The following is a 56992-nucleotide window of genomic DNA, read 5'->3' as shown; positions in this document are numbered from 1 at the left end:
ATGCGATCGCGTTCTACCAGCGCTATTACGCGCCGAACAACGCGATCCTTGTGGTGGCGGGCGATGTCGATGCGGAAGGCGTACGTGCGCTGGCGGAGGAATATTACGGCCCGATCCCGTCCAATCCCGAGCTTGGCGAGCGCACCCGCACGCAGGAGCCGGCACAGCGCACGGCCCGCACCGTCACCTATCACGACCAGCGCGTCACCGTGCCCGGCTATTCGAAAACATGGCTCGTCCCGTCCTATACGACGGCTGACGAGGGTGAGGCCGAGGCGCTCGACCTTCTGGCCGAAATTTTGGGCGGCGGCATGCGCAGCCGTCTCTACCAGTCGCTCGTCGTGGAGCAGGGCGTGGCCTCGTCGGCAGGCGCCTATTATCGCGGCACGTCGCTGAACGAGACTGCCTTCGGCGTTTATGGCGCACCGCGCGGCGAGGCGACCCTTGAGGATGTCGAGCGCGCCGCCGACGCCGAAATCGAGAAGATCGCAAATGACGGCATTACCGATCAGGAACTGGAGGCAGCCAAGAACCGCTATCTGCGCTCCGTCATTTTCGCGCGCGATGATCAGTCGGGAATGGCCAACATGTATGGCTCGGCGCTGACGACCGGATCGACGGTTCGCGATATCGAGGAATGGCCGGATCGTATCCGTGCCGTCGATACCGATGCGGTTAAGGCCGCCGCCGGGCGTTATCTTGACCGGTCGCGCTCGGTGACCGGCTATCTTCTGCCACCAGAGGAGGAGCCGTCGTGAGCATTCATTTCAAGCCAATCGAGGAACGATTCATGTCGGCATTCGGCGCAGGCCTCTGGAAGACCATCGGCGCGGCCGCGCTCGTGCTGGCTCTCGCTTCACCCTCACGCGCTGCGGTCGAGATACAGGAGGTCACGACCGAAAGCGGCATCACCGCATGGCTGGTCGAGGATTATACGATCCCGATGATCGCCATCAATTTTTCCTTCGGCGGCGGCACCAATCAGGATCCGGACGGCAAGAGCGGTCTGGTCAACCTCATGAGCGGCCTTTTCGACGAAGGCGCAGGCGATCTGGAGGCGAACGATTTTCAGGAAGCGCTCGACAATGCCGGTGCGGAAATGTCGTTCAACGCATCGAGCGATGCGCTCTACGGGCAGATGCGTCTTTTGTCCGACAACAAGGACGAAGCACTCGACCTTCTGGCGCTCGCCATCAACGAGACGCGCTTCGATGCCGGCCCGGTCGAGCGCATTCGCCAGCAGATTTTGACCGGCATTCGCGCCAGTTCGCGCGATCCCCAGCAGCAAGGAAATCGCGAATTTGCCCGCGTGCTTTACGGCGACCACCCCTATGCGCGTGAAAACGACGGCACGGAGGCTGACGTCACGGCGCTGACCGTCGAAGATCTGCAGGCGGCTCACGGTCGTCTTCTGGCGAAATCGAACCTCAACGTGGCGGTCGTCGGGGCGATCGATGCGGAAACGCTGAGGGCCGATCTGGAACGTATTTTCGGTGCCCTGCCTCAGGAGGCAGCGCTAACCGAAGTTCCCCGCGTTGAGCCGAAGCTTGGCGAAGAGGTTTTTTACGATTTCCAGTTGCCGCAAAGCACGGTCCAACTCGTCTATCCGGGCATGGAACGGGATGATCCCGAGTTCTTTGCCGCCTATCTGATGAACCACATTTTGGGTGGCGGGACGTTTTCCTCGCGGCTTTTCAACGAGGTGCGCGAGGTGCGTGGCCTGACTTACGGCATCGGGTCCTGGCTCGCGAACCGCGATTATTCGTCGTCTCTGGCGATCTCGACCTCGACGCGTTCCGATCAGGTCGGCCAGGCGCTCGACGTGATCGGGACCGAGGTTGAAAAGCTGGTCGAGGACGGCCCCACGGCGGACGAACTGGAAAAGGCAAAGACCTATGTGATCGGCGCCTACGCGATCAACAATCTCGATTCGTCGGCATCGATCGCGCGGACGTTGCTCGAACTCCAGCGCGACGATCTCGGCATCGACTATATCGACACGCGCGTCGGCCAGATCGAAGCGGTGACGCTCGACCAGGTTAAGGCTGCGGCGCAGCGCCTGTTGACCGCCGAGCCGTCCGTCCTCGTGATCGGTCCGCGCGCGGAAGAGACGGAAACGTCCAACTGAGGATGACCGGAATGGAAGCGGTCGTGCCCACATTGATGGAAAGCGAGACGGCGCGTTCCACTCCCGATCCCGCTGGCCCCACCTTCGCGCTGGCGCTCGGCGGGGGCGGCGCGCGCGGGCTGTCGCATATCCACGTCATCGAAACGCTGGACGAACTCGGCATTCGCCCGAAGATGATCGCCGGCTCGTCGATCGGCGCGATCATGGGTGCGGGGATGGCGGCCGGTATGACTGGTCGCGACATTCGCGAATTCGCCCATCTCGTACTTGGCCGACGCGGCGAGGTCGTCAGCCGTCTTTGGAGGGCGCGGCCCCAGTCTCTGTCGGAAATGGTGCAGGGCGGCTTCAAGCTGGGACAATTCAATCTGGAGCGCATCCTGCGCTCCTTCCTGCCGGCTGAAATTCCACAGACTTTCGAGCAATTGCAGATACCGCTCAAGGTGACGGGGACCGACTTCTTCGCTCACGATCTGGCGGTTCTGGATTCGGGCGACCTGCCGTCCGCGCTTGCGGCCTCTTCGGCTTTGCCTGCGATATTCCGTCCCGTTCGCCGCGAAGGCCGGCTTTTGATCGATGGCGGTTTTTACGATCCGGTTCCTTTCGATCTCGTCGGCGATCATGCAGACATCGTCATCGCCGTTGACGTTGTCGGCTATCCCTCGAAGCAATCGGCGAAAAATCCCGATTCTGTCGATCTCCTTTTCGGCGCGAGCCAGATCATGATGCAGTCGATCATCGCGCTCAATTTGACGCGCTGCCAGCCGCAAATCTTGATCCGCCCCCCGGTTTCCGAATTCCGCGTGCTCGATTTCCTGAAGATGGAGCAAGTGATGAATGCGACGGACTCCGTTCGCGACGAATTGAAGCGCGCGATCGAACGTGCCGTCGAGGCGCACGAAAAGAAGATCACTGAAGCGTAGACGTCTTTCCGGTCGAAAAGGCGGAATTGGCAGCCGGCGGCGGTGCGGGCAGCGGCTCCTGTGCAGCCATGCGCGGGCCAATGCCGCGGACGGTTCGAAACGCGATAATCGCCGCTGCAACGCCGAAAAAGACCGCGCCTAGCCCCCATCCTGCGATCACGCCCTTTGCGCCGTAATAATGCGCGCCGAGCCACACGAACGGGATAATTCCGAGCGTGGAGCGTCCCCAGTTCAGAACCGTCGAATAGGTCGGGTAGCCCAGATTGTTGAACGCCGCGTTGGCGACGAACAGCGCGCCGTTGAACAGGAACGAACCGGCAGCGAACAGGCAGAAGAAGACGATGAGTTCCCGCGCTTCGCCGGTCGCACCGAAAAGCGAGGCGATCTGGCCTGAAAAGATCGCCAGAAGCGCCCAGACGACCAGTACGTAAAGCGTCGTGAAAATCAGCGCGTCGCGCAGCGCATCGTTCAGCCTGTCATAGCGCCGCGCGCCATAATTCTGGCCGAGGATCGGACCGATGGCGCCCGAAAGCGCGAAGATGACGCCGAACGCGACGGGCAGAATACGCCCGATGATCGCCCAGCCCGCAACGGCCTCGTCGCCGAAGGTGGCGATCTGGATCGTGACATAGGCGTTGCCCACGGGGGTGGCGATCTGCGTCAACAGCGCCGGTATGCCGATGCCGAAGAACGGGCGAAGCGCTGCCTTGAAGCCTTTCAGGTCGGGCATTTTCATCAGTCGATGCACCTTGTGCGCGCCGTAGAGACCAATCGAAAGAAGCACGGCGCGCGATATGATCGTCGAGATCGCCGCTCCGTCGAGGCCCAGCCCGAAACCGAAGATGAAGATGGGATCGAGGATGGCGGCCGCGATGCCGCCGGCCAGCGTGACATACATGGCCCGGCGCGCGTCGCCGACGCCGCGCATGATGCCTGTCGTTGCCATGCCGACCGCGACCATCGGCATTGACGGCATGACGATCTGCATGAAGCGCGTTGAAAGTTCGCGCGTTTCGCCGCGTGCGCCGAGCAGCCCGACGAGCGGGTCGATGAACGGCCAGACCGCCGCAGTCATCGCGATCGTGGTCACCGCCATATAGGCGATCGATGCGCCGCCCATGCGCGCGGCTTCCTCGCGGTCACCGCGTCCGAGCGCGCGCGAGACGAGGGCCGAGGTCGCGATCGTGAATCCGATGGAGACCGAAATCATGAAGAACATCAGCGTCGAGGCGAAGCCGATGGCTGCGGCAAGCTCCTGCACACCGAGCATGGATATGTAGAAGAGGTTGAGCGCGTCGATGAAAAAGACGGCGATCAGCCCGATCGAGCCGGTCGCCGTCATCGTCACGACGTGCCGCATTGTCGAGCCGGTGACGAACTTTCCCTGCTCGCGAGGGTCGTGTTTGCGAAGCGTCGTTTCGTCTGCCGGCGTATCGGTCAATGCGCGAAAACCTGATCCATCGAGGCAAAGCCCTTGAATTCGAGCGCGTTGCCCGAGGGATCGCAGATGAAGAGTGTCGCCTGCTCGCCCGGTTCGCCCTTGAAGCGGATCTGCGGCTTTTCGATCCATTCGACGCTGTCGGTCGCTTCGAGGCGTTCGGCGAGCTTCTTCCAGTCATCCATATGCAAAACGACGCCAAAATGCGGGATCGGAACGATGATGCCGCCGACCTTGCCGTCGCGAGCGGCCTCTTCCTGACCCGGCCGCAGATGCGCGGACATCTGATGGCCGAACAGGTCGAAATCGACCCAGGTATCGGACGAGCGGCCGATCGTGCAGCCAAGCACATCGGCGTAGAAGGCGCGGGTCTGTTCGAGATCGCGGACGGGGAAGGCGAGGTGGAAAGGCGTCAAATCACTGGTCCTTGCAGGTCGTATCGTCGGTTTTCGCTTCGGTTTGCCATGTGGGATGCACAGGTTGCGGCATTGCACATGGCGCGCGCGAACAATAGATGGGTGAAGCGCGCCTGTCGCCAGTGACCTTCGACCAACCGGGATATTTCCATGCAGCAGATCGAGACCGCGAAGCTTGCCGACCTCGTTTCGGGTCTGGTGGAAGCGGCGAAGCGCGCGGGTGCAAATAGTGCGGACGCGGTCGCCGTGCGCTCTCGCTCGGCTGACGTGTCGGTGCGGCTTGGCAAGGTCGAGGGCACGGAAGCTGCCGAAAGCGACGACATCGCACTGCGTGTTTTCGTCGGAAAACGCGTGGCGAGCGTCTCGGCTGCCGCCGGGGCGGATATGGACGAGCTTGCCGCACGCGCCGTGGCTATGGCGAAGGTTTCGCCGGAAGACCCCGTGCAGGGCCTGGCCGACAAGGATCGCCTTGCGACGGCAATCCGCGACCTCGACCTTTACGACGCAACCGAAATCGATGCCGCGCGCATGACCGAGGATGCGCTGGCGATGGAGGATGCGGCGCGCGCCGTTGGCGGCATCACCAATTCGGGCGGCGCGTCGGCAAGCGCCGGCATGGGCGGTCTGGTTCTTGCGACGTCGGACGGCTTTGTCGGCTCGTATATGGCGACGCGCTTTTCGCGCTCGGTCAGCGTCATCGCGGGTGAGGGCACCGGCATGGAGCGCGATTACGATTTTTCCTCGCGGCTGCATTTTGCCGATCTCGAAGCGCCGGAAGTCATTGGCCGCCGCGCCGGCGAGCGTGCGGTCAAACGGATCGGCGCGCGCAAGGCGAAGACCGGGCCGGTCGACGTGATTTTCGATTCGCGCGTGGCGCGTAGCATCGCCGGCCATCTCGCTGGCGCGATCAACGGCGCGTCTGTCGCGCGCAAGACGAGCTTTTTGCGGGACCGCATGGGCCAGCAGATCGCATCCGCCGCCATCACCGTTACCGACGACCCCTTGCGCGTGCGCGGGCCTGCCTCACGGCCATTCGACGGTGAAGGCATCGAGGGCGAGCCTTTGACGATGGTCGAGGCCGGTGTTTTGAAACACTGGTTCCTGTCGACCTCCGCCGCCCGAGAACTTGGGCTCGTGACGAACGGACGCGGGTCGCGCGGCGGCTCGTCGGTCAACCCGACCTCGACCAATCTCGCCATCGAGCCGGGCACGGCAAGTCCGCAGGATCTGATCGGGAGCCTCAAATCCGGCTTCTACGTCACCGAGGTTTTCGGCCAGGGCGTCAACATGGTGACCGGCGAATACAGCCGTGGCGCGTCTGGTTTCTGGATCGAGAACGGCGAACTCGTTCATCCCGTCTCCGAAGTGACGATCGCGTCGAACCTCAAGACCATGTTCATGAACATGGTCCCGGCCAACGACACGGACCGCAATTTCGGCACGGCCGCGCCGACGCTCCTCATCGAAGGAATGACCCTTGCCGGCGAATGAACTCGACGCCGAACTGGTGCTGATCCGCGAGGCCGCGCGTGAGGCGGGACGGATCGCCATGCGCTATTTCGGCAAGGCGCCGGATGTGTGGATGAAGACCGGCCAGTCGCCGGTCTCCGAAGCCGATATCGCGGTGGACAGGTTTCTGCGCGACGCGTTGCTTAAAGCCCGCACTGATTATGGCTGGCTGTCGGAGGAAACCGTCGCCGACGCATCGCGGCTTTCCGCCCGGCGCACGTTCGTCGTCGATCCGATCGACGGTACGCGCGCCTTCATCGGCGGGCAGGATATGTGGTGCGTCTCGATCGCAGTCGTCGAGGCGGGAAGGCCTATCGCCGGCGTTCTCGACGCGCCCGCGAAGGACGAGATATTCGAGGCCGTGAGCGGCGGTGCGGCGTTGAAGAACGGCCAGCCGATCCGTGTCCGGGAAGCGGGCGATCCGCCTATCGTGGCCGGTCCCAAGACGATGACGCGCACGGTTCTGCCGGGCATCGGCAAGACGGTGAAGGTGCCGTACATACCCTCGCTCGCCTATCGCATCGCCATGGTTGCAGATGGCGAGATAGACGCCACCTTCGTCAAGCCGAATTCCCATGATTGGGATCTGGCTGCCGCCGATCTCATCTTGATGCAGGCCGGCGGCGAAGTGCTCACGCCCGATAGCGTCAATCCAACCTATGCGGGCGACGATCCGCGCCACGGCACGCTCGTTGCCGGAAGCGGTGCGCTCTTGCGGGCGATGGTTGACGAGGCGCGCCATCCCGACTGGTAGGCCGGTTCCCAATTTCGGCGAACTGATTTAAAGCAGGCTCACACTCAAGGTGACTTGGGCACATATCTCATTCAAGACAACCGGAAACGATCATCCGATGGCTGAAGACAGCAAGCAACTCCTCCACCTCGTATTCGGCGGCGAACTGACCTCGCTCAAGGGCGTCCAGTTCAAGGATCTCGCAGACCTCGACGTGGTCGGCATTTTCCCGGACTACAAGTCTGCGGAATCCGCATGGCGCGCCAAGGCACAGGAAACGGTGGACAACGCGCAAATGCGCTATTTCATCGTGCATCTGCATCGCCTGCTCGATCCGAGCTGAGCGGCGGCCTGGCCGACGATGCGAAGGCAAGTGTGAATTGCGCGTTCAAATGGGGAATAGAAACATCGCCCAAATGCACGGGGCCGACCCGTCAGCGGCTTCACGCCGCAGACCGCTGAAGACGCTCTGGAAGAAAGTGCGCGGACCGCTGGCCGAAACGCGGGCGGTCAAGTTCGCGCTCGCCGGAACGATCGCGGGGCTGTTGCGTGCCGTCAAGGCGACGAACCGCATGGTGCCGGGTTCGGACGATCCTGCCACGGTGATCGTCCCGCAGCAGCCCGTCATCGTCGCGTTGTGGCATGGCCAGCATCTTCTCGCTCCTGCCTATCTGCCTGACGATCTCGATGTGGTGGCGCTGTTTTCGAAAAGTCGCGATGCCGAACTCAATGCACTTGTCGCCGAAAAACTCGGCTTCGGCATCGTGCGAGGCTCGGGCGGTCGCGAAGGCCACGACGCCGGAAAGGGTGGCGCGCGCGCGCTGATCCAGATGAAGCGCATGCTCGATCAGGGGCGCAACGTCGCGATGATCGCCGACGTGCCGCATGGGACGCCGCGTCAGGCCGGGCTCGGCATCGTCACGCTCGCGCGCATTTCCGGTCGGCCCATCCTTCCCGGCGCTATCGCCACGAGCCGGCGCAAGGTGCTGGAAAAGAGCTGGGACAAGACGGTGATCAACCTTCCCTTCGGCAGGGCCGCGATTTCCTTCGGCGAGCCGATCACGGTGCCGGATGGCAGCGACGAGCAGATGGAAACATTGCGTCGTGAAGTGACTACCGCGCTTAACGCGACGACCGCGCGCGCCTATCAGCTTATAGGGGGTGCCCGATGAGCCAGCGCTGGGCACGTGCGATCCTGACGACCTACCGGCTGGCTGGCGCTGCTGCCTATCCGCTGATCGGCGGATATGTCGCCTACCGCGCAAGTCGCGGCAAGGAAGACCGCAAGCGACGGCGCGAGCGCTACGGCGTCACCAAGGTCGAGCGCCCGGAAGGGCCTCTGGTCTGGGTTCATGCCGCAAGCGTCGGCGAGACGCTGGCCGTCGTGCCGCTCATCAAGAAGATCGTTGCGGATGGCGTTCATGTCGTGCTGACGACCGGGACGGTTACGTCGGCGGGCGTCGCCGAAGAGCGGCTCGGTGACAAGATCATCCACCAATATGTGCCGCTCGACCTGAAACCGGCAGTCGTCCGCTTTTTGAATCATTGGCAGCCCGATCTGGCGCTTATGGCCGAATCCGAAATCTGGCCGATGACGATCCTCGAACTTGGCGCGCGGCGCGTGCCGCAAGTTCTCGTCAACGGGCGGCTTTCCGACCGGTCCTTCGCCGCATGGCAAAAGAGACCGCATCTGGCCGAGGCGTTGTTCGAAAATCTCGCACATGTCGTCGCGCAGTCGGAAACCGATGGCGAGCGGTTCCTTGCTCTGGGCGCGCGCCCGGTGACGGTATCGGGCAATCTCAAGGTGGATACGCCGCCGCCGCCGGTCGATCTTCCGGCGTTCAACGCGTTGAAGGCGTCGTTCGCCGCGCGTGCGACCTGGGCCGCCGTTTCGACCCATGACGGCGAGGAAGAAATCGCCGCAAACGTTCACCTGGCGCTCAAGAAACGGCACCCCTCCATCGCGACGATCCTCGTTCCGCGCCACCCGGACCGAGCCGAGGCGATTGGTGAAATGCTCGCCGCGAAAGGTTTGAAGGTCGCGCGCCGCTCGAAGGGCGAGACACCGCAGTCCGACACCGATATCTATCTCGGCGACACGATCGGCGAGATGGGTCTTTATCTTCGTCTGACGGAGATCGCGTTCGTCGGCCGTTCGCTCGCCGGGCAGGGCGGGCAGAACCCGATCGAGCCCGCCATGCTCGATACGGCGGTCCTGTCGGGCATGAACGTCCAGAATTTCCGCGACGCCTATCAGACGCTCATTCAGGCGGGGGGCGCGAAGCTCGTGCGCGATCAGGACATGCTGGCCGGTGCGGTGAACTATCTCCTGTCCAACCACGATGCGCGCAACGCCATGATCACTGCCGGCGCGAACGCTGTCGCAGACATGCGCGGGGCACTGACCAAGACGCTTGTCGCGCTCGATCCGTTCATTACGCCCCTGGTCGTGAGCGCACGGCTCGGTGGGGGCAATCGGACGAACGGCAAGGTGTGATGGTTTCCGAAGCGCCTCCCTTCTGGTGGCAGAAGCCGGACTGGCGCGCATGGTCGCTTTGGCCGGCATCCGCGATCTATGGAGCCGCCGCGCGCTATCGCCTGCAAAACGCGCCGCGCACGCGCATCGATGTTCCCGTTCTATGCGTCGGCAACCTCACGGTTGGCGGAACCGGCAAGACGCCCGTGGCTATCGCCTTCGCCAAGCAAGCGGCGGCGATGAATCTGAAGCCGGGTTTTCTGTCGCGCGGCCATGGCGGCTCCGTCTCGGGCGCACATCTGGTCAATCTGCATCATGACGGCGCGCGCTATGTCGGCGACGAGCCGATGCTTCTGGCTGCCCATGCGCCGACAGCCGTTTCGGCAAGGCGTGCGGAGGGCGTGAAACTGCTTTTGGGCGAGGGCTGCGATTTCGTCATCATGGATGACGGCTTTCAAAGCGCGCAAATTCATATCGACTACGCGCTGATCGTCATCGACGCCGAACGCGGCATCGGCAACGGGCATACCATTCCCGGCGGGCCGATGCGCGCCTCGCTGGTGGACCAGATGCGTCATGCGACAGGGCTGCTTGAAATGGGGCAGGGCGATGGCTCCGCGACGGTCGTCCGGCACGCCGCGCGAGCCGGCAGGCCGGTCTATCGCGCCTATGTGCGGCCGCTTCCGCAGAATGCGATCCGTGGAAGGCGCTGTCTGGTGTTCGCAGGCATCGGCAATCCGGGAAAATTCCATCGCACGGTGCGCGAGCTTGGCGGTGAGGTCGCACTGGTGCGCAATTTCCCCGATCATCATTTTTATACCGACGACGAGGCGCGCGATCTGGTCGCGCTTGCCGAGAAGAACGACTTCGTTCCGGTCACGACGACGAAGGACGCGATCCGCCTGAAACACGGCTCGCACGATCTTGAAGCGCTTTACGACAAGACCGAAACGGTGGACATCGAAGTCGCGTTCGAAACGGCGGTCACGCCCTCGGCCATCATCGAGGAAACGCTGAAAGCGTGGCGACGGCGGCGGCTGGAGAAGTAATCGCCGGATTTAACGCCGTTCATCCCTTCGAGCGCGCGCGCAACTCGGGATTTTCCTGAAGCTCGCGGCTGAGCGAGACATCGGCATTGGCATAAGGCTCCTGCCGCGCGACGCTCCAGTATTTGAGTTCGTCAAGCGGGATCGTCTCGCCTGTCACGGCGCAGCGCACGAACGATCCGGGCGTCATCACCTGGAAATCGCCGTCGAGATAACGGATGCGGGCTTCCTTGCCGCCGGGGCCTTCGAAACGGTTCATGCGATCGTGCCTTCGTTCGCGACGGTTCCGCCATAAAACGACGGCAAGGTCAAGTTCAGCGCCGCCCGAAAAGGCGTTCGATATCGTCGAGCTTCAGTTCCACATAGGTCGGGCGGCCGTGATTGCAGGTGGCCGAGCCGGGCGTGGCCTCCATCTGCCGCAAGAGCGCGTTCATTTCGTCAGGCTTGAGGCGGCGACCCGACCGCACCGAACCGTGGCAGGCCATGGTGGCGGCGATATGGTGCAGCCGCGCGGTCAGCGTCTCGACCGTGTCGTGATCGGCGATTTCGTCGGCAAGGTCGCGCACGAGCTGCTGCACGTCCATCTCGCCGAGCATGGCCGGCGTCTCGCGCACGCACACCGCGCCGGGTCCGAACCGTTCGACGGTCAGGCCGAAGCGCGCAAGCGTCTGCGCATGGGCGACGAGGCGTTCCGCGTCGTCTTCGGACAGGTCGACGATTTCGGGCAAAAGCAGCATCTGCGCCGCGAGCGGCTTGGAATGCAAAGCTGTCTTCAGCGCCTCGTAGACGAGCCGCTCATGCGCGGCGTGCTGGTCGACGATGATGAGCGAACGGTCGGTCTGCGCGATGATGTAGTTCTCGTGAACCTGTGCACGCGCCGCGCCGAGCGGCTGGACGAGCGCCTGCGGCTCCGGCTCGGCCAGCCCGGCACGCGGATCGACCGACGCGCCGATATCCGCGAAGCCGGATTGCGCGCGCTCGGCAAATCCCATGTCGAGCGGCGTGTGCGCAGCAGTCGCCAGGTCGAAGCCGGTGGCCGGACGGTGGGGCGGTGCAGGCGTGCGGAACATCGCGCTGACCGTTGCTGCCGCATCCGTCGAGGCGCGAATGCCGGCGGTGCCGAGCGCCTGCTTGATCGCGCCGACGAGCAGTCCGCGCACCAGCCCCGGATCGCGGAACCGCACATCGGCCTTTGCCGGATGAACGTTGACGTCGACGAGCGCCGGTTCGATGTCGAGGAAAAGCGCGGTGATCGCATGCCGGTCGCGCGGCAGGACATCCGCATATGCGCCGCGGATCGCACCGCCCAAAAGCTTGTCGCGTACCGGCCGCCCGTTGACATAGACATATTGCTGGAGCGCGTTGCCTCGCGTGAAGGACGGGATCGAGGCATGACCGGAAAGGCGGATATCGGTGCGTTCGGCCAGGATCGTCAGAGCGTTGTCGGAAAAATCGCGGCCCATCACCTGCGCGACGCGTTCAAGTTGGCCTGCCGCATCCGGCGCGCAGGCGGCAAGATCGAGGGTCGTACGGTCCGGCCCCGACAGCGTGAAGCGCACATGCGGGAACGCGATGGCGATGCGCTTGACCATATCGGAGATAGCGGTCGTCTCCGCACGCTCGCTCTTCATGAATTTCAGCCGCGCGGGGGTGGCGAAGAAGAGATCGCGCACCTCGACCACCGTGCCGGGATTGGCGGCAGCCGGCCGCACGGACGAAACGCGGCCACCCTCGACGGAAATCTCCGCGCCGTCGCCTTTCGCCGTGCGCGAGCGGATCGTCAGCTTCGCGATCGATCCGATGGACGGCAACGCCTCGCCGCGAAAACCGAGCGAGCGGATATCGTGGATGTCGTCGGAAAGCTTCGACGTGCAGTGCCGCCCGATGGCGAGCGCGAGGTCGTCCGCATCCATCCCCGATCCGTCGTCGGTTATGCGGATGAGTTGAAGCCCGCCGCCGGCCGTCGCGATCTCGACGCGCCGCGCGCCTGCGTCGAGTGCGTTCTCCACCAGTTCCTTCACGACGCTGGCCGGTCGCTCGATGACCTCGCCGGCGGCGATCTGATTGACGATGGTTTCGGAAAGCTGGCGGATCGGCATAGCGGGATTTTAGCTGGATTTGTGTTGGACGACGAGACGGCGCGTGGCTTTGGTGGGCAGCGCGCACAACTAAGTGAAAGCGATGAAACCTTGCCAAGACCCGTCGACGAAAGTCAGACGACGATCTGCACGAAATCGATGATGATGGCGCTGATCACACCGGTGGCGGTGAGGCAAAGGCCGACGATGAAGAATTTGCTGCCTTTGTCGTATACCGCTCGGCGCAGCGAATCATGCCGCAGAAAGATCACCAGCGCATAGGCCTGGCAGGCGATGCCTGCGATCAGAAGCACGATTGGCGGAAAATCCAATAAATCCCACGGCAGCGGATTATGTGCCCATTGGGTGACGAAGGTCAGCGAAAAAGACAGCAAAATGCCGACGACCGTGAGCGTGCCGTTGCGAAACAGCATTTCGACGAGCGGTTCGTTTTCTGCCGTGTCGACGACGTTCTCGCGCGGTTCCAGAACTGACATTTTGTGCGGTGCTCCTCGTTTTCGGGCAGGATCAGAAATGCGGGGCGTCAATTCTGGCTGAGCTTTTCGAGTTCATCCACCCGGGAGCGTGTCGTTTCCACCATGCAGGACGTACCTTCGATCGCTGCGATCGTCCCCTCGCCGGAGCGGTAGAACTGGCAATTGGCATCGCGAAACGCCACCCATGAGCGCTGTGCGTCGCGAAGAAGCGTGCGTCGCTCGCCTTCAAGCGGATCGATGGCCGAGCGATATGCGGTGTTCAGCCTTGCGTCCTGTTCCGTGTAAATTTCGCCGAGGCATTCCACGATGTCGATCGTGCTGACCGCGTCCGGGCAGGTGGCTTCTTCCTGTTCTTCGGCGCCTGTCGCGATGGTCAGGACCAAAAGGGCGGGAATCGTCATCACAATGGCGCGCATGGGAATGCTCCTGTTATCGGGAATGCCGAACATGCGTGTATGAGCCCATCGCCGCAAGGGTAAGACATGACCGCCGATCCGCTGCTCCAGCCTTTCACGTTGAAACATTTGACGTTCAAGAACCGCGTCATGTCGACCGCGCATGAGCCGGCCTATGCAGAGGATGGGCTGCCGCGCGAGCGCTACCGGCTCTACCACGCGGAAAAGGCGAAGGGTGGCATGGCGCTGACGATGACGGCGGGATCGGCGCTCGTTTCGCGTGACAGCCCAGCCGCGTTCGGCAACCTTGAAGCCTGGCGCGACGAAATCGTGCCTTACATGCGCGACCTTGCGACAAGCTGCCACGAGCACGACTGCAAGGTTATGATCCAGTTGACGCATCTGGGCCGCCGCACCGGCTGGAACCGGGCCGACTGGCTGCCCGTCTTGTCCGCTTCGCCGGTGCGCGAGGCGGCGCATCGCTCCTTTCCGAAGGAGGCGGAGGAGTGGGACATCGAGCGCATTGTCGCCGATTACGCTTCCGCAGCGGGACGCATGAAGGAAGCCGGTCTCGACGGTGTGGAGTTCGAGGCCTACGGGCATCTGATGGACGCGTTCTGGTCGCCCGCAACGAATCTGCGTGAGGATATCTATGGCGGATCGCTGGAAAACCGGATGCGGTTTTCCAATCGCGTACTCGACGCCGTTCGCGCCGAAGTCGGTGACGATTTCGTCGTCGGAATCCGCATGGTCGCGGACGAGGATATGAAAAGCGGCCTGTCGCGCGATGAGGGCGTTGAGATCGCGCGTATTCTGGCAGCGTCCGGCAAGGTCGATTTCCTCAACATCATTCGCGGTCACATCGATACCGATGCCGCACTGACCGAAGTGATCCCGGTTACGGGCATGCGCTCGGCCCCGCATCTCGATTTTGCGGGCGAGGTGCGTGCGGCGACGAAGTTCCCGGTGTTTCATGCCGCGCGCATTTCCGATGTCGCGACCGCGCGCCACGCGATCGCCGAAGGCAAGCTCGACATGGTGGGCATGACGCGTGCGCACATCGCGGACCCTCACATCATCTCGAAGGTAAAAGCGGGTGCCGAACACCGCATTCGCCCCTGCGTTGGCGCGACCTACTGCCTCGACCGCATCTATGAGGGCGGCGGCGCTTTGTGCATCCACAACGCCGTGACGGGGCGCGAGGCGCAGCTTTCTCACGAAATCCCCAAGGCTGAAGGCGAGGCCCGGCATGTGGTCGTCGTCGGTGCCGGTCCGGCAGGGCTGGAAGCCGCGCGCGTGGCGGCGGAGCGCGGCCACAAGGTCAGTGTCCTGGAAGCGTCGAGCCGCGCAGGCGGACAGGTCGGCCTTGCAGTCCAGAATCCGCGCCGGCGCGAACTGGTCGGCATCGTCGACTGGCGGCTTTCCGAGTTCGAGCATCTGGGCGTGTCGATCCGTTACGATTGCTGGGCCGAGGCTGAGGACGTCCTGGCGCTCGACCCCGACGTGGTGATCGTTGCGACGGGCGGCATGCCGCAGAACCCGCCTCTGGAGACCGGTGACGACCTCGTCATTTCGAGCTGGGATATCCTGTCCGGCACAGTGAAACCGACGGAAAACGTGCTCGTCTATGACGACAATGGCGGGCATCAAGGCATGTCGGCGGCGGAAGTTGCGGCCAATGCCGGCGCGGCGGTCGAACTCGTCTCACCCGAGCGCCTGTTCGCGCCGGAAATGGGCGGCATGAACCATGCGCCTTACATGCGCGCGTTCCACGAGAAGAACGTGCGCGTCACGATCAACACGCGCGTGATTTCCGTCAAACGTGACGGCAACGCGCTGGTCGTCACGCTGGCTTCAGACTATGCGCCCGGCTGGCGCGACGAGCGGCGTGTCGATCAGGTGATCGTCGAGCACGGAACACTGGCCAATGACGAGCTTTACCATGCGCTGAAGCCGCATTCGCGCAATGGCGGCGCGGTCGATTACGAGGCGCTGATTTCCGGGCGAGGCGACCTCTTTCCCTGCGGCAAGCCGGATGGCAGTTTCGACCTTGTCCGCATCGGTGATGCCGTCGCCGCGCGAAACATCCACGCCGCGATCTACGATGCCATGCGCTACGCTGTGCGGCTTTGATGTGAAAATGTTTTAGGCTTCGAACATTTTCCGGAAAAACGGTTTCCCCGGCGACACAACGGGACTAAGTTGCCGCCGAAATCGGAAATGGGAACCTGAACAATGAACATGGAAGTGCGAGCCAAGGACACGTCCGACGCCTTTGCGTGGAACGATCCTTTCCTTATCGAAGATCAGCTCACCGAGGACGAGCGGATGTTCCGCGACACGGCGGCCGCGTTCGCCGCCGACAAGCTCGCGCCGCGCGTTCAGGAAGCCTATCTCAATGAGAATACCGATCCGGCGATCTTCCGCGAAATGGGTGAGGCGGGTCTGCTCGGTGTGACGATCCCCGAGGAATATGGCGGCGTCGGCGCTGGCTACGTGGCTTACGGCCTCGTTGCGCGCGAAGTCGAGCGCGTGGATTCGGGCTACCGCTCGATGATGAGCGTCCAGTCCTCGCTCGTCATGCACCCGATCTATGCCTACGGCTCCGAGGAACAGCGCAAGAAGTACCTGCCCAAACTCGCCTCGGGAGAATGGATCGGCTGCTTCGGCCTGACCGAGCCGGATGCAGGTTCCGATCCGGGCGGCATGAAGACGCGCGCTGAAAAAACGGCGAACGGCTATCGCATCTCCGGCTCCAAGATGTGGATTTCCAACGCGCCGATCGCCGACGTGTTCGTCGTGTGGGCGAAGTCCGCCTCGCATGACAACAAGATCCGCGGCTTCGTGCTCGAAAAGGGCATGAAGGGTCTTTCGGCCCCGAAGATCGGCGGCAAGCTTTCGCTGCGCGCGTCGATCACCGGCGAGATCGTCATGGATGGTGTCGAGGTGGGCGAAGATGCGATTTTGCCGAATATCTCCGGCCTCTCCGGTCCGTTCGGCTGTCTGAACCGCGCCCGCTATGGCATTTCCTGGGGCGCGATGGGCGCTGCCGAGGATTGCTGGCACCGCGCGCGTCAGTACGGCCTCGACCGCAAGCAGTTCAACAAGCCGCTCGCCGCAACGCAGCTTTTCCAGAAAAAACTCGCCGACATGCAGACGGAAATCGCGCTCGGCCTTCAGGCCTCCTTGCGCGTCGGCCGCCTGATGGACGAGCACCGCTTTGCCCCGGAGATGATTTCGCTCGTCAAGCGCAACAATTGTGGCAAGGCGCTCGACATCGCCCGACAGGCCCGCGACATGCATGGCGGCAACGGCATTCAGGTCGAATACCACGTTATGCGCCACGCGCAGAACCTTGAGACGGTCAACACCTATGAGGGCACGCACGACGTTCATGCGCTGATCCTCGGTCGTGCGCAGACTGGCATTCAGGCGTTTTTCTGATCGGTGACGTAAATATCGGCAAAACGGGCGCTTCGGCGCCCGTTTTCGTTTGGTCATCGCGCGATGCTGGAAATCGTCTCAATCCCGGCGTAGGAACGGCCATGAGCAAAACCTTTCTTTCCCATCTTTCCGCCGAAATCGATGCGCTGAAATCCGACGGTCTTTACAAGTCCGAACGCGTGATCTCGTCCATGCAGTCCGCCGAGATCGAGGCGGACGGGCGCAAGGTGCTGAATTTCTGCGCCAACAACTATCTCGGCCTCGCCGACAACGCAGAACTGCGTGAGACGGCCAAGGCCGCGCTCGACCGCTACGGCTACGGCATGGCTTCCGTGCGCTTCATCTGCGGCACGCAGGAGGAGCACAAGCAACTCGAAGCGCGTATCTCGTCCTTCCTCGGCTTCGAGGACACGATCCTCTATTCCTCCTGTTTCGACGCCAATGCGGGCCTCTTCGAAACGCTTTTGACCGAAGACGACGCGATCATTTCCGATGCGCTCAATCATGCTTCGATCATCGATGGTGTGCGGCTGTCGAAAGCGAAGCGCTATCGCTACGCGAACAACGACATGGTCGAGCTCGAAGCGCGGCTGAAGGAAGCGGCCGGCGCACGCTTTCGGCTGATCGCGACCGACGGCGTGTTCTCGATGGACGGCATCATCGCCAACTTGAAGGGCGTGTGCGACCTCGCCGAAAAATACGACGCCATGGTCATGGTCGACGACAGCCACGCGGTCGGCTTCGTCGGTGCGAACGGGCGGGGATCGATCGAGCATTGCGGTGTCGAGGGCCGGGTCGACATCGTCACCGGCACGCTCGGTAAGGCGCTGGGCGGCGCTTCGGGCGGCTATACGTCGGCCAGGCGCGAGGTTGTCGAGTGGCTGCGCCAGCGCTCGCGGCCGTACCTCTTTTCCAACACGCTTGCGCCGGTGATCGCTGCGACCTCGCTCAAGGTCTTCGACATGATCGAGAACGGAGATGCGTTGCGCCGGCACCTGAACGACAACGCCGCGCGTTTCCGGGCGGGCATGGAGAAGGCGGGGTTCACGCTCGCCGGTGCCGAACATCCGATCATCCCGGTTATGCTCGGCGACGCTCAAGTGGCAAAGGACATGGCCGACCGGCTGATGGATCACGGCATCTACGTCATTGGCTTTTCGTTCCCCGTCGTCCCGAAAGGGCAGGCGCGGATCAGGACGCAGATGTCGGCCGCGCATTCCACCGATGACATCGACCGCGCGGTTGCGGCCTTTGCGACGGTCGGCAAAGAGATGGGAGTGGTCTGATGTCCAACATGATGCGCGCGCTCGTCAAAGCAAAAGCCGAACCCGGCATCTGGATGGAGGAGGTGCCGCTTCCCGACATCGGCCCGAACGACGTCCTTATAAAGGTGAAGAAATCCGCGATCTGCGGCACCGACGTTCACATCTACAATTGGGACCAGTGGGCGCAAAAGACTGTGCCGGTGCCGATGGTCACAGGCCATGAATTCGTCGGTGAAGTCGCCGATTTTGGCGCGGCAGTCACCGAATACAAGGTCGGCCAGCGCGTCTCCGGAGAGGGGCATATCGTGTGCGGCCACTGCCGAAACTGTCGCGCCGGTCGCGGGCATCTGTGCCGCAACACGCTCGGCGTCGGCGTCAACCGGCCCGGCTCCTTCGCCGAATATGTCGTTCTGCCCAAGCACAATGTCGTGCCGATCCCCGACGACGTGTCGGATGAAATCGCCGCGATCTTCGATCCGCTCGGCAACGCGGTTCACACGGCCCTTTCGTTCGATCTCGTCGGCGAGGATGTGCTCGTCACCGGGGCGGGGCCGATCGGCATCATGGGTGCGCTGGTTGCGCAATGCGTCGGCGCGCGCAAGGTCGTCATCACCGACATCAACCCGGTCCGCCTCGACCTCGCCCGCAAGATGAACATCCATCACGCCGTCGATGCGTCGAAGGAAAATCTTCGCGACGTGATGCGCGACGAGGGCATGACCGAAGGCTTCGACGTGGGGCTGGAAATGTCCGGCTCCGCCGTCGCCTTCCGCGACATGATCGACACGATGAACAATGGCGGCAAGATCGCAATTCTCGGCATCGCGCCGACCGGCTTCGAGATCGACTGGAACAAGGTCATCTTCAAGATGCTGACGCTGAAGGGCATCTATGGGCGCGAGATGTTCGAGACTTGGTACAAGATGATCGCGCTGGTGCAGGGGCCGCTCGACGTTTCGGGACTCATCACGCATCGCATCGGCATCGATGACTACCAGTCCGGCTTCGACGCGATGCGCTCGGGCAATTCCGGCAAGGTGGTGATGGACTGGTAGGACGGGCGTGATACGCAAGCTGGCAGCAAGGTTCCTGACCCGCCACGAAACGCGGGTCGATCCGGTCGCCAATTTCAAGTCCGGCATCGGCGCGGCGCTCGCCATGGGCGTCGTCGGCCTTCTGGCCTCGCTGACCGGTCTGCCGCTTCTGCTTGCGCCGCTTGGCGCGACGGCGGCGCTTTTGTTCGGCCAGCCGTCGAGCCCGCTCGCACAGCCCGTCAACGTGATGTTCGGCTATCTGGTCGGAGCGTTTATCTGCGAGGCGGTGTTCCTTGCCTTGCCGGGTGTCTGGGTCGCGGCGGCGGTTGCTGTCGGCATCACCATCGTCGTCATGCGCGCCTTGCGCGTCACCCACCCACCGGCCTGTGCCCTTCCGATCCTGACATTCGGCGAACCGATCCACGGGCTCGTCCTGTTCACGGTGCTTCTGGTGGGCTGCGTGGCGATCATCTCGCTCGCGGTTGTTGTCCACGGCATTCCGCCCAAACGACAATACCCCCTGCATCCCGACTGATCACTCGGTACCGCTCGCCTTTTCCAGAACGTCGAGCGCGGCAAGAACCGTTTCCTTGTCGGAGGCTGGCAGCTTTTCGAACAGTCGATCTTCGAACGCTTTCGCAAGCGGCACGAGTTCCCGATAGGCGGCAGCGCCCGCCTTTGTCAGTGCCAGATGCTCGATTCTGCGATCTTCCGCATTCGTCTCACGTTTCAACCAACCACGCTGCTCCAGAGCGAAGACGGCGCGACTGACCTTCGTCTTGTGCATGGCGGAATGACGGCCGATTTCGGTTGCCGTCATCGTTCCATACTGTCCAAGCGCGGCGAGCAACCGCCATTCGGGACGCGTTATGCCATGCCTGTCGCGATAGATGCGCGAGAAATCACGGCTTACGGCGTCCGCGAGCCGGTTGAGGCGGTAGGGCAGGAAGGTTTCGAGGTTTAATCTCGCGTCGGGCATGCTCATCCGCTTGATGGTTACATTTTCAATGGTTACGAATGCAACGAATTGCAAGGATGGTCAAATCCACCATAAATGACGGGAGGTCGTCATGAACGATATGAGCAAACCGCTGGGCCACACGTCGCCGCAGCAAAAGCCGAAATCGCGCTTCGATTACATGCCTGGTTTTGGCAACGACTTCGAAACCGAAAGCTTGGCCGGCGCGCTGCCGCACGGCATGAATTCGCCGCAGCGTCCGGCCTACGGGCTTTATGCCGAGCAGCTTTCCGGCTCGCCCTTCACCGCGCCGCGCGGCACGAATGAGCGCTCGTGGCTCTACCGCATTCGCCCGAGCGTGAAGCATCATCGCCGCTTCAAGCCGTTTGAACTGCCACTTTGGCTTACCGCGCCATCAAAGGGCGATCATGAATTGCCGCTCGGCCAGTTCCGCTGGAGCCCGGTGCCGGTTCCGCAGGAAAAGACGGATTTCATCTCCGGCATTCGCACCATGACGCTGGCGGGCGACGTGATGGGACAGGCGGGAATGGCGGCCCATGTCTATGTCGCCAATGCCGATATGGTGGACGATCATTTCTTCAATGCTGATGGCGAGATGCTCGTCGTGCCGCAGGAGGGTGGGCTGCGCTTTTTGACCGAGATGGGCGTCATCGAGGTCGAGCCAGGCGAAATCTGCGTCCTGCCGCGCGGTCTCACATTCAAGGTCGAGTTGATGGCAGCCACCGCGCGCGGTTATCTGTGCGAGAACTACGGCGCGAAGTTTACGCTGCCCGATCGCGGGCCGATCGGAGCGAACTGCCTTGCCAATCCGCGTGACTTCCGGACACCCGTCGCGTGGTACGAAGACAAGGAAACGCCGTGCAGGATCATCGTGAAATGGTGCGGGCAGTTCCACGTCACGGAAATCGGCCATTCCCCGCTCGACGTCGTCGCGTGGCACGGCAATTACGCGCCATACAAATACGATCTGGCGACGTTCTCGCCTGTCGGTGCGATCCTGTTCGACCATCCGGACCCGTCAATTTTCACGGTTCTGACCGCGCCGAGCGGCGAAGAAGGAACGGCGAATATCGACTTCGTGATCTTCCCGCCGCGCTGGCTAGTAGCCGAAAACACGTTTCGCCCGCCTTGGTATCATCGCAACATCATGTCGGAATTCATGGGGCTGATCCGGGGCCAGTATGACGCCAAGGAAGAGGGATTCGTGCCCGGCGGCGTGAGCCTTCACAACATGATGCTGGCCCATGGCCCCGACACAGGCGGCTTCGAAAAGGCTTCACGCGCGGAACTGAAGCCGGTGAAGCTCGAAAACACCATGGCCTTCATGTTCGAAACGCGTTTTCCGCAGCTCGTCACGCGATTTGGGCTGGAACTCGACACCCTTCAGGACGACTATATCGATTGCTGGAGCGATCTGAAAAAGCGCTTCAACGGCACGCCGGAGGGAGACTGGAGTTGATCGCTCCGGTCGACGATCAACGAGGGATGGAGACTGCATGAAACTTGCCACGCTGAAAAACGGGACGCGCGACGGAAAACTCGTCGTCGTCTCGAACGATCTGACGCGCTATGCCGACGCCTCGTTTCTGGTTCCGACATTGCAGGCCGCACTTGACGACTGGCGGCGGATCGCGCCGCATCTTGAAGCCCTCGCCGAAAGCCTCGAGCACGGCTCCGTGCCATCCGAGCGTTTCCACGAGCACGATGCGCTTTCACCGCTTCCGCGCGCTTATCAGTGGGCGGACGGGTCGGCCTATGTAAACCACGTCGAACTGGTCCGTAAGGCGCGCAACGCCGAAATGCCCGCCTCGTTCTGGACCGATCCGCTGATCTATCAGGGTGGTTCGGACGCGTTCCTCGCTCCCCGCGATCCGATCGTGATGGCAGACGAAGCGTTTGGCATCGATATGGAAGGTGAGATCGCCGTCATTGTGGATGATGTTCCCATGGGCGCGAGCGTGGACGAGGCACGGCAGGCGATCCGTCTCGTTATGCTCGTCAATGACGTGTCGCTGCGCGGGCTGATCCCGGCCGAACTCGGCAAGGGCTTCGGCTTTTTCCAGTCGAAGCCCTCCTCGGCTTTTTCGCCCGTCGCCGTCACGCCCGACGAACTCGGCGACGCATGGGACGGCGGCAAACTCTCATTGCCTCTGGCGGTCGATTACAACGGCAAGCCTTTCGGCCGGGCCGATGCTGGCGTCGACATGACGTTCGATTTCCCGACGCTTATTGCGCATGCGGCAAAGACACGCGCGCTTGCCGCCGGCACGATCGTCGGATCGGGCACCGTCTCGAACAAGCTGGACGGCGGCCCGGGCAAACCCGTTGACGGCGGCGGGGTCGGCTATTCCTGCATCGCGGAAATCCGCATGATCGAGACGATCAAAACCGGCAAGGCGACAACACCCTTCATGCGGTTCGGCGATACGGTCCGCATCGAGATGAAAGATGCTGCAGGGCACTCGATCTTCGGTGCGATTGAGCAGGTGGTCGAAAAATACGAGCGATAACAAAAAGGTCTCGCCCGAAGGCGAGACCTTCCTGCCCACTTTGTGGCTTGATATCTATTCCGCAGCCTCGACCTTGATGACGCCGCGGCGAATCTGGTCCTCCTCGATGCTTTCGAAAAGCGCGCGGAAATTACCCTCGCCGAAACCTTCGTCACCCTTTCGCTGGATGAACTCGAAGAAGATCGGACCGATCACAGTCTTCGAGAAGATCTGAAGCAGGATCTTGGTCGTGCCGCCGTCAACGACGCCTTCGCCGTCGATCAGGATGCCGTGCTTCATCATGCGCTCGATCGGCTCGTCATGGCCGATGACGCGGTCGTGGCTCTTCTCGTAATAGGTGTCCGGGGGCTTCGGCATGAAGCGCAGGCCGTTGGCGTCAAGCTTGTCGGTCGCGTCGTAGATGCCGTCCGTGCCGACCGCGATGTGCTGGATGCCTTCGCCGTTGTACTTCTTAAGATATTCCTCGATCTGGCTCGTATCGTCCTTGGACTCGTTGAGCGGAATGCGGATCTTGCCGCAAGGCGACGTAATCGCCCGGCTCATCAGTCCGGTGATGCGCCCGTCGATGTTGAAGAAATGGATCTGCTTGAAGTTGAAAAGTTCGCGATAGAACGCCCACCACTTGTCCATGTTGCCGCGATAGACGTTGTGGGTGAGGTGATCGAGATAATAGAAGCCGACACCTTCGGGTCGCGGGTTCGCCTCGCCGGTCCAGTCGAATTCGGCTTCGTAGGCCGAGCCGCGCTCGCCATAGGTTTCGACGAAATAAAGCAGTGACCCGCCGATGCCGACGATGGCCGGCACATCGAGTGTCTTGTCGTCTCCGTTATAGGGTTCGGCACCCTTCGATACCGCATGCTCGAAGGCATGCTTCGCATCGACGACACGCCACGCCATGGCTGGTGCGCAGGGACCATGCTCCTCCACGAAGCGCATGCCGTGGGAGCCGGGTTCGGCATTGACGATGTAATTGATGTCGCCCTGCCGCCAGACGTCGATCTTTTTCGTCTTGTGCGTAGCGACCTTCGCATAGCCCATCTTCGCGAAAAGCTCGGCGAGCTTTTCGGGTTCGGGATGTGAGAACTCCACAAACTCGAAACCGTCCGTGCCGGCGGGATTGTCGCGGGTGATCTGTGCGGGCGGTGCGTCGTGCGGGAACGGACCCATGTCTTCCTCCTGAAACCGATACGCGAATATACCGCGTCCCGAATGCAAGGGGATTGCATTATTGGCCTCGCAATGCCCTTCTTATGCGAAGTTCACGCATCGAAGGGCATTCATGTGAGCGAAGATATCGGTATCGACCAGTTCGACCGCAAGATTCTCGCAGCGTTACAGCAGGACGCGCGTCTGACGAATTCCGATCTCGCAGAACGGGTGCATCTGTCCGCCTCGCAATGTTCGCGCAGGCGGCAGCGGCTTGAGGATGCCGGCTATATCAAGGGCTACCGCGCGACGCTCGACCGCGACCGGCTCGGTTTTCCGCTGGTCAACGTGATCTCTGTCACGCTCGCCACGCATAATCGGGACAATGCGCGCCGCTTCGCCGAGCTTCTGGCGCGGTTGCCACAGGTTCAGGAAGCCTATGCACTGACCGGCGAGATGGACTATTTCGTCAAGGTCGTCACGCCCGATTTGAAATCGCTCGCCGCCTTCGTCAACGAGGTCCTGCTGCCGCACGAATCCGTTCAGCACGTGAAAACGGCGATCGTGCTTCAGACGCTCAAGGAAACCGACGCTCTGCCGTTATGAGCAGCCGCATTTGTGCGACGTCAGACGATTCCGTCTGACTGCAAAATGCTTATGATCCGCCGTCCATCTGCTGGATGAGCGCGTAGAGGTTGGTGCAGCGTGTACCCGACCGGCAATAGGCGAGAACCGGCTTGGGCATTTCCGCGAGCGCCTTGGCCTGATCGCGCACGTTTTGGTCGGTGATCTGGCCGGATATGACGGGCAGATAACGGAACTCCAAGCCTTCAGCGCGCGCAGCCGCCTCGATCTCGTCATGCGGAACCGCGCCGTCTTCGGCATCGGGCCGGTTCGAGACGATGGATTTGTAGCCCGCGCCCTTGATCAGCGGCAGATGCTCGATGCCAATCTGTGGCGAAACGGAGTAATCTTCGGTGAGCTGGCGGATTTCCATGGGTCGATCCCGTTGAATGATATCTTGGCGCGCGTTGTGACATGCGGGACGCAAGGCCGCAATCATGCAGCCTCGAAAAGCCCGCGTCCGTTCGCCAGCGCACGCAGATGAAAGTCGCCGTCGCCGAACTGTGTGTCGATCATCGTCATCCGCTTGAAATAGTGCCCGACGGCATATTCCATCGCCATCCCGACACCGCCGTGAAGCTGGATCGCGTTTTCGCCGACGACGCGCCCACCGCGTCCGATCTCGGCCTTGGCCGCGTGCATGGCCTGCGCGCGCGCATCCGTATCGTCACTGTCCGCCATCATCGTCGCGTAAAGCGTGATCGAGCGGGCCTGTTCGATGGCGACATACATGTCGACTGCCTTGTGCTGGAGCACCTGGAACGCGCCGATGGGCGTTCCGAACTGCTTGCGCACTTTCAGATATTCAACGGTCAACTCGTGCATCGTCGACATGACCCCGACGGATTCTGCACCGAGCGCGGCGATTGCGCTGTCGATCACAGTGCGCAGCGCGGGCAGTCCGTTTTCGGGGTCTCCAAGCGCTTCCGCCCTCGCATTGTCGAGCCGGATTTCGGCAGCGCGCGAGCCGTCCTGCGTGGCATATCCGCGGCGCGTCACACCCTCCCCACTGGCATCGACGATGAAAAGGCCGATGCCGTTCTCGTCACGGATGTCACCCGCCGCCCTTGCGACGACAACGATCTTGTCGGCGGCCTCGCCGTGAAGCACGACACTTTTCTGGCCGGTCAATAGCCAGCCATCGCCGTCTTTCGTCGCTTTCGTCTCGACGTGGTTGAGGTCGTAGCGCGAGTTGCGCTCGGTGTGGGCGAGCGCGAGCTTGAGCGAACCGTCCGCGATTTGCGGGATCAGTTCGGCCTTCTGGTCGCTGGAAGCTGCCGCCTTCAGCGCGCCGCCGCCGAGAACCATTGTCGCGAAATACGGCTCCAGCGCGAGCACGCGCCCGAGCGATTCCATCACGATCATGGTTTCGACCGGCGTTCCGGCAAGTCCTCCGTCCTCTTCCGCGAAAGGCAGCGCCATCAGCCCCATCTCGGCATAGGCGTTCCACATATCGGCGCTGTATCCGGCCGGCTCGGTCATATATTTGCGCCGCTGCTCGAAGCCGTAAGCATCCTTCAAAAGGCGGTCGAGCGCATCCTTGAGCATGGTCTGCTCGTCGGTAAGGTCAAAGTCCATCGGAGTGCCTCCTGGAAATTCGTATCTTGAAAGACGGGCGTGCGGGCGCGCCGCCGCGCCTGAACGGCCGGATCATGGAGAAGTCGGGAAGGCGACGGTCCGCTTCACGCTTCTGGAAATTTTTATGGTGCGATCGACGGACCGTCACCCGGTGGCTGTCGCGCTCTCGGCCGGTCACCGATGCTTCCAAGGGAAACACCTGCGGCTTTTCCGCATGGCGTATGGCTTGCAGACTGTTGCAAGCGGCCCGCCACGCCGGCCTGTTCCGCGCCCTCACATGCCCGTGATTTACCACGCCACAGGGGGAGGTCACCGCCGCCCTGCCAAATCCCGGTCCGGACCGGTTCCCGTCAGGGCGGTGAAGGGATGATAGGGCCGGCGGCTGGAAGGGGGATAAGTTTCCCACGGACGAAGGGGAAGCCATGTCACAGCCCCAGAACCGCCTTGGCGATGATGTTCTTCTGAATCTCGTTCGAGCCGCCATAGATCGAGACCTTGCGGAAATTGAAATAGCCGGGTGCGGCGGTGGCGGCGTAGTCCGGCTCGATTGGAAGTTCGTTGGAACCGTCCGTATCGCCGGCGTGATAGGGCAGGGCGTGAGGCCCCATGACCTGCATCAAAAGATGCGTCGTCGCCTGCTGGATTTCCGACCCCTTGATCTTGAGGATCGAGGAGGCCGGATCGGGCTTGCCGGTGTTGCCGCGTTTGGCGTCGGCCGCGACGACGCGAAGCTGCGTCAGTTCCAGCGCCTTCAGGTCGATCTCGACCGAGGCGAGTTTTTCACGGAAGCGCTCGTCCTCGATCAGCGGGCGGCCGCCGGACATTTCCTTTGTCGCAAGTTCGCGGATGCGTGCGACACGCTGCTTCGACATGCCGATGCGCGCGATGTTGGTTCGCTCGTTGCCGAGCAGGAATTTGGCGTAGTCCCAGCCCTTGTTCTCCTCGCCGACGAGGTTTTCGACCGGCACTTTTACGTCCGTCAGGAACACCTCGTTGATCTCGCGTCCGCCGTCGATCGTCACGATCGGACGGACCTCGACGCCCGGCGTCTTCATGTCGATCAGCAGGAACGAGATGCCGGACTGTTTTTTGACATCCGGGTCGGTTCTGACGAGGCAGAAAATCCAGTCGGCATATTGCGCGAGCGTCGTCCACGTCTTCTGGCCGTTGACGATGTAATGATCGCCCTCGCGCACGGCCTTCGTCTTCAGCGAGGCGAGATCGGAGCCGGCACCCGGCTCCGAAAATCCCTGGCACCACCAGTCGTCGAGGTTGGCGATGGCGGGCAGGTAGCGCTTCTTTTGCGCATCGTTGCCGAATGTGTAGATGACCGGGCCGACCATGTTGACGCCGAAGGCGAGCGGCTGCGGCGCCGGCCATTTCTGCGTTTCTTCGAGGAAGATATATTGCCGCATCGGGTCCCAGCCGGTGCCGCCATAATCTTTCGGCCAGTGCGGAACAGCCCAGCCTTTTTGATTCAGGATGCGCGACCATGTGACGAGGTCTTGCTTGTCCATGCTCTCGCCATCGATCATCTTCCGGCGAATTTCGTCCGGCAGATTGTCTTTCAGGAATGTGCGCACCTCATTGCGGAAGGCGAGTTCCTCGGGCGTGTAGCGAAGGTCCATTTCGGTCTCCTCAAACGATCTCGAACAGCCCCGCCGCGCCCATGCCGCCGCCGACGCACATGGTCACGACGGCATATTTGACGCCGCGTCTTCTGCCCTCGATGAGCGCATGCCCGGCAAGGCGCGCGCCCGACATGCCGTAGGGGTGGCCGAGCGCGATCGCGCCGCCGCTGACGTTCAGCTTTTCCGGGTCGATGCCGAGCCGGTCGCGGCAATAGATCACCTGCACGGCGAAGGCTTCGTTCAGTTCCCAAAGGCCGATATCGTCGACTTTCAGCCCGTGGCGTTCGAGAAGGCGCGGCACGGCATAGACCGGTCCGATGCCCATCTCGTCGGGCGCGCAGCCGGCGACGTTGAAGCCGCGCAAAATGCCGAGAGGGGCGAGGCCGCGCCGCTCGGCTTCCGCCGAACTCATCATGACGTGAGCCGAAGCCCCGTCGGATAGCTGGCTGGCGTTTCCGGCGGTGATCGTGCCGCCTTCGCGAACGGATTTCAGGTTGGCAAGGCCTTCGGCGGTCGTGTCGGCGCGCGGTCCTTCGTCATGGACGATCTCAACGTCGCGGTGACTGATCTCCTTCGTTTCCTTGTCGACGACGGCCATCCGTGTCGATATCGGCGCGATTTCCTCGCTGAAACGCCCGGCTTCGCGCGCGGCAGCGACCCGGCGCTGACTTTCCAGCGCATATTCGTCCTGGCGGTCGCGGGCGATGCCGTAGCGTTTGGAGACGACCTCGGCGGTGTCGATCATCGGCATGTAGACGTCGGCGGCAGCGCCCGTCAGCGATTTGTCGACGAGGCGAAATGTGTTGCGGTGGTCGTTCTGGACGAGGCTGATCGATTCCAGCCCGCCAGCAATACCGACTTTCACGCCGTCATTGCGGATCGCGTTGGCCAGAAGCGCCATGGATTGAAGGCCCGACGAACACTGCCGGTCGATCGTGGTGCCGGCGGCGGTTTCGGGCAGGCCCGCAACGAGCGCCGCCCGGCGCGCGACGTTGAGCCCGGTCGTTCCCTCCTGCATGGCGCAGCCGAGGATCACGTCTTCCACATCGCCGCCCTCGATGCCTGCGCGCTGGAGCGCGTGTCGAATGGCGTGCGCGCCGAGATCGGCCCCGGACGTGTCGTTCAGCCCGCCGCGATAGGCCTTGCCGATGGGGGTACGCGCGGTCGCAACGATGACGGCGTCAGTCATGATGATCCTCCTCAAGCGGCGGCATGTGCCGCCAGTTCTTTCTTCAATTCCAGCTTCGAGAGCTTTCCGACCGGCGTGCGCGGCAGCGCGTCGCGCAGTTCGAGCGCGCCGGGCATTTCATGCGGGCCGATCTTGCCTTTCAGGAAAGCGCGCAACGCGTCGAGCGTGAGGGCCGGCGCTCCGTCGCGCAGCTTGGCGAAAACCTTCGGCGTCTCGCCGCGATAGCCGTCGGGCATGCCCAGCACCAGCACTTCCTCGATGTCGGGATGCGTATAGACGGCCTGTTCGATCAGTTGCGGATAGACGTTGAAACCGCCGCAAATGAGCATGTCTTTCTTTCGGTCCACGACGGAAAAGAAGCCTTCCTCGTCCATGAAGCCGATGTCGCCGGTGAGGAAACCGCCATTCGAAAACGACGCCGCGCTCGCCTCGCTCTGTTTCCAGTAGCCGCTCGTCACGTTGGGGCCGAAGATGCGCAATTCGCCGGTTTCGCCTTGGGCGACCGTGCGTGCGGGATCGTCGAGCGCGACGATGTCCAGATAGATGCCGGGCAGAGGGACGCCGATCGTGTCGTATCTGTCCGGCCGCGTCACGGGAATGTTGCTGCCGGCAGGCGACGTCTCCGTCATACCCCAGCCGCCGAGAAGATTGTGCCCCGTCGCGCGTTTGAGTTTGCGGGCGACCTCGGCAGGCAGGGGTGCGCCACCCGACGCGCAATAGCGCAACGCGGAAAAATCACGGCTTTCGACGCCCGGTGTCGCGGCGATGGCGATCCACATGGTTGGCACGCCGGGAAAACTGGTCGCGCCCGCTTCGATCTCGTCGAGCGCGGCATTCGGGTCGAAGCGGGTGTGCAGGACGAGCGCCGCGCCGTTGTTGAGGCCGCGAAGCATCACCGCCGTCAGCCCGTAGATGTGGAAAAGCGGCAGGCACATCAAAACGCGGTCCTCGCCCGGCCGCGTCAGGCCATGGGCGGCGAACCAGAGATCGTAGCTCGACACGGCGGCCGACAGATTGGCATGCGTCAGCATCGCGCCTTTGGGAAGGCCCGTCGTTCCGCCCGTATATTGCAAAAGCGCCAGATCGTCCGTGCCGACCGGGGGCATCACGGTTTCGTCCGCAGGTTCGAGGCCGTGCCACAGCGGGCGGTCGGCGAGCGCATGGTCGTCGCCAACGATGACGCGATCGACGAGGCCGGCCATGAACAATTCGCCGGCCTTTACGGCAAGGCCGCCCAGATCGGTCGTCACCAGCACGCGCGCGCCGCTGTCGGTGAGCTTGTGGCGCAGCACGATGTCGCCGTCGAGCGGCGACAGGTGAACGATCGTCAGCCCCGCCCTGAGCGCGCCGAAGAAGGCGACCGGATGATAGAGCGTGTTGGGCAGGAGGAACGCGATGCGATCCTTTTTCTTCAGCCCGGCCCCGACGAGCCGCGCAGCGAAATCATCGACGGCGTGTTTCAGCTCGAGATAGGAAAAGTCGCGTCCGCGAAAGACGAAGGCCGGCTTTACGCCCCAGATGCGCGCCGAACGGTCCACGATCTCGTGGACCGGCCATGTGTCGAGCTTTGTATCCGGCGACAGCCCCGCCGGATAAACGGCTTTCCAGGGGGCGTTCGCCAGATCGATCATGCGGCCTTCTTCGCGGCGGAAAAGGAGCCGCCTTCTTCGGCCAGCTTTCGCAAAAGCGCGGCAGGCCTGTAGACGTCCTTGCCGGTTTTCTCGTGCCAGTGGTCGAGGCGTTCGACGATTGTCTTCAGGCCGATCGTGTCGGCGTAAAACATCGGCCCGCCCTTTCCGATCGGAAAGCCGTAGCCGTTGGTCCACACGATATCGATGTCGGATGCGCGCGCGGCGATCCCTTCCTCGAGGATGCGTGCGCCCTCGTTGATCAGCGGATAAAGCGTGCGCTCGGTGATCTCGTCTTCGGAGATTTTGCGGCGGGCAATGCCCTTTTCTCGCGCCTTGTCCTCGATAAGCTTTTCGACGTCGGGGTCGGTCTTCGGTGCGCGCGACCCGGCCTCGTAGAGATAGACGCCCTTGCCGGTTTTCTGGCCGAAGCGGCCCTGTTCGCACAGAGCGTCCGCGATCGCGGCGGTCTTGCCGAGCGCCTTGCGGTTGCGCCAGCCGATGTCGAGACCGGCCAGATCCCACATGGCGAACGGCCCCATCGGCCAGCCGAAATCGGTGAAGACCTTGTCGACCTGCTGCGGCGTCGCGCCTTCCAGAAGCAGCGCCTCCGTTTCGTCGTTGCGCGCGCCGAGCATGCGATTGCCGACAAAGCCGTGGCACACGCCGACGACGACCGGCACCTTGCCGATCTTGCGGGCGAGACCGAGCGCGGTGGCCAGAACGTCTGGCGCAGTCTTCGCGCCGCGCACGATTTCCAGGAGCTTCATGACGTTGGCGGGCGAGAAGAAGTGCAGGCCGACGACATCTTGCGGCCGCGAGATGGAAGCGGCGATCTCGTTCACGTCGAGATAGGACGTGTTGGTGGCGAGGATCGCGCCTTGTTTCGCGATCTTGTCGAGCTTGCCGAACACATCCTTCTTGACGTCCATCTCCTCGAACACGGCCTCGATGATGAGGTCGCAGTCGGCGAGATCGGCATAGTCGGTGGTTCGTTTGAAGGCGGCGAGACGCTCCGCTTTCGCTTCGGTCGTCAGCGAACCGCGCTGGACGGAAATGTCGTAGTTCTTCGCGATCATCCCCATGCCGCGATCGAGCGCTTCGTCAGTCATTTCCAAGATTGTGACCGGAACGCCGCCATTGACGAAGGACATGGCGATGCCGCCGCCCATCGTGCCCGCGCCGATGATGCCGACGCGCTGGACCGCGCGCGGCGCGACGTCCTTGCCGACGCCATCGACCTTGGCGGCCTCACGCTGCGCGAAGAATAGATGGCGCTGCGCCTTCGATTGCGTGCCTTGAACGAGTTCGATGAAAAGTTCGCGCTCGCGCTTCAGCGCGGCGTCGAAGTCCATCGTGACGGCATTGCGAACGGCTTCGGCGCATCTGACCGGCGCGTCGAGCCCGCGCGCCTTCTTCTTCACCTCGGCGGTGGCGGCGTCGAAGGCGGCAAGGTCCGGATTCTCGATCCTGTCCATGCGTTTGCTGACGGGAACGAGCGGCGCGCCGATCTTCGAGCGCGCGAATGCGATTGCGTCCGCCAAGAGGTCGCCTTCCGCGATCTCGTCAACGATGCCGAGCTTGAGCGCCTTTTGTGCGGGCACTGGATTGCCCGACGTGATCATCTTCAAGGCCTCGACCGGGCCTGTCAGGCGCGGCAGGCGCACCGTGCCGCCGGCTCCGGGCAGAATGCCGAGCTTGACTTCCGGCAGGCCGACCTGAGCGGACTTGACCGCGACGCGGTAATGGCAGGAAAGCGCCAGTTCCAGTCCGCCGCCGAGCGCGGTGCCGTGGATCGCGGCCACGGCCGGCTTGGGAAATGCATCGAGAAGCGCGCACAGTTCCGGCAGCGACGGGGAGGCGAGCGCCTTTTCCGTGCCGAATTCGCTGATGTCTGCGCCCGAAACGAAGGTGCGGCCCGCACATGCGATCACCACCGCCTTGATCGCGTCGTCGTCGCGCGCGGCCTCCAGCGTAGCGAAGAGCGGCTCGCGCAGATGGAGGCTGAGCGCGTTGACGGGCGGGTTGTCGAGGGTGATGACGGCCACGTCGCCGTCGTTTGTCACCTTGACGTATTCGGGCATTCTTCTTCCTTTCAGATGTGACGGCGCGCTCAGCGAATGGTCGCGCCGAAAAAATCCTGTAGCAGCCGGGCCGTCTCATCCGGCTTTTCGATGCAGGGCAGATGTCCTGCACCCTGAATGATTTCGAAGCGGCTGCCGGTAATCAGGTCGGCGGTCGAGCGCACGAGGTCGGGCGGCGTCGAGCCATCCTGATCGCCCACGATGCAAAGGGTTGGAACGGTCAGCGCGGCGGTCGATTGCGTCAGATCCGCATCGCGCAGGGCCGCGCAGGTGCCGGCGTAGCCTTCGGCGGGCGTGCGCGTCAGCATTGCCAGATAGCCGGTGAAATCGGGGTTGTCGGGGCTGCGATAGGACGGCGTGAACCACCGTTCCATGATCGCGTCCGCCATCGCGGCGATGCCCTTCGTCGTCACGGTCTCGATGCGCTGATTCCACATATCGGCCGTGCCGATCTTGTGCGCAGTGTCCATGAGAACGAGCGCGTTGACCAGTTCGGGCCGTTTCGCCGCCAGCCCCTGCGCGATCAGGCCGCCGACCGAAAGGCCGACAAGCGCGGCCTTTTCGATGCCCAGATAGTCGAGGAGCGCGCTAAGATCGCCGACGTGATCGTCAAGCGCGTAAGGCGAGGGCGTCGCTTCCGAAAGACCATGCCCGCGCTTGTCGTAGAGCACGACGCGGAACCGGCCGCCGAGCCGCGCGACGACTTCGTCCCAGATGCGGAAATCGGTGCCGAGCGAATTGGCGAAGACCAGTGCCGGTGCATCGACCGGCCCGCTTACGTCATGATGCAATACGACGCCGTTGACGCGCGCAAACGCCATTCCGGCTCCTCCCTTCCGGTGAACATACCGCAAGGTATGTCGCAAGCCGCGTCGTCGTCAATCGACGGCAGTGATTTTCATGGACGATCGAGGTTCGACAGGTCGAGCTCGTCCGGCAGCGGCGCGAAATAGACGTCGATATCGGCTTTCATAACGGCCGAAAGGTCGGCGGGCCGCCATTTCGGCGCGTTGTCCTTGTCGATGATCACCGCGCGCACGCCCTCGAAGAATTCATGGCCCTCAATGATGCGGCTGACGATCCTGAACTCGATGCGCATGCATTCTTCGAAATCGGCTTTCGCGCCTTCCTGCATCTGGCGCAGCGTGATTTTCAGGCTGGTAGGCGATTTCGTGCGAATGATCGCGGCCTGCTTCGCCGCCCATTCGCCGCCATCGGCATCGAGCGCGGCGAGAATGTCTTCGACCGTATCCCCGGCAAAGCAGCGTTCGATCACCGGCGCGAGCGCGGGCAGGGTAGCCTCGCCGGACGGCGCTTCGAAGCCCGCCAGAAGATCGTCTATATCGCCGTCGCGCGTCAATGCGTCTTCTATCTCCGGGAAATCCTCGCTTGTGGGCGCATGCGTCATCAATCCGCACCAGAGGCTGTCCGCCTGTCCGAGACGTGCGCCGGTCAGCGCCAGCCAGATGCCGATATTGTGCGGCAGGCGGGGCAGGAAATACGTGCCGCCGACATCGGGAAAAAGGCCGATGCCTGTTTCGGGCATGGCGAACATCAGACGCGAGCCGCCGATGCGATGGCTGCCATGAAACGAGACGCCGACACCGCCGCCCATGACGATGCCGTCGATGAGGGCGACATATAGCTTCGGGTAGCGCTTGATGAAGGTGTTGAGGCGATATTCCTCGCGGTAGAATTCGCGGATCGCCGGGTCGCCGGCCTGGCCCCAGTCGTAGAGCCGGCGCACGTCCCCACCGGCGCAGAACGCCTTTTCGCCAGCCGCCTTGATGACGACACGCTCGACGAGCGGATCGCGTGCCCATTCGATCAGTTGCGTGTGGAGGGCACCGACCATGCCCCGCGTCAACGCGTTGAGCGCCTTTGGCCGGTTGAGCGTGACGAAGCCTGCGCGCTTGCGCGTCTGGAACAGGATTTCGGCTTCGCTCATCTTTTCCTCCATTCAATTTCAGGACGGACAATAATGATCGATCCGCCATGAGCCAGCTTGAATGCGCGCCAATCGGCTTTGCATGAAGCCGCGCCGTCAGTCTATCCGGTAGGGCACCGGGCCGCGCAGGTCGTGGTCGACGGTGAGGCGGCGCTTCAACGGCGGCACGGCGCGCTGGACGCAGTTGGTGCGCTCGCAGATGCGGCACGAAATGCCGATCGGCTCGAACGCGGTGCGCGTGGCGATGTCGAGATCGTCGGCATAGACGAAATCGCCCGCATGGGTGATTTCGCAGCCGACTGCGATGGCGTAGCGGCGCTGGACGGCATGAAAGCCGCCGCCACCCTTGGCGATCTCGGTCGACACGCACAGATAGCGCACCCCGTCCGGTGTTTCTGCAAGTTGGCGCAGGATGCGTCCGGGCGCTTCGAAAGCCTGATGCGCGTTCCACAACGGGCAGGCCGCGCCGAAGCGGGCGAATTGCAGGCGCGCGGCGCTGTGGCGTTTGGTGATGTTGCCGGCCCGATCGATGCGCGCGAAGAAGATCGGTACACCCTTGCGCCCCGCGCGCTGCAGCGTCGAAAGGCGGTGCGCAACCTGTTCGATGGAGGCACCGAAACGGGCGGCCAGCAATTCGAGGTCGTGACGCAACTCGCGCGCGGAAGCCAAAAACGCCTCATAGGGCATCATGAGCGCCCCGGCGAAATAGTTCGCAAGGCCGATGCGGCAGATATCGAGCGCCTCCGCGCTGCGAAAGCTCGCATTGCCGATGATCGTGGATATGAGATCGCCCGTTTCCAGTTCCCCGATCTTGAATGCGGTCTGGAACGTGCGTGTGGACACCGGCGAGAAGGGGTTGAGATAAAGCGTGCGCGTTGCTGGATCGAAGCGGCGCAGCGCTTCTTCCTCGGACGCCATGCGCGCAACGCTTACGCGGTGGCGCGCCTCCAGATGATCGCGCAGGGCCGCCGATGTTTCACGGTCGGGGATGGTCAGGCGCGCGGCAAGCTCCTCGGCCGCCGTGTCGAGATCGTGGATATAGTTGTCGACGAAGTGGAAGAAGTCCCGCACCTCTTCATAAGGTGTCGGATCGTGCGCGCCGGAGCGGCCGAGCGTGTCGTCGACGCTGGCAAGCTGTTCGGAATTGCGCCGGTACGCCTGATGGGCGGCGATAAGGGCATGCGCGAAGCCCGGTGCGTTCTGGGTGACGAGCTTGAGTTCCTGAAGGCTCGGCTTGTACGTTTCGAAAAGCGGATCGCCAAGCGCCTCGGACAGGGCCGAAAGCAGCCTGTCGCTCTCGCCGGACGAGAAATCCGCGATATCTATGCGGAAGATTTCGGCCAGTGCGAGAAGCACGGACGCGGAAACCGAACGCTGGTTGTTCTCGATCTGGTTGAGATAGCTGGTCGATATGCCGATGCGCTGGGCGAAAGCGGCTTGAGTTAGCCGATGTGCCTCGCGCAAGTCACGGATCTTGCGGCCGATGAAGAGTTTGGTGTTACGCATTTCGCATGTTTGCTTTTTGCAATATTGCAATATCTACTTTACGCCGGTCCGCCCGTTCAAGGCTTTTCACGCATCGGCGGGCACGATAGTCGCTAAAATGCGCAAGATGAGAGGACCAGATGATCGCCATGAGGAACACCCGCTGATGCGCGCCGTGCTGGAACAACTTGAGGAGCGACGTGCGCAGGCACGGCTCGGCGGCGGTGAAAAGCGCATCGACGCGCAGCACGCCAAGGGCAAGCTGACCGCACGCGAGCGCGTCGAGGTGCTGCTCGACGAGGGATCGTTCGAGGAATACGACATGTATGTCGTTCACCGCACGACCGATTTTGGCATGGCGAACCAGAAATACCCCGGCGACGGCGTCGTCACTGGTTGGGGCACAATCAACGGCCGGCTGGTCTATGTCTTTTCGCAGGACTTCACCGTTCTGGGCGGCTCGCTGTCCGAAACTCATGCGCAGAAAATCTGCAAGATCATGGATATGGCGGTGCGCAATGGCGCGCCGGTCATCGGACTGAACGACAGCGGCGGCGCGCGCATTCAGGAAGGCGTCGCCTCGCTCGGCGGCTATGCCGACGTCTTCAAGCGAAACGCGGACGCGTCGGGCGTCGTGCCGCAGATTTCGGTCATCATGGGGCCGTGCGCGGGCGGCGCTGTCTATTCGCCCGCGATGACCGATTTCATCTTCATGGTGCGCGACTCGTCCTACATGTTCGTGACCGGCCCGGACGTGGTGAAGACGGTGACGAACGAGATCGTGACCGCCGAGGAATTGGGCGGCGCGCGCACCCACACGCAAAAATCCTCCGTCGCAGACGGGGCATTCGACAACGACGTGATCGCGCTGGAGGAAGTGCGCCGGTTGTTCGATTTCCTGCCGCTCAACAATCGCGAAAAGCCGCCGGTTCGCCCGTTTCATGACGATCCATCACGATTGGAGGACAGGCTCGACACGCTGATCCCTGACAGCGCGAACAAGCCCTATGACATGAAGGAACTGATCTTCGCGCTTGGCGACGAGGGCGATTTCTTCGAGATTCAGGAAGCCTACGCCAAGAACATCATCACCGGCTTCCTGCGCATCGAAGGGCAGACGGTGGGCGTCGTCGCCAACCAGCCGATGGTGCTGGCAGGCTGTCTCGATATCGATTCAAGCCGCAAGGCCGCGCGTTTCGTACGCTTTTGCGACGCGTTCAACATTCCGCTTCTGACGCTGGTCGACGTGCCGGGCTTCCTGCCGGGCACGAGCCAGGAGTTTGGCGGCGTTATCAAGCACGGCGCGAAGCTCCTGTTCGCCTATTCGCAGGCGACCGTGCCGATGGTTACGCTCATCACGCGCAAGGCCTATGGCGGCGCTTATGACGTGATGGCCTCGAAGCATATCGGCGCGGACGTGAACTACGCCTGGCCGACCGCCGAAATCGCGGTGATGGGCGCGAAGGGCGCGACGGAGATCCTCTATCGTTCCGAACTTGGCGATGCTGAAAAGATCGCGGCGCGCACGGCCGAATACGAGGAAAACTTCGCCAACCCATTCAAGGCGGCCGAACGCGGCTTCATCGACGAGGTGATCATGCCGCATTCCTCGCGCCGGCGAATCGCGCGGGCCTTTGCCATGCTGCGCACGAAGAAACAGGAACAACCCTGGAAGAAGCACGACACGATGCCTTTATAGTGGGTTCCGCCAATTTTCTTCGCATCGAGGACATCATGACCGACACCACCAAATTCCCGCCCGAAAAGAACCTGCCCGCCGGATATGTGCCGCCGAAAGTGTGGACATGGGAGCAGCAGAGCGGCGGCGCGTTTTCGTCCATCAACCGGCCGATCGCCGGACCGACGCATGACAAGGAACTGCCGGTCGGCAAGCATCCGCTTCAGTTGTATTCGCTTGGCACGCCGAACGGCGTCAAGGTGACGATCATGCTGGAGGAATTGCTGGCTGCCGGCCATTCAGGCGCGGAATACGACGCCTGGCTGATCAAGATCGGCGATGGCGACCAGTTCGGCTCGGGCTTCGTCGGCGTCAATCCGAACTCCAAGATTCCGGCTCTCGCCGACCACGCGCCCAAGGGCGGCGGTGCGCCGTTGCGGGTGTTCGAATCCGGCTCGATCCTCGTCTATCTGGCCGAAAAATTCGGCGCGTTCCTGCCGACGGAGATACGTGCACGAACAGAGGCCATGAACTGGCTATTCTGGCAGATGGGGTCCGCGCCGTTTCTCGGCGGCGGCTTCGGCCATTTCTACGCCTATGCGCCGATGAAGATCGAATACGCGATCGACCGCTATGCGATGGAGGTGAAGCGCCAGATGGATGTGCTCGACCGGCATCTTGCCGAAAACGAATACATGGCCGGCAGCGAATATACGATCGCGGATATGGCGATCTGGCCCTGGTATGGGCGCCTGGCTGCGAAGGGCGCTTATGACGACGCCGGCGACTTCCTGTCGGTCGACGACTACACCAACGTCCAGCGCTGGATGAAAAAGGTTGGTGAACGTCCCGGCGCGCAGCGCGGCTCGATGGTCAACCGCACCTTCGGCGATCCTGCAAAGCAGCTTCACGAACGGCACGACGCCTCGGACTTCGACACAAAAACGCAGGACAAGATTTCGGGGCAATGATGTTCAGGAAAATCCTCATCGCCAATCGCGGCGAGATCGCGTGCCGGGTGATCAAGACGGCCAAAAGGCTCGGCATCGCGACCGTCGCTGTCTATTCGGATGCGGACCGCGAGGCGCTGCATGTGAAAATGGCCGATGAGGCGGTTCATATCGGCCCCGCGCCGTCGAACCAGTCCTATATCGTGATCGACAAGATCATCGACGCGATAAGGCAGACCGGCGCGGATGCCGTTCATCCGGGCTACGGGTTCCTGTCGGAAAACCCGAAATTCGCCGAGGCGCTTGAGAAGGAAGGCGTCGCCTTCATCGGTCCGCCGGTCAAAGCCATCGAGGCGATGGGCGACAAGATCACGTCCAAGAAGCTCGCCGCCGAGGCAGGTGTCTCGACGGTGCCGGGTCACATGGGGTTGATCGAGGATGCGGACGAAGCCGTCCGCATCGCATCATCCATCGGCTATCCGGTGATGATCAAGGCGTCGGCCGGCGGTGGCGGCAAGGGAATGCGCATTGCCTGGAACGACGCGGAGGCGCGCGAGGGCTTCCAGTCGTCGAAAAACGAGGCAAAGAACGCGTTCGGCGACGACCGAATCTTTATCGAGAAGTTCGTCACGCAGCCGCGTCACATCGAAATTCAGGTGCTTGGCGACCAGCACGGCAACGTCATTTATCTGGGTGAGCGCGAATGCTCGATCCAGCGGCGCAACCAGAAGGTCATCGAGGAAGCGCCGTCGCCGTTCCTCGACGCGGAAACGCGTAAGGCGATGGGCGAGCAGTCGGTCGCGCTGGCAAAGGCGGTCGGCTATTTCTCGGCCGGAACGGTCGAGTTCATCGTTGATGGCGAGAAGAATTTTTACTTCCTCGAAATGAACACGCGCCTTCAGGTCGAGCATCCGGTGACGGAACTGATCACCGGGATCGATCTCGTCGAGCAGATGATCCGCGTTGCGGCAGGCGAAAAACTCGACATCGCGCAAGACGACGTCAAGCTGAACGGCTGGGCGATCGAAAGCCGGCTCTATGCCGAAGACCCGTTCCGCAACTTCCTGCCGTCGATCGGCCGTCTGACGCGCTATCGCCCGCCCGCCGAGGGCAAATCCGAAAACGGCACGGTGATCCGCAACGACACCGGCGTCTTCGAGGGCGGCGAAATCTCGATGTATTACGACCCGATGATCGCCAAGCTGTGCACATGGGCACAGGACCGTCTCACGGCTATCGACGCGATGAGCGCGGCGCTCGATGATTTCGAAGTCGAAGGCATCGGCCACAATCTGCCGTTCCTTTCGGCGGTGATGGAGCATGAGCGGTTTCGCGACGGGCGTCTGACGACGGCGTTCATCGCGGAGGAGTGGCCGGAAGGCTTCGAGGGCGTGGCACCCGATGCGAAAGCGGGGCGGGTTCTCGCGGCGGTTGCGGCTTTCGTGAACCTTCGCAGTCAGAGGCGCGACGTGCTGATCTCGGGCGGAATGGACAATCATCGCCGCGCGGTCGGCCGCGAATGGGTCGTCACCTTCGGCGACCAGAGCCTTGCGACCATCATGCGCGAGGAAGGTGGCAAGGTGCTGGTGTCCTTTGGCGAGGAAAAGGCGTTGTCCGTCGCCTCGGACTGGCTGCCGGGCCGTACGCATGCGCGCTTCGCGGTCGATGGCGAGCCGGTCGGCGTGAAGGTCGAGCGCGTCAATTCCGGCTGGCGGCTGCGCTGGCGCGGCATGGATTTGAAGGCGCATGTCAGGACGCCGCGCGTTGCCGAACTCGCGCGCCTGATGCCCGAAAAGCTGCCGCCGGATACGTCGAAGATGCTTTTGTGCCCGATGCCGGGCGTTATCACGACCATTTCTGTCAAGGAAGGCGACGAGGTGCAGGACGGACAGGCGCTCGCCACCGTCGAGGCGATGAAGATGGAAAACGTCCTGCGCGCCGAACGGCGCGGCATCGTCAAGCGTGTGGCGGTCGAGGCAGGCGCGAGCCTCGCCGTCGACGAGATGATCCTGGAGTTCGAGTGAGTTGGGCTTACCCCTCATCCGACCTCGGCTGACGCCTCGGCCACCTTCTCCCACAGGGGGAGAAGGAGAGGTGGTGTTTCCGCGTCCGTCCCTATCCTCTTGTGGGAGAGGGTGGATTGCCGCGGAGCGGCAAGACGGGTGAGGGGTGTGATGACGAAAGTGCAAAAAATGACCAACCCGAAGCTCGATCAATGGCGCGCGGCGGCGGAAAAGGAGGTCAAGCGCGACCCCGAAACGCTCGTCTGGAACACGCCCGAAGGCATTGCGGTCAAGCCGGTCTATACCGCCGACGATCTGGCGGGCATCGATCATCTGGATTCACTGCCGGGACAAAAGCCGTTCCTGCGCGGCCCGCGCGCCACGATGTATGCCGGACGGCCATGGACCATCCGCCAATATGCCGGTTTCTCGACGGCCGAAGCATCCAACGCTTTCTATCGCAAGGCGCTGGCCGCAGGCCAGCAGGGCGTTTCCGTCGCCTTCGATCTGGCGACGCATCGCGGCTACGATTCGGACCACCCACGCGTCGAGGGCGATGTCGGCAAGGCTGGCGTGGCGATCGACTCGGTCGAGGACATGAAGATCCTCTTCGACGGCATCCCGCTCGGCGAGATTTCCGTGTCGATGACCATGAATGGCGCGGTGATCCCGATCCTCGCGAATTTCATCGTGACCGGCGAGGAACAGGGCGTCCCGCGCGCGCAACTGTCGGGGACCATCCAGAACGACATCCTCAAGGAGTTCATGGTCCGTAACACCTATATCTATCCGCCCGAACCCTCGATGCGGATCATCGCGGACATCATCGAATACACGGCGAAGGAAATGCCGAAGTTCAATTCGATTTCGATTTCCGGCTATCACATGCAGGAGGCAGGCGCGACTTTGGTGCAGGAACTGGCCTTCACGCTGGCCGACGGGCGCGAATATGTGCGCGCCGCGCTGAAGAAGGGTCTCGATGTCGACGCCTTCGCGGGGCGGCTTTCGTTCTTCTTCGCCATCGGCATGAATTTCTTCATGGAAGCGGCGAAGCTGCGCGCGGCGCGGCTCCTGTGGTCGCGCATCATGGAGGAGTTCGAGCCGAAAAAGGCGTCGTCGCTGATGCTGCGTACCCATTGCCAGACATCCGGCGTGTCCCTGCAGGAGCAGGACCCTTACAACAACGTCATTCGCACCGCCTATGAGGCGATGTCGGCCGCGCTGGGCGGCACTCAGTCGCTGCACACCAACGCGCTCGACGAGGCGATTGCGCTGCCGACCGAATTTTCCGCCCGCATCGCCCGCAACACGCAATTGATCCTTCAGCACGAAACGGGCGTGACGAAAGTCGTCGATCCGCTGGCCGGCTCCTATTATGTAGAGAGCCTGACGAACGATCTGGCGGAAAAAGCCTGGGCGCTCATCGAGGAAGTGGAATCGATGGGCGGCATGACGAAAGCCGTCAATGACGGCTTGCCCAAGCGCCTCATCGAGGAGGCGGCGACCCGCCGTCAGGCAGCGGTCGATCGGGGCGACGAGGTGATCGTCGGCGTCAACAAATATCGCCTCGAAAACGAGGACGAACTCGACATTCTCGACATCGATAACAAGGCGGTGCGCCTGTCGCAGATCGCACGTATCGAAAAGACGCGACGCCAGCGCGATCCGCAAAAGTGGGAAGAAACGATTGCCGCGTTGCGCGAAGTCGCCAAGACCGGCAAGGGCAACATTTTGGAAGCGGCCGTGGATGCGGCGCGGGCGCGGGCCACGCTCGGTGAAATCTCGGACGCGCTGCGCGAGGCATTCGGCGATCATTCGGCCATTCCGACGGTCGTCAGCAAGGTCTATGGCCCGGCCTATGAGGGCGAGCCGGAATACGAGAATCTCGTCGAGCGGCTGGACGAATTCGCGAAGGTTCTGGGGGAGAGCCCGAAGCTGCTGGTCGCCAAGCTCGGGCAGGACGGGCACGACCGCGGGGCGAAGATCATCGCATCGGCCTTCGGCGATATCGGCTTCGAGGTCGTCGCAGGTCCGCTGTTCCAGACGCCGGACGAGGCGGCCGAACTGGCGATGAAATCGAAGGTGCATGTCGTTGGCATGTCGTCGCTCGCCGCCGGCCACAAAACGCTCGCGCCGCAACTCGTCGAAGCGCTGAAGGCGCGTGGAGCGGAAAACGTCATTGTCGTCGTCGGCGGGGTCGTGCCGCGCCAGGATTATCAGTTCCTGCTCGACAACGGCGTATCGGCGGTATTCGGTCCGGGCACCAATGTGCTCGATGCGGCCCGCGCCGTGCTTGATCTGCTCGAAGGCAAACGCCGCAACGAGTGATTGCTATCGAGTGCGGGCGAATGTCGAGGCGTGGATTCTCGGGTCAAGCCCGAGAATGACGAATGGAAAAGGTTCGTTCCGATACAGACAACGTGTTCGGCGTCGATCCTCAAATTCGCCTCCCGGGCTTGACCCGAGAACCCATGCCTCAGCGCTGACGTCCGCCTAGGAATGCAGCTTGTGGCACTGTTCGTGTTCTGCGGTTTGTTCCAGTGGCAAAAGGCCAAGCGCGGTGAGCACCAGCGCAACGCTTTCCGCAACGACCGACTGACCGCCGACATGCGTGATCTTGGTGCGCTCGCCATAGGCCTGAACCGTCACGACATGCTCGGTGTTCAAGGCAAGCGGCTGACCGTTTGCATCCGTCAATTGTATCCACATGGCCGTTCTCCTCGTTGCAATAGGAGGAGCAAGGCCTGTGCCAGCGATTCGCGGCAGATTCTGTTTCGATATGGCACGGATCGCCGATGCGGACCGCCGTTCCGCAATCCGGTTTTCCATAATGAGACGCGAGACCGTTATGGAAACGCGGCGGGCCGCAGCTTCAGCGCAGCGCCCATTTCACGGATGGCGGTGATCTTGTCGTTGAACATCGACCAGCCGTCCCGCTCAGCGATGGGCGCCCAGATAGCCTCGACATCGTCGTAAAGCATCGTTGTCGGGTCTTCGCGGCTGAAATAGTCATGGGTGAAATCAATGTCTGCGCGCGGCGCGTGACGGGCGATCGCCGCAAGAAAAGCATCGAAGGCTTCGCCTGCATAATGCGGCCCCGAGGGTGTCGCTCGTCCGCTGGCCGGTCCGCCGAACCAGTCGAAGAAAAAGCGCTCGAACGGCATTTCGCTGACTGCCAGGAAACGCCATGCGGCTGCAACCAGCGTGTTGTCGGCTTCCAAATCGCTGCTTTCCACGCCCAGCCTGCGCAGCAGCGCGGTTTTGAATTCTTCCTGCACCAGTGCGGGAAATGCGCGCAAGATGGTTTCGAGTTCGGGTTGCGGCGCGAAGTCGAGAAGGCATTCGGCAAGCCGCGTCAGGTTCCAGAACATCGTGTCGGGCTGGCGTCCGAACGCGTAAAGGCCAGTCTGGTCGAAATAGGCAGCGGTGAAGGCCGGATCGAGCGTCGGCAGAAAGCGCCACGGGCCGTAATCGAAGCTCTCGCCGGTGATGTTGATGTTATCGGTGTTGAGGACGCCATGGACGAATCCCGCAAGCATCCAGGCGGCGGTGGTCTTGGCGAGGCGTCGGCTGACGGCATCGAGGAAGGCGAGCGAACGTGCCGGCTCGGTGCTCTCCGTAACCTCCGGCAGATAGTGCCGGATCGAATGATCGATCAGCCGCTCGATATCGCTCGTCTTGTCCAGGAACCGCAGCCGCTGGAAGGTGCCGATCCGGATGTGCGAATGGCTGAGCCGCACCAGAACCGCCGAGCGCGTGGGCGAGGGCTCGTCGCCGCGCACGAGTTCCTCGCCGGTTTCGATCAGGCTGAAGGTCTTGGAGGTGTAGACGCCGAGCGCTTCGAGCATCTCGGTCGCCAGAACCTCGCGAACACCGCCTTTCAGCGTCAGCCGTCCGTCGCCGCTTCGCGACCATGGCGTCGTTCCCGAACCCTTTGTGCCGAGATCGAGAAGACGGCCGCGATCGTCGAACAGTTGCGCGCAGAGAAAGCCGCGCCCGTCTCCAAGGTCGGGATTGTACGAGCGGAACTGGTGTCCGTGATAGCGCAGGGCAAGCGGTGCGGAAAAGCTGTCGGGCAACGGCCGGAAGCGCCCGAAATGGTCGATCCATTCCTCGTCGCCGAGCGTGTCCAGCCCCACGGACGCCGCCGCCGAGTGGTTGCGATACCGCAGGATGTGGGCAGGAAAATTTGCGGCATCGACAAGATCGAAGAATTCCGACCCGAGGAGAGCGTGGGCCTTCGACGCGTGATAGCTGGATGAATACGGCATCAGGTTCCGAACATGCGAATGCAACAATGGGCGGCTTCAGCCGCCCAATGTTGCATGTCTGATCCGCAAATTCGACCGGGTCAGTGCATTCGATCAGCCGCCTGCGCCGCCTGCACCGCCGCCGCCTGATCCACCACCGGCGCCACCGCCGCCTCCGCCAGCACCACCACCGGAGCCGCCGCCTGCGCCGCCAGAGCCGCCGCCGCTGCCCGAGCCTCCGCCCGATCCGCTTCCGCCACCACCGGAGCCGCCGCCTGTGCCGCCGGAGCCGCCGCCGCTACCCGAGCCGCCGCCGGACCCGCCTCCGCCACCGCCGGAGCCGCCACCTGCACCGCCAGAGCCACCGCCGCCGGAACCACCACCGGAACCACCGCCACCCCCACCGGAGCCACCACCGTTACCTCCGTTGCCGCCACCGTTACCGCCGCCGCCATTGCCGCCGCCGCCATTGCCACCACCGCCATTGCCGCCGCCGCCGGAACCACCGCCGCCAGAACCACCACCATTGCCGCTTCCGCCATCATTGCCGCCACCTCCAGCGCTGACGTCGCGGCCTGCGCCTTCATGGGTCATCACGGAGCGGATGAGTGCCGTGGTGAGCGGTGGGCACTGCTCGCGTTCCGCTCGCGTCAGTAACGAATCGCGATTTGCAGCGATGCAGCACAAAACGTAATTCTGCTCCGTCAGCGGCTGGCACGTCGCCGCGCTGAGGATCGGACGCCGCTCCTGCGCATGCAGCGCGCCGGAACCGGCGATTACCAACGTCGATCCGATCAGGAAAGACTGACTGGCGAGTGTAATTTTACGACGTAACATTGTACCCCTCCCTTTACCGGGAACGCGGGGCTGACCGTTACTTTGCCCCCAAGTCAATCCAAGTATGGCATTATGTTTAAACCTGTGAACCCGGACTTTTTAACTATTGATTAGAGATTGCGAGCTAAATAGTACGATTGGCATCGGAGATTCGTCGTCATGCTGAAAGTGCTAATCGTGGTCTGCGTCGCGTTCGCCGCAGCCGCGTGTTCCCAGACCCCCATCCAGTCGACTGCCGCCATCGGTCCTCTTGCCCTGACGGGGGAGCCGCAATTGATGAGCATGAGCGGCCCCGCCTTTGCGCCGCCGGCCTTTTATGCGTTTTGCGAAGCGCAGGCCGATCTTTGCGCGTCGACAGGATCGCAAAAGAAAATGGCGATGACTGACAGGCGTGCCGCTGAGCTGAACGAGGTCAACCTTGCCGTCAATAGCAAGGTTCGCGAGGTCAGCGACCAGCAGCAGCATGGCGTCGAGGACGTGTGGAGCGTGCCGTCATCTGCGGGAGACTGCGAGGATTTCGCGATCCTGAAGAAGAAAGAACTGATGAAGCGTGGCTGGCCGGCATCGACGCTCTTGCTCACGGTCGTGACGGCTGGCGGGCAGGGGCATGTGGTTTTGACGGCGCTGACCGATCGCGGGGACTTCATCCTCGACAACAGGACCAACGCCCTGCGGCCCTGGACGGACGTTTCCTATAAATTCTTCGCAAGGCAGTCCCAGTCCGCTCATGGAAAATGGGAGCGCATCGCATCGGTCGGTGCGTGACGGGCAAGAGCCGCTATGTGGGAAAGCCGTAGCGCTCGGTCAGTTGCCAGATGTCGCGATTGATCGAGGCGAGGGACGCGATGCTGCCCGAAATGCGTTGCAGTTCGGCATCGTCGAGCAGTTCGGCCTTGCCGTAGCGCACCTCGTCCTTGCCGTCGACGATGCGCATGATCTGCGTCATGGCCGGCGCGCCTTCCTCGTCGAATGAATAGATGCAGTGATTGTACTTGTTGCGAAGCTTCGCTTCTGCTGAAAGGCGACGCGTGGCTTCGAGCACGTCGCGCCGGCAGTCCGGCAGCGTCGATTGCATCTTGGCCAGCCGCTCAACGAGATCGGTGCGCGCGCGCGTCGTGTTCAGCGTCAGGAAGATGATGATCGCCGTCTCCTTGTCCACGCGCGCAAGTCCCGCGATGAGGTGGATCAGGAGGCTTTCGGTATTTGTCCACGTATAGTTGAGCTGGCCGACGAGAAGAAGGATGTCCTTCAGCCGATTGGCGCTCATGGCGTCAGCTAAGCGGCCTGTCGCGTTCGTTGCCGTCCGTGCCGCCGCCCTTCTTGCCTGCAAAATAGATCGCAGCCGCCTCGGTGCGGTTGTGTACGCCGAGCTTGTTGATGATGTTGTGAATGTGAATCTTCACCGTATGCTCGGAGAGGCCGAGATCGTTGGCGATGATTTTGTTCTGGCTGCCCTTGGCGACATGTCCCAGTATCTGCCACTCGCGGGCGGTCAAATCACTCATCGCGCCGTCCTTTCTCATACGGGCTGCCTGCCCGGATCCGGTGCCCTGCGATCTGAAAAGCGCAGAGGGCACGTACTCGCCGCCACTCAACAATATACGAAAGATCGAGAGTAGAATATCCAGATTTATGTTCATGGGAAGGACGCCCTGAACGATCTGCCTTTCGACGAGCCCGGTCAGCCGCGTATCGACTTGGTGATCGATATCCGCCAGGATCGCGATCGACGCCTTGCGGTGCCACGAAATGAGGTCCTCGTGGTGATAGGCCAGCGCGCCGGCCATGGTCCTGTCGACGACGATGAGGTCGACATTGGCGACCAGCGTTGCCGAAGCCTCGCCGAAATCGGCGACGACGATGACGCGCAGAAAGCGGAATTCGCATTCGATGGCCGCCGTCAACGCGCTGGAAAAACCCGTTGGAGATATGCAAAGCAGGGTTCGCTCGCGCCCCGGAGAAAGGATCGGGCCATCGCGTTTCGAAAGGTCGTGCGTGAAGTTTTCGTCCGTTTTGCCGGCGAAGGCCGGCTGACTGCTGACACCTAACATTTGCTATTTCCCCCCGCCCGTACGCACGAGTTTTTACTCGTGACGCATTCGGCATCGGCATGTTGCAGCGTTGTCTTTCAGTTAACGGATCGTAACCGAGGGCCAGAGAATTCGGAATAGTCTGTTAGAGCTATAAGCCGATACTGCCAGCGCATGTCATTGTCATACGCGATCCTTTTATATCGGCATCCATATAAGAATAGTTTCCAGTCAAAATATTCTGACGCGCTAATATGCGGAAAGGCCGTCTAGTCCGGTCGATGCCATCTGGCCGAAAGGTCTAGACCGATGAATTATCTTACCCGCCGCCTCACATCGAAGCACACTTCGTCGCGTTGGTTGTCGTGAACAGTAATGCGTACATCGAGATTTCGTTCTTGCTTACTCGATGAAATTGCGACGAACCGCTCGCAACAGCGAAAGTGCCTTCAACAACAACCGGCGCGCGGTGAAGACCCCAGTTAGATGTATGGCGGTCAAGCCCTTGCGCCTCCAAAGGTGAGGACAGGACCATGGGTTCGAGAACCAAGAACTATGGCAAGGATCAAGACCAGGATCAGGACCAATATCAGCATCAGGGCCAGTACCAGTACGGCAGAACGGCGTCGGACTCCGATGCGGACTCAGATGCGGATGCCGCCTCCACGGCGAATTCCGGAGCGGACTCCAACTCGGATTCCGTTGCCGGCTCCGGTGCGTTCGCAGGCGCGGTCAGCATCAGCGAAAATGACAATTCGAACGAGAACTTCAACGACAATTTCAATCGGAACGTCAACGAGAACACGACCGATGTCGACGTGAATGTCGATGTCGATCTCGGTCTCGACATGGACGATTTCGAGCCTTCCGACGATGATTTCGTCGATATTGATAATGCCGATATCGACGGCCTCTTCGCTACCAAGATCGACAATGTGCTGAACGGTGCGTTCGGTGGCGACGGCACGAATGTCGGCAACATCCTGACGCAGAACGCCTACATTTCCGATGACGATACGCTGGAAAGCGCCAACCTCCAGAACACCGGCAGTTTCGATCAGCGGATCGACGCCGATGGCGGCGAGGCTTCTGCTGCCGACGGCATCAATGCCGGCGGTGCGGGCGGTGGCGCAGGCGACGGTGCATCGCTCGGCGGCAATGGTGGCTGGGGCGGTTTTGCAGTCGGCGGTCAGACCAATGGCGGCGATATCGGCGACACCGTGGCGGCAAGCATTGCCGCAGGCGGCACTGGCAATGGCGGGAGCGCCAATGGCGGCCAGGCCAATGCCGGCGACGGTGACAGTGGCGATGCGGACGGCGGCAGGGCATCTGCTGCACGTTCGGGCGATGGCGGAACGGCGATGGGCCTCGGCCTCGGTCTCGGTCTCGGGCTCGGTGGAGCGCTTGCCGCTGCCAGCGATCTGACGGGCGGATCGAACGCCGGCGGGGGTGCCGGCAACAGCACCAGCGCCTGGGGTGGCGAAACCGGGGACATCAACAATCCCGACAATGCCGACGCTGACGCTTCGAGCGGTAACGGATACCCCTTCAACTTCGGTGGATCGGACGCCGATGCCGGAGGTGGTGACAACACCACGGGCAATGCAGGCGGCGCGACGGGCAACGGCACTGCTACCGGCGGTCAGGCGACCGATGCCGGCGATGCTTCGATCGGCGGCATCATGGCGGTCGGAATGGGTGCCGGGAATGGCTCCGGCTCGGGCACCGCAGAAGGCGGCGCGAGCACTGCCATGGGCGATGCCTTCGGCGGCGATGCGGCAACCATGGCCTTCGGCGGCGATGCAGCCGGTGGCGACGCACTCGCCACGGGCGGTACCGGCGGAGCGGCATTGAGCGGCGCATGGGCTCAGCCCGAAGGCGGCGCGGCCGTCGGCGGATGGGCTGTCGGCGGCGACGGCGGCGGCGGCGGTGGCGGCGGTGCCGTTTACACCGGCGGTGGCGGCGGTGGCGGCGATGGCGGCATCTGGGGCTCGAACAACGGTGACGACGGTTTCGTCACCGGAACGAGCAGCGCGACGGCCGACGCCTTCGTCGAAACGCATGCCTTCAATCAGGACATCGTCATGGGGGCAAACCTCCAGCAGAACGCCGTCAACATGACGGTGGTCGGCGGCGACCTGATCGACACCACGATCGGCGAAGACGGCGACGCCTGATCCGATATTGCAAGCGGACTGCGCGGCAATCGCCGCGCAGTCCCACCTACAAGAAAATAAGGGCGGGACCAGCGTGCCATGTCCATGGACAGCCTCACCGAAACGATCGCTCACTTCATCGGCTTCTTCCATACGACGCTCGAACACGCGCGTATGCGAGAGGCCTACACCAAGTTTCTCGTCGAAGAGGACGGGACGCCCGAAACGGAAGCGGCTGCCTTCGTTCAGGCGCAGTTCGACGCCCGGTTCGATCTGATCGGCTATGTCCCGACGCTCGACTACAAGGCGCCGTCACCGGACACGGTCATGTATTATCCGTGGTCTGACGTGCGCTTTACGCCGCCACAGGTCGATATTCCCGGACAGCAGGTGCTCTATCCCGGCTGGCTGATGCCAAAGGCATCGATGGTGTCGGTATCCGGCAGTGCGCATCTGGTTTTGCCGAAGGTCGAGCCGCTCGGCTCCGTCGCCAGCGTAATATCCCAGACGGCGATCCTTTCGGACAACGACTATTTCGGCGTCGGCGGGCATGGTCTCATCTTCACGCCGCCTCCGATAGACAACCAGCCTTTGCTGGACTTTGCAGATCAGGCGCTCTCGATCTCGCCGATCGGAGCTCCCGCCATGCCCGGCAGTGCCGCGGAAATGGGCGCGTTCATTCGCGAGATTGCCGAACGCGTCGAAAATTTCACGGCCGACGACGTGCCGGAAGGCGCTACCGTCACTGTCGTGCGGTCCGATGCGCTCGAGGGTAAGTATCTGAACGGCGTTGCCGTCGATGAACTGCCCGATCTCAAGGATTATCACGACCTCAATCCCCTCGAAAATCCGGACCCCGCACCTGCCAAGGGCAATGCGGTGGTTCATGCTGACGGAACGGTCACGGTCGATGCGTCCGTGACGGTGGAGGCCGGAGGCAACACGCTCGTCAACGCGGCTTCCGTCGCAAGCTTCTGGACGGCCGCAACCGTCACCGCCGTGATGGGCGACCATATCGAGGTGAATGCGATCGTTCAGGTCAATGCCTGGATGGACGACGATGCGGTTTCGTCGCTGATCGGCAACTGGACCAACGATGCGGCGCAGACGCAGGCATTCAATCTGGCGACATTCGCACGCTATGACACGCTGGCGGATATGGAACCGCCTGCACCGACGGCGAGCTTTCCCGAAAACTGGGTCGTCACGCATATCGATGGCGACGTGATGATCGTCAACTGGCTGCAACAACTCGTCTTCATGTCCGACAACGACATCGGCATCCTGTCGTCGTCCGGTTCGACCACGACCGTGATCGCGGGTGAAAACACCTCGATCAACCAGATTTCGCTCTATGAGATGGCTTTCGCCTACGATTTGATCGTCGTCGGCGGGCATGTCTTCGACGCCAACATCATCCAGCAGATGAACGTCCTGTTCGACAATGACGTGATCGGCGCGGTGGAGGGGTTCGAGACGACAGGCAAGGGCTCTGTCTCGACGTCCGACAACCTCCTGTGGAACGAGGCGTCGATCTACAATGTCGGCGGCGCGACCCGTTTCGATGCGCTGCCGGACGCCTATAAAGCATTTGCCGACAGCCTCGCCGATGGCGGGCAGGGCGCGGCCGGCGACGTGCTGAACGACACCGCATTCGCCGGGCTGGGTGCGCTTCGAGTGCTTTACATCAGCGGCGACCTGATCAAGCTGAACTACATCAGTCAGACCAACATTCTCGGCGACAGCGACCAGATCGCGCTCGCGATGAATGCTGTCGGACCCGTGACCGATGCCGACTGGACCGTCAATACAGGCGGCAACACCCTCATCAACCTCGCCGCCATCGCCGACCTCGACTCGCTCGGCAAGACTTATGTCGGCGGGCAGCAATATTCGCAGGACATTCTCGTCCAGGCCGAATTCATTTCCACTTCGCCCGACGGGCTGGGGATCAAGAGCCCCGACGCGCTGGTCAACGAAGCGGTTGCCTTCCTGGTGGACGACATCGCCGACCATTCTGGCGCCGGCGCAAGCTCGTTCGATCCTTCCTATCATCCTTTGGACGCGGGGCAGGGCGACGGCCTCCAGTCCATTCTCGTTTGAAGCCCGGGGGCTTGATGACATGACCCATGATCAAAGTGGCGGCCAGCGCGAAACGCGCGCGGCCCGTACCGAGGACGAAGGTGCGATGCCGCGCCTTCAGGATGTCGATCGCGCCATCGACAAGATTGAGCGCTCGGCGGTCGATATGCAAAAAGCAGCGCAGCCGGCGCCGCCGCGCCCGAAGGGCATGGTGACGATCGAGGCCGACACCGGACCCGTAACGGCACGAACGGCGGCGCCCAAGCACCCTGCGAACACCAACAAGCCCGGCTCGACCTTCCACAAGCGGCTCGGTCCCGTCGATTTCGCCGGTGCGCTCAAGGCCGGCGTGCATGTGCTCCGGCGCAACCTTCTCGTGGTCATGCTCTTCACCTGTGCCAGCAACGTGCTGGTGCTGGCGATCCCGATCTATCTGTTCCAGATTTCCGACCGCGTGCTCACGAGCCGTTCACTCGACACGCTCGTTATGCTCACCGTCGTGATCATCGGTGCCGTGGTGCTGCAATCCGTATTCGACGCGATCCGGCGCTTCATCTTGATGCGGACGGCGGTCGAGGTCGCGGCACAGCTCGGCGCGCCGATCCTTTCGGCGGCCGCGCGCGCTTCGCTGCAAAGCAATGGGCGTGAATACCAGACGCTCGGCGATCTGCAGCAGGTGCGCGGGTTTCTGGTCTCGCGCACGCTTCTGTCGTTTCTGGATGCGCCATTCGCGCCGATCTTTCTTCTGGCAGTCTTCCTGATCCATCCGCATCTAGGGCTTATCGTCGTCGCGACCGCGCTGATCCTGCTCGGTATCACGCTCCTCAACCAGCGGGCGACCTCAGCGCCCTTCGGCGAAGCGAACGCGGCGCAGGTGAAAGCCAATCTTCACCTGGATTCGATGTCGCGCAATTCGCAGATCATCAACGCGCTCGCGATGATCCCCGAGGCTGTGCAACTCTGGGGCAAGGACACCGCCGCATCCCTGCGCGCGCAGGTGATCGCGCAGGACCGCAACATCGCCTTCACCGCCCTGTCCAAAGGCTCGCGCATGCTCACACAGGTCGGCATGCTTGGATGGGGCGCATATCTTGCCATCGAGGGTGAGATCACCGGCGGCATGGTCATCGCCGCCTCCATCATCGCCGGCAAGGCGCTGGCGCCGATCGAAGGCGCGATCGAGGGCTGGAACCAGTACAGCCAGTCGAAATCGGCCTATGGGCGCATCGCGGCGCTCCTGACGTCCTCGCCGCTCAATTTCGAACGGCTGAACCTGCCGCGCCCGGAGGGCCGGCTCGATGTGGAACGGCTTTTATACGTACCGCAAGGCACCAAGCGTGTCGTTTTGAACGGACTGTCGTTTGCGCTTCAGCCGGGCGATTCCCTCGCCGTCATCGGCAATTCGGGTGCCGGCAAGACGACGCTCGGCAAGATGCTGGTCGGCTCGATCCTGCCGACATCGGGTAATGTGCGTCTCGACCTGATGGATTTGCGCAACTGGGACCAGCGCCAGTTCGGCGAGAATATCGGCTATCTGCCGCAGGACGTGCAGCTTTTCCCCGGCACCATAAAGGCCAATATCGCACGCATGCGCGAGGACGCGACCGACGAGCAGATTTACGAGGCGGCGGTCCTTGCCGACGTCCACGAAATGATTTCGACGCTTCCGCACGGCTACGAGACGATGGTTGCAGCCGACGGGTCGCCGCTGTCGGGCGGCCAGAAACAGCGCATCGCGCTGGCGCGCGCGTTTTTCGGCGGGCCGACGCTGGTCGTGCTCGACGAGCCCAATTCGAATCTCGACCAGGCGGGCGATGCGGCGCTTTTGAAAGCGCTCGAGCACGCAAAACGCGAGAAAATAACGGTCATCACGATCACGCAGCGGCCTGCGCTTTTGAAGAGCGTCGACAAGATCCTGCTGCTCGTCAACGGCACGATCGCGCTCTTCGGCATGCGTCAGGATGTTCTCGACGCGCTCGAAACACGCGGCGTGTCGGTCGAGATCGGTTCGTTCGGTCATCAGATCCAGTAGGAAACCATCATGTCGGACATCGCATCGGTTCACGATATCAAATGGTACGCGGATGTTCCCCGTTCGATCTGGAAGCAGACCCTGTTCGGTGTGCTTCTGCTCATGATCACCTTCGGTGGGTTCGGCACATGGGCGCTGACCGCACCGCTCGCCTCCGCCGTGATCTCGCAGGGCAGCTTCGTTGCGACCGGGCAGAACAAGATCGTCCAGCACTTCGGTGGCGGCATCATCAAGGAACTTCTGGTCAATGAAGGCGACGTCGTCGTGGAAGGACAACCGCTCGTCCTGCTCGACGAGACTGCCGCAGCCGCCCGCGACCGGGAGCTGTTTTTGCGCCGGGCCCGGCTCGAGGCTGTCGTCTCGCGTCTCCAGTCCCAGTACAAGGGCCTCGAAACCATGGAACACAACGACTTCCTGAAGGACCGCATGGCCGATCCGGAGGTTGTCGAGATCATCGAAAGCCAAAAGCTCAATTTCGACGCGCAACGCCTGAAGCTCGATGGCGACCTCAAGATGCTGGAGCAGAACATCCTGTCGCTGGAGTTCCGTGCCGAGGGTTACGACCGCCAGAAGGCATCCTATGAACAGCAACTCGCGCTTTTGAAGGATGAGCACAACGCGAAGTCCGTGCTGTTTGAAAAGGGACTGCTGCGCGGGACTGAAATCAAGGCGCTGGAACGGGCCATCGCCGATGCTGAAGGGCAGATCGGTCGGCTGGAATCCGAGATGGATCAGGCCATCTCCCAGGTCGAGCGCACGCATCAGGAGATCGAACAGACGCAAAGAGGCTATGGCGAGGATGCGCTCGACCGGCTTCAGGCGATTCAGACCGAACTCGACGCGGTTCGCGAGCAGTCGCGCGAGGCCGAGAACGTGCTTCAGCGCGCATCGATCCTTGCGCCGGTGTCGGGAACGGTGGTGCGTTCCTTCTATCATACGAATGGCGGCGTGATCGAAAGCGGCAAGGCCGTTATGGAAATCCTGCCAAGCGACGTGCCGCTTCTCATCGAGGCGCAGGTGGGCCGCACCGATATCGACAGCGTGCGGGTCGGCCAGCCGGCCACGATCCGCCTGTCGGCGCTGAACCAGCGCACCACGCCGGTCCTGCAGGGGCATGTCGTTTACGTTTCGGCGGATGCTCTATCGAACGAACAGGCCGGCAAGGCGCACGACGTCTATATGGCGCGCGTCGACATACCCGCCGACCAGCTTGCGCGCGTGCGCGGCTTTCAGCCGACGCCGGGCATGCCCGCCGAAATCATGATCCAGATCGAGGAACGAACCTTCTTCGACTATCTCGCCAAACCGGTGAAGGATTCGATGTCGCGCGCCTTCACCGAAAGGTGAGGGCGCTCAGTCGCGCCAATGATAAGGCTTCGCGCGACCTGTCACGACGCGCCGGCTTGCCCGGTTGTCGCAACGGCGTGCTTGACTGCACCGCATTTGGGGTTGACTATTTTGTCCGCCCCGATAAAACGCGCCCACATCAGCGCCCCGCGCGCCGGTCTTGGGGAATAGGTTAACGGTAGACCCACGGACTCTGACTCCGTTAGTCCTGGTTCGAATCCAGGTTCCCCAGCCATCCCTTTCGCCGATCACGGTCCATGCGCGCTTGAGTAAGTGAGCTGAACGGCGTCTCATCGAGCAGGTCATCGCGCAGGCAGCCGTCGAAGCTTTCGATGAATGCATTTTGCATCAGCTTGCCGGCGCGATGTAGTGCCATGCGATGCGTGTCCGGTCGTTCTAGGTCGTTATCTCGATCCATTAGCCTATCTACCTAGTCAGCTGCAGTGCGAAGATTGAGGAGCAGGCGATGAGCAAGATTTGGCTGGTGACGGGCGCAAGCCGTGGGCTTGGATTGGAGATCGTGCGGGCAGCACTCGATGCGGGCGAAACGGTCGTCGCAACGGCACGATCCGCCGACGCTTTGCGCGATGCGTTCGGAAGCGAATACGATCGGCTCCACACCCTCGAGCTTGATATCACCGACGCCGAAGCTGCAAACTCTGTTGCAACAGAGGTCACTGAGCGGTTCGGTTCGATCGATGTGCTGGTCAACAATGCCGGCTATGCCGAACTGGGTTTCTTCGAGACTTTCACCGACGAAGCGGTGCGGCGTCAGTTCGAAGTCAATCTGTTCGGGACGATGAACGTCGCGCGTGCCGTCGCTCCCCATATGCGCAAGCGTCGCTCAGGCCTCATCGTCACCATCTCGTCGGTCAGCGGGCTGGTTTCCGACGGCGGAGGGGCGGTCTACTCGGCGTCGAAATTCGCGGTCGAGGGATGGATGGAGGGCTTTGCACAGGAGCTTGCACCGTTGGGCGTCCGCTCGCTTCTGGTCGAGCCCGGAATGCTGCGCACGGACTTCATGGATGGTAAATCGGCGCGCTTCGGCAGCATCGACATTCCGGACTATGCCGAGGCGATCACGCAATATCGCACGTTCGTGGACGGGGCGAATGGCAACCAGCCGGGCGATCCCAGGCTGCTTGCCGCGCGGATTGTGGCGCTTGCGTCGCAGGACGAGGTGCCATCGCGGTTCATATTCGGCGACGACGCCCGGCAGTGGGCCGGCGCGAAGGCCGACCAATTGCAGCGTGAGATCGCTCAGTCGACCGATCGCGGATAAGGTGACAGACCGGAACGTTGGCGAGGGAGACCGGTGGGCGGTCTGCGATCTGCTCGAAACTTGCCGTCGATGACTTTATGAACGAGTTGTCTGTCGATCACCCTTGCGCACGTGCGCTACCGCAATCGCTTCGATCTCAATCTTCCAGGCCGGATCGTATGGGC

Annotated in this window: 50 protein-coding genes, 1 tRNA gene and 2 pseudogenes (2 of these 53 cut by a window edge); 29 read left to right on the top strand and 24 right to left on the bottom strand. The window is 62.4% G+C overall.

Annotated features, from left to right (window positions below):
* The 3 genes in view from ACX82Z_RS13100 to ACX82Z_RS13090 are tightly spaced (at most 35 nt apart) and all read left to right on the top strand, a layout consistent with a single transcriptional unit that may run on beyond the window.
* Positions 1-758, top strand: partial view of a M16 family metallopeptidase gene (locus ACX82Z_RS13100; protein ID WP_459589396.1) — the 3' portion only. The gene continues 622 nt to the left of window position 1, outside the view; only the last 758 of its 1380 coding nucleotides appear in the window; its start codon lies beyond the left edge, outside the window; its stop codon occupies positions 756-758.
* Positions 755-2128 carry a M16 family metallopeptidase gene (locus ACX82Z_RS13095; protein WP_459589394.1) on the top strand — a complete coding sequence of 458 codons (1374 nt, stop codon included), beginning with the start codon at positions 755-757 and terminating at the stop codon, positions 2126-2128. The genes ACX82Z_RS13100 and ACX82Z_RS13095 overlap by 4 nt, the downstream gene beginning before the upstream one ends.
* A 35-nt stretch (positions 2129-2163) precedes the next feature.
* Entirely contained in the window at positions 2164-3048 is an 885-nt protein-coding gene (locus tag ACX82Z_RS13090) for a patatin-like phospholipase family protein (RefSeq protein ID WP_459911762.1), read from the top strand.
* On the opposite strand, the gene ACX82Z_RS13085 is transcribed toward ACX82Z_RS13090, so the two are convergent.
* Both ACX82Z_RS13085 and ACX82Z_RS13080 read right to left on the bottom strand, forming a co-directional pair.
* Entirely contained in the window at positions 3035-4489 is a 1455-nt protein-coding gene (locus ACX82Z_RS13085) for an MATE family efflux transporter (RefSeq protein WP_459589392.1), read from the bottom strand. The two genes, ACX82Z_RS13090 and ACX82Z_RS13085, sit on opposite strands and share 14 nt — an antisense overlap.
* Positions 4486-4902, bottom strand: coding sequence for a VOC family protein (locus ACX82Z_RS13080; protein WP_459589390.1), 417 nt, complete (start codon positions 4900-4902; stop codon positions 4486-4488). Before ACX82Z_RS13080 ends, ACX82Z_RS13085 begins: the two co-directional genes overlap by 4 nt.
* A 150-nt stretch (positions 4903-5052) precedes the next feature.
* On the opposite strand from ACX82Z_RS13080, the gene ACX82Z_RS13075 reads away from it, so the two are divergent.
* The 6 genes from ACX82Z_RS13075 (at position 5053) to lpxK (ending at position 10669) form a co-directional block, all read left to right on the top strand.
* A complete protein-coding gene (locus ACX82Z_RS13075; RefSeq protein ID WP_459589388.1) occupies positions 5053-6393 on the top strand; it encodes a TldD/PmbA family protein in 1341 nt (446 codons plus the stop codon).
* Entirely contained in the window at positions 6380-7165 is a 786-nt protein-coding gene (locus ACX82Z_RS13070; RefSeq protein ID WP_459589386.1) for a 3'(2'),5'-bisphosphate nucleotidase CysQ, read from the top strand. The genes ACX82Z_RS13075 and ACX82Z_RS13070 overlap by 14 nt, the downstream gene beginning before the upstream one ends.
* A gap of 97 nt (positions 7166-7262) precedes the next feature.
* On the top strand, positions 7263-7487 hold the full coding sequence (locus tag ACX82Z_RS13065) for a DUF4170 domain-containing protein (RefSeq protein WP_459589385.1): 225 nt from the start codon (positions 7263-7265) through the stop codon (positions 7485-7487).
* Positions 7488-7560: 73 nt separating this feature from the next.
* On the top strand, positions 7561-8316 hold the full coding sequence (locus tag ACX82Z_RS13060; protein ID WP_459589383.1) for a lysophospholipid acyltransferase family protein: 756 nt from the start codon (positions 7561-7563) through the stop codon (positions 8314-8316).
* Positions 8313-9641 (top strand): lipid IV(A) 3-deoxy-D-manno-octulosonic acid transferase, encoded by a 1329-nt coding sequence (gene waaA, locus ACX82Z_RS13055; protein ID WP_459589382.1) that lies wholly within the window; start codon positions 8313-8315, stop codon positions 9639-9641. The genes ACX82Z_RS13060 and waaA overlap by 4 nt, the downstream gene beginning before the upstream one ends.
* Positions 9641-10669: a tetraacyldisaccharide 4'-kinase gene (gene lpxK / locus ACX82Z_RS13050; RefSeq protein ID WP_459589380.1), complete on the top strand. Its 1029-nt coding sequence runs from the start codon at positions 9641-9643 to the stop codon at positions 10667-10669. Before waaA ends, lpxK begins: the two co-directional genes overlap by 1 nt.
* 19 nt (positions 10670-10688) lie before the next feature.
* Here the strand turns inward: lpxK and ACX82Z_RS13045 are convergent, their stop codons facing one another.
* The 4 genes from ACX82Z_RS13045 to ACX82Z_RS13030 form a co-directional block, all read right to left on the bottom strand.
* Positions 10689-10925: a DUF2093 domain-containing protein gene (locus ACX82Z_RS13045; RefSeq protein WP_459589378.1), complete on the bottom strand. Its 237-nt coding sequence runs from the start codon at positions 10923-10925 to the stop codon at positions 10689-10691.
* A 55-nt stretch (positions 10926-10980) separates the two neighbouring features.
* Positions 10981-12765: a DNA mismatch repair endonuclease MutL gene (gene mutL / locus ACX82Z_RS13040; RefSeq protein WP_459589376.1), complete on the bottom strand. Its 1785-nt coding sequence runs from the start codon at positions 12763-12765 to the stop codon at positions 10981-10983.
* A gap of 113 nt (positions 12766-12878) precedes the next feature.
* Entirely contained in the window at positions 12879-13292 is a 414-nt protein-coding gene (locus tag ACX82Z_RS13035; protein WP_459589375.1) for a hypothetical protein, read from the bottom strand.
* Positions 13289-13657, bottom strand: coding sequence for a lysozyme inhibitor LprI family protein (locus ACX82Z_RS13030; protein ID WP_459589373.1), 369 nt, complete (start codon positions 13655-13657; stop codon positions 13289-13291). The genes ACX82Z_RS13035 and ACX82Z_RS13030 overlap by 4 nt, the downstream gene beginning before the upstream one ends.
* A gap of 66 nt (positions 13658-13723) precedes the next feature.
* On the opposite strand from ACX82Z_RS13030, the gene ACX82Z_RS13025 reads away from it, so the two are divergent.
* The 5 genes from ACX82Z_RS13025 to ACX82Z_RS13005 all read left to right on the top strand — a co-directional run bounded on the left by ACX82Z_RS13025 (position 13724) and on the right by ACX82Z_RS13005 (position 19914).
* A complete protein-coding gene (locus ACX82Z_RS13025; protein ID WP_459589372.1) occupies positions 13724-15769 on the top strand; it encodes an oxidoreductase in 2046 nt (681 codons plus the stop codon).
* Positions 15770-15877: 108 nt separating this feature from the next.
* Entirely contained in the window at positions 15878-17080 is a 1203-nt protein-coding gene (locus ACX82Z_RS13020; protein ID WP_459911745.1) for an acyl-CoA dehydrogenase, read from the top strand.
* A 101-nt stretch (positions 17081-17181) separates the two neighbouring features.
* Entirely contained in the window at positions 17182-18366 is a 1185-nt protein-coding gene (locus ACX82Z_RS13015) for a glycine C-acetyltransferase (protein ID WP_459589370.1), read from the top strand.
* A complete protein-coding gene (tdh, locus tag ACX82Z_RS13010; RefSeq protein WP_459589369.1) occupies positions 18366-19400 on the top strand; it encodes an L-threonine 3-dehydrogenase in 1035 nt (344 codons plus the stop codon). The genes ACX82Z_RS13015 and tdh overlap by 1 nt, the downstream gene beginning before the upstream one ends.
* 7 nt (positions 19401-19407) lie before the next feature.
* Positions 19408-19914, top strand: a complete 507-nt coding sequence (locus tag ACX82Z_RS13005; RefSeq protein ID WP_459589367.1) for an HPP family protein — start codon at positions 19408-19410, stop codon at positions 19912-19914.
* On the opposite strand, the gene ACX82Z_RS13000 is transcribed toward ACX82Z_RS13005, so the two are convergent.
* Complete coding sequence (locus ACX82Z_RS13000; RefSeq protein WP_459589365.1) at positions 19915-20358, bottom strand: MarR family winged helix-turn-helix transcriptional regulator; 444 nt, start codon at positions 20356-20358, stop codon at positions 19915-19917.
* A 100-nt stretch (positions 20359-20458) separates the two neighbouring features.
* On the opposite strand from ACX82Z_RS13000, the gene hmgA reads away from it, so the two are divergent.
* Together hmgA and ACX82Z_RS12990 are read left to right on the top strand one after the other, a co-directional pair.
* Positions 20459-21817, top strand: a complete 1359-nt coding sequence (hmgA, locus tag ACX82Z_RS12995) for a homogentisate 1,2-dioxygenase (RefSeq protein WP_459911743.1) — start codon at positions 20459-20461, stop codon at positions 21815-21817.
* 37 nt (positions 21818-21854) lie between these two features.
* Entirely contained in the window at positions 21855-22868 is a 1014-nt protein-coding gene (locus tag ACX82Z_RS12990) for a fumarylacetoacetate hydrolase family protein (protein ID WP_459589363.1), read from the top strand.
* A gap of 54 nt (positions 22869-22922) precedes the next feature.
* Here the strand turns inward: ACX82Z_RS12990 and hppD are convergent, their stop codons facing one another.
* Positions 22923-24035 (bottom strand): 4-hydroxyphenylpyruvate dioxygenase, encoded by a 1113-nt coding sequence (hppD, locus tag ACX82Z_RS12985; protein ID WP_459589361.1) that lies wholly within the window; start codon positions 24033-24035, stop codon positions 22923-22925.
* Between the two features lie 114 nt (positions 24036-24149).
* Here hppD and ACX82Z_RS12980 point away from each other — a divergent pair, with 114 nt between their 5' ends.
* Complete coding sequence (locus tag ACX82Z_RS12980; protein WP_459589359.1) at positions 24150-24620, top strand: Lrp/AsnC family transcriptional regulator; 471 nt, start codon at positions 24150-24152, stop codon at positions 24618-24620.
* Positions 24621-24669: 49 nt separating this feature from the next.
* Here the strand turns inward: ACX82Z_RS12980 and ACX82Z_RS12975 are convergent, their stop codons facing one another.
* From ACX82Z_RS12975 to ACX82Z_RS12935, 9 genes are all read right to left on the bottom strand, one after another.
* Positions 24670-25011, bottom strand: a complete 342-nt coding sequence (locus tag ACX82Z_RS12975) for a protein tyrosine phosphatase family protein (RefSeq protein ID WP_459589357.1) — start codon at positions 25009-25011, stop codon at positions 24670-24672.
* 62 nt (positions 25012-25073) lie between these two features.
* The gene (locus ACX82Z_RS12970) at positions 25074-26216 is read right to left on the bottom strand and encodes an acyl-CoA dehydrogenase family protein (RefSeq protein WP_459589355.1); all 1143 of its coding nucleotides are present in this window, start codon (positions 26214-26216) and stop codon (positions 25074-25076) included.
* A 425-nt stretch (positions 26217-26641) separates the two neighbouring features.
* Complete coding sequence (pimC, locus tag ACX82Z_RS12965) at positions 26642-27844, bottom strand: pimeloyl-CoA dehydrogenase large subunit (RefSeq protein WP_459589353.1); 1203 nt, start codon at positions 27842-27844, stop codon at positions 26642-26644.
* A 10-nt stretch (positions 27845-27854) separates the two neighbouring features.
* Positions 27855-29036 (bottom strand): acetyl-CoA C-acyltransferase, encoded by a 1182-nt coding sequence (locus ACX82Z_RS12960; protein ID WP_459589351.1) that lies wholly within the window; start codon positions 29034-29036, stop codon positions 27855-27857.
* An 11-nt stretch (positions 29037-29047) separates the two neighbouring features.
* Complete coding sequence (locus tag ACX82Z_RS12955) at positions 29048-30667, bottom strand: AMP-binding protein (RefSeq protein WP_459589350.1); 1620 nt, start codon at positions 30665-30667, stop codon at positions 29048-29050.
* Positions 30664-32748, bottom strand: coding sequence for a 3-hydroxyacyl-CoA dehydrogenase NAD-binding domain-containing protein (locus ACX82Z_RS12950; protein ID WP_459589348.1), 2085 nt, complete (start codon positions 32746-32748; stop codon positions 30664-30666). Before ACX82Z_RS12950 ends, ACX82Z_RS12955 begins: the two co-directional genes overlap by 4 nt.
* Before the next feature lie 29 nt (positions 32749-32777).
* The gene (gene pcaD, locus ACX82Z_RS12945) at positions 32778-33569 is read right to left on the bottom strand and encodes a 3-oxoadipate enol-lactonase (RefSeq protein WP_459589346.1); all 792 of its coding nucleotides are present in this window, start codon (positions 33567-33569) and stop codon (positions 32778-32780) included.
* A 77-nt stretch (positions 33570-33646) separates the two neighbouring features.
* Positions 33647-34696 carry an enoyl-CoA hydratase/isomerase family protein gene (locus tag ACX82Z_RS12940; RefSeq protein ID WP_459589344.1) on the bottom strand — a complete coding sequence of 350 codons (1050 nt, stop codon included), beginning with the start codon at positions 34694-34696 and terminating at the stop codon, positions 33647-33649.
* Positions 34697-34792: 96 nt separating this feature from the next.
* Entirely contained in the window at positions 34793-36202 is a 1410-nt protein-coding gene (locus ACX82Z_RS12935) for a helix-turn-helix domain-containing protein (RefSeq protein ID WP_459589342.1), read from the bottom strand.
* Positions 36203-36347: 145 nt separating this feature from the next.
* Here ACX82Z_RS12935 and ACX82Z_RS12930 point away from each other — a divergent pair, with 145 nt between their 5' ends.
* From ACX82Z_RS12930 to scpA, 5 genes and pseudogenes are all read left to right on the top strand, one after another.
* Positions 36348-37880, top strand: a complete 1533-nt coding sequence (locus tag ACX82Z_RS12930) for an acyl-CoA carboxylase subunit beta (protein WP_459911741.1) — start codon at positions 36348-36350, stop codon at positions 37878-37880.
* A gap of 35 nt (positions 37881-37915) precedes the next feature.
* A complete protein-coding gene (gene yghU, locus ACX82Z_RS12925) occupies positions 37916-38830 on the top strand; it encodes a glutathione-dependent disulfide-bond oxidoreductase (protein WP_459589340.1) in 915 nt (304 codons plus the stop codon).
* Positions 38830-40545: pseudogene (locus ACX82Z_RS12920) on the top strand (acetyl-CoA carboxylase biotin carboxylase subunit); the annotation flags it as partial. The gene yghU and the pseudogene ACX82Z_RS12920, both read left to right, overlap by 1 nt.
* Positions 40540-40833, top strand: coding sequence for a DUF2118 domain-containing protein (locus tag ACX82Z_RS12915; RefSeq protein WP_459911739.1), 294 nt, complete (start codon positions 40540-40542; stop codon positions 40831-40833). The pseudogene ACX82Z_RS12920 and the gene ACX82Z_RS12915, both read left to right, overlap by 6 nt.
* A gap of 168 nt (positions 40834-41001) precedes the next feature.
* On the top strand, positions 41002-43140 hold the full coding sequence (scpA, locus tag ACX82Z_RS12910; protein WP_459589338.1) for a methylmalonyl-CoA mutase: 2139 nt from the start codon (positions 41002-41004) through the stop codon (positions 43138-43140).
* 165 nt (positions 43141-43305) lie between these two features.
* On the opposite strand, the gene ACX82Z_RS12905 is transcribed toward scpA, so the two are convergent.
* The 3 genes from ACX82Z_RS12905 to ACX82Z_RS12895 all read right to left on the bottom strand — a co-directional run bounded on the left by ACX82Z_RS12905 (position 43306) and on the right by ACX82Z_RS12895 (position 45899).
* A complete protein-coding gene (locus tag ACX82Z_RS12905) occupies positions 43306-43521 on the bottom strand; it encodes a flagellar FlbD family protein (RefSeq protein ID WP_459589336.1) in 216 nt (71 codons plus the stop codon).
* A 137-nt stretch (positions 43522-43658) separates the two neighbouring features.
* Positions 43659-45083 carry a protein adenylyltransferase SelO family protein gene (locus tag ACX82Z_RS12900; protein WP_459589334.1) on the bottom strand — a complete coding sequence of 475 codons (1425 nt, stop codon included), beginning with the start codon at positions 45081-45083 and terminating at the stop codon, positions 43659-43661.
* Positions 45084-45176: 93 nt separating this feature from the next.
* Positions 45177-45899 (bottom strand): hypothetical protein, encoded by a 723-nt coding sequence (locus ACX82Z_RS12895; RefSeq protein WP_459589332.1) that lies wholly within the window; start codon positions 45897-45899, stop codon positions 45177-45179.
* 159 nt (positions 45900-46058) lie between these two features.
* Between ACX82Z_RS12895 and ACX82Z_RS12890 the strand changes: the two genes are divergently transcribed.
* A complete protein-coding gene (locus ACX82Z_RS12890) occupies positions 46059-46664 on the top strand; it encodes a transglutaminase-like cysteine peptidase (protein ID WP_459589330.1) in 606 nt (201 codons plus the stop codon).
* Positions 46665-46677: 13 nt separating this feature from the next.
* Here ACX82Z_RS12890 and ACX82Z_RS12885 read toward each other — a convergent pair whose 3' ends face one another.
* Entirely contained in the window at positions 46678-47166 is a 489-nt protein-coding gene (locus ACX82Z_RS12885; RefSeq protein WP_459589328.1) for a hypothetical protein, read from the bottom strand.
* Between the two features lie 4 nt (positions 47167-47170).
* Positions 47171-47950: a helix-turn-helix transcriptional regulator gene (locus ACX82Z_RS12880; RefSeq protein WP_459589326.1), complete on the bottom strand. Its 780-nt coding sequence runs from the start codon at positions 47948-47950 to the stop codon at positions 47171-47173.
* 512 nt (positions 47951-48462) lie between these two features.
* Here ACX82Z_RS12880 and ACX82Z_RS12875 point away from each other — a divergent pair.
* From ACX82Z_RS12875 to ACX82Z_RS12855, 5 genes are all read left to right on the top strand, one after another.
* Entirely contained in the window at positions 48463-50106 is a 1644-nt protein-coding gene (locus ACX82Z_RS12875) for a hypothetical protein (RefSeq protein ID WP_459589324.1), read from the top strand.
* 78 nt (positions 50107-50184) lie between these two features.
* Entirely contained in the window at positions 50185-52188 is a 2004-nt protein-coding gene (locus tag ACX82Z_RS12870) for a hypothetical protein (protein ID WP_459589322.1), read from the top strand.
* Positions 52189-52207: 19 nt separating this feature from the next.
* Positions 52208-54199, top strand: coding sequence for a type I secretion system permease/ATPase (locus tag ACX82Z_RS12865; protein WP_459589321.1), 1992 nt, complete (start codon positions 52208-52210; stop codon positions 54197-54199).
* A 9-nt stretch (positions 54200-54208) separates the two neighbouring features.
* Entirely contained in the window at positions 54209-55546 is a 1338-nt protein-coding gene (locus ACX82Z_RS12860; protein ID WP_459589319.1) for an HlyD family type I secretion periplasmic adaptor subunit, read from the top strand.
* Positions 55547-55707: 161 nt separating this feature from the next.
* A tRNA-Gln gene (locus tag ACX82Z_RS12855) sits at positions 55708-55781 on the top strand.
* A 24-nt stretch (positions 55782-55805) separates the two neighbouring features.
* Here the strand turns inward: ACX82Z_RS12855 and ACX82Z_RS12850 are convergent.
* A pseudogene (locus tag ACX82Z_RS12850) lies at positions 55806-55939 on the bottom strand (integrase core domain-containing protein); the annotation flags it as partial.
* A 73-nt stretch (positions 55940-56012) separates the two neighbouring features.
* On the opposite strand from ACX82Z_RS12850, the gene ACX82Z_RS12845 reads away from it, so the two are divergent.
* On the top strand, positions 56013-56828 hold the full coding sequence (locus ACX82Z_RS12845) for an SDR family oxidoreductase (RefSeq protein WP_459589318.1): 816 nt from the start codon (positions 56013-56015) through the stop codon (positions 56826-56828).
* Positions 56829-56903: 75 nt separating this feature from the next.
* On the opposite strand, the gene ACX82Z_RS12840 is transcribed toward ACX82Z_RS12845, so the two are convergent.
* Positions 56904-56992: the final stretch of a RidA family protein gene (locus ACX82Z_RS12840; protein WP_459589317.1), read on the bottom strand. Its footprint extends 346 nt past the window's final position; 89 of the gene's 435 nt are visible here — the last part of the coding sequence; its start codon lies beyond the right edge, outside the window — the gene reads right to left on this strand; the stop codon is at positions 56904-56906.

This window comes from Aliihoeflea sp. PC F10.4, assembly GCF_054612275.1.
Note: the sequence above shows the minus strand (reverse complement) of the source record. Positions and strands in the feature narration are given on the sequence as shown.

Excerpts from the sequence above, each read along its gene's own strand:
- ACX82Z_RS12990 (WP_459589363.1), top strand. The coding sequence starts at position 21,855 with ATGAAACTTGCCACGCTGAAAAACGGGACGCGCGACGGAAAACTCGTC.
- ACX82Z_RS13075 (WP_459589388.1), top strand. The coding sequence starts at position 5,053 with ATGCAGCAGATCGAGACCGCGAAGCTTGCCGACCTCGTTTCGGGTCTG.
- ACX82Z_RS12845 (WP_459589318.1), top strand. The coding sequence starts at position 56,013 with ATGAGCAAGATTTGGCTGGTGACGGGCGCAAGCCGTGGGCTTGGATTG.
- tdh (WP_459589369.1), top strand. The coding sequence starts at position 18,366 with ATGTCCAACATGATGCGCGCGCTCGTCAAAGCAAAAGCCGAACCCGGC.
- ACX82Z_RS12930 (WP_459911741.1), top strand. The coding sequence starts at position 36,348 with ATGCGCGCCGTGCTGGAACAACTTGAGGAGCGACGTGCGCAGGCACGG.
- ACX82Z_RS12975 (WP_459589357.1), bottom strand. The coding sequence starts at position 25,011 with ATGGAAATCCGCCAGCTCACCGAAGATTACTCCGTTTCGCCACAGATT.
- ACX82Z_RS12870 (WP_459589322.1), top strand. The coding sequence starts at position 50,185 with ATGTCCATGGACAGCCTCACCGAAACGATCGCTCACTTCATCGGCTTC.
- lpxK (WP_459589380.1), top strand. The coding sequence starts at position 9,641 with ATGGTTTCCGAAGCGCCTCCCTTCTGGTGGCAGAAGCCGGACTGGCGC.
- ACX82Z_RS12890 (WP_459589330.1), top strand. The coding sequence starts at position 46,059 with ATGCTGAAAGTGCTAATCGTGGTCTGCGTCGCGTTCGCCGCAGCCGCG.
- ACX82Z_RS12955 (WP_459589350.1), bottom strand. The coding sequence starts at position 30,667 with ATGATCGATCTGGCGAACGCCCCCTGGAAAGCCGTTTATCCGGCGGGG.
- ACX82Z_RS12875 (WP_459589324.1), top strand. The coding sequence starts at position 48,463 with ATGGGTTCGAGAACCAAGAACTATGGCAAGGATCAAGACCAGGATCAG.
- ACX82Z_RS12935 (WP_459589342.1), bottom strand. The coding sequence starts at position 36,202 with ATGCGTAACACCAAACTCTTCATCGGCCGCAAGATCCGTGACTTGCGC.
- ACX82Z_RS12970 (WP_459589355.1), bottom strand. The coding sequence starts at position 26,216 with ATGGACTTTGACCTTACCGACGAGCAGACCATGCTCAAGGATGCGCTC.
- ACX82Z_RS12960 (WP_459589351.1), bottom strand. The coding sequence starts at position 29,036 with ATGACTGACGCCGTCATCGTTGCGACCGCGCGTACCCCCATCGGCAAG.
- ACX82Z_RS12895 (WP_459589332.1), bottom strand. The coding sequence starts at position 45,899 with ATGTTACGTCGTAAAATTACACTCGCCAGTCAGTCTTTCCTGATCGGA.
- ACX82Z_RS13060 (WP_459589383.1), top strand. The coding sequence starts at position 7,561 with ATGCACGGGGCCGACCCGTCAGCGGCTTCACGCCGCAGACCGCTGAAG.
- hmgA (WP_459911743.1), top strand. The coding sequence starts at position 20,459 with ATGAGCAAACCGCTGGGCCACACGTCGCCGCAGCAAAAGCCGAAATCG.
- pimC (WP_459589353.1), bottom strand. The coding sequence starts at position 27,844 with ATGGACCTTCGCTACACGCCCGAGGAACTCGCCTTCCGCAATGAGGTG.
- ACX82Z_RS12865 (WP_459589321.1), top strand. The coding sequence starts at position 52,208 with ATGACCCATGATCAAAGTGGCGGCCAGCGCGAAACGCGCGCGGCCCGT.
- ACX82Z_RS13025 (WP_459589372.1), top strand. The coding sequence starts at position 13,724 with ATGACCGCCGATCCGCTGCTCCAGCCTTTCACGTTGAAACATTTGACG.
- ACX82Z_RS12880 (WP_459589326.1), bottom strand. The coding sequence starts at position 47,950 with ATGTTAGGTGTCAGCAGTCAGCCGGCCTTCGCCGGCAAAACGGACGAA.
- ACX82Z_RS13090 (WP_459911762.1), top strand. The coding sequence starts at position 2,164 with ATGGAAAGCGAGACGGCGCGTTCCACTCCCGATCCCGCTGGCCCCACC.
- ACX82Z_RS12905 (WP_459589336.1), bottom strand. The coding sequence starts at position 43,521 with ATGTGGATACAATTGACGGATGCAAACGGTCAGCCGCTTGCCTTGAAC.
- yghU (WP_459589340.1), top strand. The coding sequence starts at position 37,916 with ATGACCGACACCACCAAATTCCCGCCCGAAAAGAACCTGCCCGCCGGA.
- ACX82Z_RS12915 (WP_459911739.1), top strand. The coding sequence starts at position 40,540 with ATGGATTTGAAGGCGCATGTCAGGACGCCGCGCGTTGCCGAACTCGCG.
- mutL (WP_459589376.1), bottom strand. The coding sequence starts at position 12,765 with ATGCCGATCCGCCAGCTTTCCGAAACCATCGTCAATCAGATCGCCGCC.
- pcaD (WP_459589346.1), bottom strand. The coding sequence starts at position 33,569 with ATGGCGTTTGCGCGCGTCAACGGCGTCGTATTGCATCATGACGTAAGC.
- ACX82Z_RS12940 (WP_459589344.1), bottom strand. The coding sequence starts at position 34,696 with ATGAGCGAAGCCGAAATCCTGTTCCAGACGCGCAAGCGCGCAGGCTTC.
- hppD (WP_459589361.1), bottom strand. The coding sequence starts at position 24,035 with ATGGGTCCGTTCCCGCACGACGCACCGCCCGCACAGATCACCCGCGAC.
- ACX82Z_RS13015 (WP_459589370.1), top strand. The coding sequence starts at position 17,182 with ATGAGCAAAACCTTTCTTTCCCATCTTTCCGCCGAAATCGATGCGCTG.
- ACX82Z_RS12885 (WP_459589328.1), bottom strand. The coding sequence starts at position 47,166 with ATGAGCGCCAATCGGCTGAAGGACATCCTTCTTCTCGTCGGCCAGCTC.
- ACX82Z_RS13045 (WP_459589378.1), bottom strand. The coding sequence starts at position 10,925 with ATGAACCGTTTCGAAGGCCCCGGCGGCAAGGAAGCCCGCATCCGTTAT.
- waaA (WP_459589382.1), top strand. The coding sequence starts at position 8,313 with ATGAGCCAGCGCTGGGCACGTGCGATCCTGACGACCTACCGGCTGGCT.
- ACX82Z_RS12950 (WP_459589348.1), bottom strand. The coding sequence starts at position 32,748 with ATGCCCGAATACGTCAAGGTGACAAACGACGGCGACGTGGCCGTCATC.
- ACX82Z_RS13065 (WP_459589385.1), top strand. The coding sequence starts at position 7,263 with ATGGCTGAAGACAGCAAGCAACTCCTCCACCTCGTATTCGGCGGCGAA.
- ACX82Z_RS13000 (WP_459589365.1), bottom strand. The coding sequence starts at position 20,358 with ATGCCCGACGCGAGATTAAACCTCGAAACCTTCCTGCCCTACCGCCTC.
- ACX82Z_RS12900 (WP_459589334.1), bottom strand. The coding sequence starts at position 45,083 with ATGCCGTATTCATCCAGCTATCACGCGTCGAAGGCCCACGCTCTCCTC.
- scpA (WP_459589338.1), top strand. The coding sequence starts at position 41,002 with ATGACCAACCCGAAGCTCGATCAATGGCGCGCGGCGGCGGAAAAGGAG.
- ACX82Z_RS13030 (WP_459589373.1), bottom strand. The coding sequence starts at position 13,657 with ATGCGCGCCATTGTGATGACGATTCCCGCCCTTTTGGTCCTGACCATC.
- ACX82Z_RS12860 (WP_459589319.1), top strand. The coding sequence starts at position 54,209 with ATGTCGGACATCGCATCGGTTCACGATATCAAATGGTACGCGGATGTT.
- ACX82Z_RS13020 (WP_459911745.1), top strand. The coding sequence starts at position 15,878 with ATGGAAGTGCGAGCCAAGGACACGTCCGACGCCTTTGCGTGGAACGAT.